Origin of the sequence: Anabaena sp. WFMT (genome assembly GCF_051781005.1) — a bacterium.
Classification (GTDB): domain Bacteria; phylum Cyanobacteriota; class Cyanobacteriia; order Cyanobacteriales; family Nostocaceae; genus Anabaena.
Genome location: NZ_JBPWOA010000033.1, coordinates 1 through 57,671 on the forward strand (window position 1 = coordinate 1; position 57,671 = coordinate 57,671).

The 57,671-nt window shown below is 37.8% G+C and carries 57 protein-coding genes and 1 pseudogene (1 of these 58 running past the window's edge); 23 read left to right on the top strand and 35 right to left on the bottom strand.

What is annotated here, in order from left to right; translation table 11 throughout:
• Window positions 1–215: 215 nt before the first annotated feature.
• The 4 genes from ACSQ6I_RS21605 to ACSQ6I_RS21620 form a co-directional block, all read right to left on the bottom strand.
• Window positions 216–1,793, bottom strand: a complete 1,578-nt coding sequence (locus tag ACSQ6I_RS21605) for a B12-binding domain-containing radical SAM protein (protein WP_438892337.1) — start codon at window positions 1,791–1,793, stop codon at window positions 216–218.
• A gap of 100 nt (window positions 1,794–1,893) precedes the next feature.
• Window positions 1,894–2,019 (bottom strand): hypothetical protein, encoded by a 126-nt coding sequence (locus ACSQ6I_RS21610; RefSeq protein WP_438892338.1) that lies wholly within the window; start codon window positions 2,017–2,019, stop codon window positions 1,894–1,896.
• A gap of 321 nt (window positions 2,020–2,340) precedes the next feature.
• A complete protein-coding gene (locus ACSQ6I_RS21615; protein WP_438892339.1) occupies window positions 2,341–3,267 on the bottom strand; it encodes an alpha/beta fold hydrolase in 927 nt (308 codons plus the stop codon).
• Window positions 3,268–3,334: 67 nt separating this feature from the next.
• Entirely contained in the window at window positions 3,335–3,769 is a 435-nt protein-coding gene (locus ACSQ6I_RS21620; RefSeq protein WP_438892340.1) for a SufE family protein, read from the bottom strand.
• A 461-nt stretch (window positions 3,770–4,230) separates the two neighbouring features.
• On the opposite strand from ACSQ6I_RS21620, the gene psaK reads away from it, so the two are divergent.
• The gene (psaK, locus tag ACSQ6I_RS21625; RefSeq protein ID WP_438892341.1) at window positions 4,231–4,491 is read left to right on the top strand and encodes a photosystem I reaction center subunit PsaK; all 261 of its coding nucleotides are present in this window, start codon (window positions 4,231–4,233) and stop codon (window positions 4,489–4,491) included.
• 229 nt (window positions 4,492–4,720) lie between these two features.
• On the opposite strand, the gene ACSQ6I_RS21630 is transcribed toward psaK, so the two are convergent.
• Complete coding sequence (locus tag ACSQ6I_RS21630) at window positions 4,721–5,077, bottom strand: hypothetical protein (protein ID WP_438892342.1); 357 nt, start codon at window positions 5,075–5,077, stop codon at window positions 4,721–4,723.
• 276 nt (window positions 5,078–5,353) lie between these two features.
• Between ACSQ6I_RS21630 and ACSQ6I_RS21635 the strand changes: the two are divergent.
• The 4 genes and pseudogenes from ACSQ6I_RS21635 to ACSQ6I_RS21650 form a co-directional block, all read left to right on the top strand.
• Window positions 5,354–5,802 (top strand): annotated as a pseudogene (locus tag ACSQ6I_RS21635) (Uma2 family endonuclease); the annotation flags it as partial.
• 335 nt (window positions 5,803–6,137) lie between these two features.
• Entirely contained in the window at window positions 6,138–6,764 is a 627-nt protein-coding gene (locus tag ACSQ6I_RS21640) for a Uma2 family endonuclease (RefSeq protein WP_438892343.1), read from the top strand.
• Window positions 6,765–7,425: 661 nt separating this feature from the next.
• A complete protein-coding gene (gene dapB / locus ACSQ6I_RS21645; protein ID WP_438892344.1) occupies window positions 7,426–8,262 on the top strand; it encodes a 4-hydroxy-tetrahydrodipicolinate reductase in 837 nt (278 codons plus the stop codon).
• Window positions 8,263–8,428: 166 nt separating this feature from the next.
• Window positions 8,429–9,109: a phosphate ABC transporter permease gene (locus ACSQ6I_RS21650; RefSeq protein ID WP_438892345.1), complete on the top strand. Its 681-nt coding sequence runs from the start codon at window positions 8,429–8,431 to the stop codon at window positions 9,107–9,109.
• Window positions 9,110–9,360: 251 nt separating this feature from the next.
• Here ACSQ6I_RS21650 and ACSQ6I_RS21655 read toward each other — a convergent pair whose 3' ends face one another.
• From ACSQ6I_RS21655 to ACSQ6I_RS21675, 5 genes are all read right to left on the bottom strand, one after another.
• Window positions 9,361–9,990 carry a precorrin-8X methylmutase gene (locus ACSQ6I_RS21655; RefSeq protein ID WP_438892480.1) on the bottom strand — a complete coding sequence of 210 codons (630 nt, stop codon included), beginning with the start codon at window positions 9,988–9,990 and terminating at the stop codon, window positions 9,361–9,363.
• Between the two features lie 142 nt (window positions 9,991–10,132).
• Window positions 10,133–10,942 carry a TPM domain-containing protein gene (locus ACSQ6I_RS21660; RefSeq protein WP_438892346.1) on the bottom strand — a complete coding sequence of 270 codons (810 nt, stop codon included), beginning with the start codon at window positions 10,940–10,942 and terminating at the stop codon, window positions 10,133–10,135.
• Window positions 10,943–11,153: 211 nt separating this feature from the next.
• Window positions 11,154–11,732 (bottom strand): DUF948 domain-containing protein, encoded by a 579-nt coding sequence (locus ACSQ6I_RS21665; protein ID WP_438892347.1) that lies wholly within the window; start codon window positions 11,730–11,732, stop codon window positions 11,154–11,156.
• 90 nt (window positions 11,733–11,822) lie between these two features.
• A complete protein-coding gene (locus ACSQ6I_RS21670; protein WP_438892348.1) occupies window positions 11,823–12,179 on the bottom strand; it encodes a YtxH domain-containing protein in 357 nt (118 codons plus the stop codon).
• 95 nt (window positions 12,180–12,274) lie between these two features.
• Window positions 12,275–12,643 carry a hypothetical protein gene (locus ACSQ6I_RS21675; RefSeq protein WP_438892349.1) on the bottom strand — a complete coding sequence of 123 codons (369 nt, stop codon included), beginning with the start codon at window positions 12,641–12,643 and terminating at the stop codon, window positions 12,275–12,277.
• Between the two features lie 276 nt (window positions 12,644–12,919).
• Here ACSQ6I_RS21675 and ACSQ6I_RS21680 point away from each other — a divergent pair, with 276 nt between their 5' ends.
• The 4 genes from ACSQ6I_RS21680 (at window position 12,920) to ACSQ6I_RS21695 (ending at window position 16,846) form a co-directional block, all read left to right on the top strand.
• Window positions 12,920–13,309, top strand: a complete 390-nt coding sequence (locus ACSQ6I_RS21680) for a hypothetical protein (RefSeq protein WP_438892350.1) — start codon at window positions 12,920–12,922, stop codon at window positions 13,307–13,309.
• A gap of 224 nt (window positions 13,310–13,533) precedes the next feature.
• Window positions 13,534–14,253, top strand: coding sequence for a hypothetical protein (locus tag ACSQ6I_RS21685; protein WP_438892481.1), 720 nt, complete (start codon window positions 13,534–13,536; stop codon window positions 14,251–14,253).
• A 334-nt stretch (window positions 14,254–14,587) separates the two neighbouring features.
• Complete coding sequence (locus ACSQ6I_RS21690) at window positions 14,588–15,355, top strand: DUF1350 family protein (protein ID WP_438892351.1); 768 nt, start codon at window positions 14,588–14,590, stop codon at window positions 15,353–15,355.
• Between the two features lie 354 nt (window positions 15,356–15,709).
• Window positions 15,710–16,846 carry a PP2C family protein-serine/threonine phosphatase gene (locus ACSQ6I_RS21695; RefSeq protein ID WP_438892352.1) on the top strand — a complete coding sequence of 379 codons (1,137 nt, stop codon included), beginning with the start codon at window positions 15,710–15,712 and terminating at the stop codon, window positions 16,844–16,846.
• Here the strand turns inward: ACSQ6I_RS21695 and ACSQ6I_RS21700 are convergent.
• The 4 genes from ACSQ6I_RS21700 to ACSQ6I_RS21715 form a co-directional block, all read right to left on the bottom strand.
• Complete coding sequence (locus tag ACSQ6I_RS21700) at window positions 16,843–17,169, bottom strand: STAS domain-containing protein (protein ID WP_438892353.1); 327 nt, start codon at window positions 17,167–17,169, stop codon at window positions 16,843–16,845. The two genes, ACSQ6I_RS21695 and ACSQ6I_RS21700, sit on opposite strands and share 4 nt — an antisense overlap.
• Before the next feature lie 318 nt (window positions 17,170–17,487).
• Complete coding sequence (locus ACSQ6I_RS21705) at window positions 17,488–18,147, bottom strand: nucleotide exchange factor GrpE (protein ID WP_438892354.1); 660 nt, start codon at window positions 18,145–18,147, stop codon at window positions 17,488–17,490.
• Window positions 18,148–18,197: 50 nt separating this feature from the next.
• Window positions 18,198–18,686 (bottom strand): Dps family protein, encoded by a 489-nt coding sequence (locus tag ACSQ6I_RS21710; protein ID WP_015212866.1) that lies wholly within the window; start codon window positions 18,684–18,686, stop codon window positions 18,198–18,200.
• 367 nt (window positions 18,687–19,053) lie between these two features.
• On the bottom strand, window positions 19,054–19,317 hold the full coding sequence (locus tag ACSQ6I_RS21715) for a ParB N-terminal domain-containing protein (RefSeq protein WP_438892355.1): 264 nt from the start codon (window positions 19,315–19,317) through the stop codon (window positions 19,054–19,056).
• A 186-nt stretch (window positions 19,318–19,503) separates the two neighbouring features.
• Between ACSQ6I_RS21715 and ACSQ6I_RS21720 the strand changes: the two genes are divergently transcribed.
• The gene (locus ACSQ6I_RS21720) at window positions 19,504–21,099 is read left to right on the top strand and encodes a SpoIID/LytB domain-containing protein (protein WP_438892356.1); all 1,596 of its coding nucleotides are present in this window, start codon (window positions 19,504–19,506) and stop codon (window positions 21,097–21,099) included.
• A 39-nt stretch (window positions 21,100–21,138) separates the two neighbouring features.
• On the opposite strand, the gene ACSQ6I_RS21725 is transcribed toward ACSQ6I_RS21720, so the two are convergent.
• Window positions 21,139–21,432 carry a ferredoxin gene (locus tag ACSQ6I_RS21725; protein WP_438892357.1) on the bottom strand — a complete coding sequence of 98 codons (294 nt, stop codon included), beginning with the start codon at window positions 21,430–21,432 and terminating at the stop codon, window positions 21,139–21,141.
• 484 nt (window positions 21,433–21,916) lie between these two features.
• Here ACSQ6I_RS21725 and ACSQ6I_RS21730 point away from each other — a divergent pair, with 484 nt between their 5' ends.
• Together ACSQ6I_RS21730 and map are read left to right on the top strand one after the other, a co-directional pair.
• The gene (locus tag ACSQ6I_RS21730; protein ID WP_438892482.1) at window positions 21,917–22,924 is read left to right on the top strand and encodes a Gfo/Idh/MocA family protein; all 1,008 of its coding nucleotides are present in this window, start codon (window positions 21,917–21,919) and stop codon (window positions 22,922–22,924) included.
• Window positions 22,921–23,700 carry a type I methionyl aminopeptidase gene (gene map / locus ACSQ6I_RS21735; protein WP_438892358.1) on the top strand — a complete coding sequence of 260 codons (780 nt, stop codon included), beginning with the start codon at window positions 22,921–22,923 and terminating at the stop codon, window positions 23,698–23,700. Before ACSQ6I_RS21730 ends, map begins: the two co-directional genes overlap by 4 nt.
• Here map and ACSQ6I_RS21740 read toward each other — a convergent pair.
• Complete coding sequence (locus ACSQ6I_RS21740; protein ID WP_438892359.1) at window positions 23,697–24,029, bottom strand: protease inhibitor I42 family protein; 333 nt, start codon at window positions 24,027–24,029, stop codon at window positions 23,697–23,699. The two genes, map and ACSQ6I_RS21740, sit on opposite strands and share 4 nt — an antisense overlap.
• Window positions 24,030–24,297: 268 nt before the next feature.
• Complete coding sequence (locus ACSQ6I_RS21745) at window positions 24,298–25,470, bottom strand: C1 family peptidase (RefSeq protein ID WP_438892360.1); 1,173 nt, start codon at window positions 25,468–25,470, stop codon at window positions 24,298–24,300.
• A gap of 555 nt (window positions 25,471–26,025) precedes the next feature.
• Here ACSQ6I_RS21745 and ACSQ6I_RS21750 point away from each other — a divergent pair.
• Window positions 26,026–26,688, top strand: coding sequence for a Coq4 family protein (locus ACSQ6I_RS21750; RefSeq protein WP_438892361.1), 663 nt, complete (start codon window positions 26,026–26,028; stop codon window positions 26,686–26,688).
• A gap of 18 nt (window positions 26,689–26,706) precedes the next feature.
• Here ACSQ6I_RS21750 and ACSQ6I_RS21755 read toward each other — a convergent pair whose 3' ends face one another.
• Together ACSQ6I_RS21755 and ACSQ6I_RS21760 are read right to left on the bottom strand one after the other, a co-directional pair.
• A complete protein-coding gene (locus ACSQ6I_RS21755; protein ID WP_438892362.1) occupies window positions 26,707–28,059 on the bottom strand; it encodes a pentapeptide repeat-containing protein in 1,353 nt (450 codons plus the stop codon).
• 239 nt (window positions 28,060–28,298) lie between these two features.
• A complete protein-coding gene (locus tag ACSQ6I_RS21760; RefSeq protein WP_015212876.1) occupies window positions 28,299–29,264 on the bottom strand; it encodes a protochlorophyllide reductase in 966 nt (321 codons plus the stop codon).
• Window positions 29,265–29,586: 322 nt separating this feature from the next.
• Between ACSQ6I_RS21760 and ACSQ6I_RS21765 the strand changes: the two genes are divergently transcribed.
• Window positions 29,587–30,330, top strand: a complete 744-nt coding sequence (locus tag ACSQ6I_RS21765) for a tetratricopeptide repeat protein (RefSeq protein ID WP_438892363.1) — start codon at window positions 29,587–29,589, stop codon at window positions 30,328–30,330.
• A 459-nt stretch (window positions 30,331–30,789) separates the two neighbouring features.
• Here ACSQ6I_RS21765 and ACSQ6I_RS21770 read toward each other — a convergent pair whose 3' ends face one another.
• The 4 genes from ACSQ6I_RS21770 to gcvP form a co-directional block, all read right to left on the bottom strand.
• Complete coding sequence (locus tag ACSQ6I_RS21770) at window positions 30,790–31,605, bottom strand: DUF4253 domain-containing protein (RefSeq protein WP_438892364.1); 816 nt, start codon at window positions 31,603–31,605, stop codon at window positions 30,790–30,792.
• A gap of 149 nt (window positions 31,606–31,754) precedes the next feature.
• Window positions 31,755–32,054 (bottom strand): hypothetical protein, encoded by a 300-nt coding sequence (locus ACSQ6I_RS21775; protein ID WP_438892365.1) that lies wholly within the window; start codon window positions 32,052–32,054, stop codon window positions 31,755–31,757.
• A gap of 164 nt (window positions 32,055–32,218) precedes the next feature.
• Window positions 32,219–33,736 (bottom strand): hypothetical protein, encoded by a 1,518-nt coding sequence (locus tag ACSQ6I_RS21780; protein WP_438892366.1) that lies wholly within the window; start codon window positions 33,734–33,736, stop codon window positions 32,219–32,221.
• 86 nt (window positions 33,737–33,822) lie between these two features.
• On the bottom strand, window positions 33,823–36,717 hold the full coding sequence (gene gcvP, locus ACSQ6I_RS21785; protein ID WP_438892367.1) for an aminomethyl-transferring glycine dehydrogenase: 2,895 nt from the start codon (window positions 36,715–36,717) through the stop codon (window positions 33,823–33,825).
• 319 nt (window positions 36,718–37,036) lie between these two features.
• Between gcvP and ACSQ6I_RS21790 the strand changes: the two genes are divergently transcribed.
• Entirely contained in the window at window positions 37,037–38,491 is a 1,455-nt protein-coding gene (locus ACSQ6I_RS21790; protein ID WP_438892368.1) for an aminotransferase class I/II-fold pyridoxal phosphate-dependent enzyme, read from the top strand.
• Window positions 38,492–38,675: 184 nt separating this feature from the next.
• Here the strand turns inward: ACSQ6I_RS21790 and trpC are convergent, their stop codons facing one another.
• On the bottom strand, window positions 38,676–39,554 hold the full coding sequence (trpC, locus tag ACSQ6I_RS21795; RefSeq protein ID WP_438892369.1) for an indole-3-glycerol phosphate synthase TrpC: 879 nt from the start codon (window positions 39,552–39,554) through the stop codon (window positions 38,676–38,678).
• Between the two features lie 266 nt (window positions 39,555–39,820).
• Window positions 39,821–40,099 (bottom strand): HetP family heterocyst commitment protein, encoded by a 279-nt coding sequence (locus ACSQ6I_RS21800; protein ID WP_438892370.1) that lies wholly within the window; start codon window positions 40,097–40,099, stop codon window positions 39,821–39,823.
• A gap of 1,624 nt (window positions 40,100–41,723) precedes the next feature.
• On the opposite strand from ACSQ6I_RS21800, the gene ACSQ6I_RS21805 reads away from it, so the two are divergent.
• The gene (locus tag ACSQ6I_RS21805) at window positions 41,724–43,295 is read left to right on the top strand and encodes a PAS domain-containing sensor histidine kinase (RefSeq protein ID WP_438892371.1); all 1,572 of its coding nucleotides are present in this window, start codon (window positions 41,724–41,726) and stop codon (window positions 43,293–43,295) included.
• 59 nt (window positions 43,296–43,354) lie between these two features.
• Window positions 43,355–44,218 carry a response regulator transcription factor gene (locus ACSQ6I_RS21810; protein ID WP_438892372.1) on the top strand — a complete coding sequence of 288 codons (864 nt, stop codon included), beginning with the start codon at window positions 43,355–43,357 and terminating at the stop codon, window positions 44,216–44,218.
• Window positions 44,219–44,308: 90 nt separating this feature from the next.
• Here ACSQ6I_RS21810 and ACSQ6I_RS21815 read toward each other — a convergent pair whose 3' ends face one another.
• From ACSQ6I_RS21815 to ACSQ6I_RS21830, 4 genes are all read right to left on the bottom strand, one after another.
• Complete coding sequence (locus ACSQ6I_RS21815) at window positions 44,309–44,638, bottom strand: DUF3082 domain-containing protein (protein WP_438892373.1); 330 nt, start codon at window positions 44,636–44,638, stop codon at window positions 44,309–44,311.
• A gap of 46 nt (window positions 44,639–44,684) precedes the next feature.
• A complete protein-coding gene (gene ispE / locus ACSQ6I_RS21820) occupies window positions 44,685–45,638 on the bottom strand; it encodes a 4-(cytidine 5'-diphospho)-2-C-methyl-D-erythritol kinase (RefSeq protein ID WP_438892483.1) in 954 nt (317 codons plus the stop codon).
• Window positions 45,639–45,663: 25 nt separating this feature from the next.
• Entirely contained in the window at window positions 45,664–46,479 is an 816-nt protein-coding gene (gene rsmA, locus ACSQ6I_RS21825; RefSeq protein WP_438892374.1) for a 16S rRNA (adenine(1518)-N(6)/adenine(1519)-N(6))-dimethyltransferase RsmA, read from the bottom strand.
• A 176-nt stretch (window positions 46,480–46,655) separates the two neighbouring features.
• Window positions 46,656–47,231: a Uma2 family endonuclease gene (locus ACSQ6I_RS21830; protein ID WP_438892375.1), complete on the bottom strand. Its 576-nt coding sequence runs from the start codon at window positions 47,229–47,231 to the stop codon at window positions 46,656–46,658.
• Window positions 47,232–47,464: 233 nt separating this feature from the next.
• Here ACSQ6I_RS21830 and ACSQ6I_RS21835 point away from each other — a divergent pair, with 233 nt between their 5' ends.
• Window positions 47,465–48,040 carry a sporulation/spore germination protein gene (locus tag ACSQ6I_RS21835; protein WP_438892376.1) on the top strand — a complete coding sequence of 192 codons (576 nt, stop codon included), beginning with the start codon at window positions 47,465–47,467 and terminating at the stop codon, window positions 48,038–48,040.
• Window positions 48,041–48,210: 170 nt separating this feature from the next.
• On the opposite strand, the gene ACSQ6I_RS21840 is transcribed toward ACSQ6I_RS21835, so the two are convergent.
• Together ACSQ6I_RS21840 and ACSQ6I_RS21845 are read right to left on the bottom strand one after the other, a co-directional pair.
• Window positions 48,211–48,651 (bottom strand): hypothetical protein, encoded by a 441-nt coding sequence (locus ACSQ6I_RS21840; protein ID WP_438892484.1) that lies wholly within the window; start codon window positions 48,649–48,651, stop codon window positions 48,211–48,213.
• 247 nt (window positions 48,652–48,898) lie between these two features.
• Window positions 48,899–49,753: a DUF72 domain-containing protein gene (locus ACSQ6I_RS21845; RefSeq protein WP_438892485.1), complete on the bottom strand. Its 855-nt coding sequence runs from the start codon at window positions 49,751–49,753 to the stop codon at window positions 48,899–48,901.
• 152 nt (window positions 49,754–49,905) lie between these two features.
• Here ACSQ6I_RS21845 and ACSQ6I_RS21850 point away from each other — a divergent pair, with 152 nt between their 5' ends.
• Window positions 49,906–50,340 (top strand): TOBE domain-containing protein, encoded by a 435-nt coding sequence (locus ACSQ6I_RS21850; RefSeq protein ID WP_015212896.1) that lies wholly within the window; start codon window positions 49,906–49,908, stop codon window positions 50,338–50,340.
• Between the two features lie 71 nt (window positions 50,341–50,411).
• Here the strand turns inward: ACSQ6I_RS21850 and ACSQ6I_RS21855 are convergent, their stop codons facing one another.
• On the bottom strand, window positions 50,412–50,534 hold the full coding sequence (locus tag ACSQ6I_RS21855; protein WP_438892377.1) for a hypothetical protein: 123 nt from the start codon (window positions 50,532–50,534) through the stop codon (window positions 50,412–50,414).
• 186 nt (window positions 50,535–50,720) lie between these two features.
• Here ACSQ6I_RS21855 and ACSQ6I_RS21860 point away from each other — a divergent pair, with 186 nt between their 5' ends.
• Entirely contained in the window at window positions 50,721–50,984 is a 264-nt protein-coding gene (locus tag ACSQ6I_RS21860; RefSeq protein WP_438892378.1) for a hypothetical protein, read from the top strand.
• A gap of 327 nt (window positions 50,985–51,311) precedes the next feature.
• On the opposite strand, the gene ACSQ6I_RS21865 is transcribed toward ACSQ6I_RS21860, so the two are convergent.
• Together ACSQ6I_RS21865 and ACSQ6I_RS21870 are read right to left on the bottom strand one after the other, a co-directional pair.
• On the bottom strand, window positions 51,312–51,596 hold the full coding sequence (locus tag ACSQ6I_RS21865; protein ID WP_438892379.1) for a hypothetical protein: 285 nt from the start codon (window positions 51,594–51,596) through the stop codon (window positions 51,312–51,314).
• 355 nt (window positions 51,597–51,951) lie between these two features.
• On the bottom strand, window positions 51,952–52,236 hold the full coding sequence (locus ACSQ6I_RS21870; protein WP_438892486.1) for a DUF427 domain-containing protein: 285 nt from the start codon (window positions 52,234–52,236) through the stop codon (window positions 51,952–51,954).
• A 197-nt stretch (window positions 52,237–52,433) separates the two neighbouring features.
• Here ACSQ6I_RS21870 and ACSQ6I_RS21875 point away from each other — a divergent pair, with 197 nt between their 5' ends.
• Together ACSQ6I_RS21875 and ACSQ6I_RS21880 are read left to right on the top strand one after the other, a co-directional pair.
• Complete coding sequence (locus tag ACSQ6I_RS21875; RefSeq protein ID WP_438892380.1) at window positions 52,434–52,895, top strand: hypothetical protein; 462 nt, start codon at window positions 52,434–52,436, stop codon at window positions 52,893–52,895.
• Between the two features lie 135 nt (window positions 52,896–53,030).
• Window positions 53,031–56,237: a HEAT repeat domain-containing protein gene (locus ACSQ6I_RS21880; RefSeq protein WP_438892487.1), complete on the top strand. Its 3,207-nt coding sequence runs from the start codon at window positions 53,031–53,033 to the stop codon at window positions 56,235–56,237.
• A 43-nt stretch (window positions 56,238–56,280) separates the two neighbouring features.
• Here ACSQ6I_RS21880 and ACSQ6I_RS21885 read toward each other — a convergent pair whose 3' ends face one another.
• Entirely contained in the window at window positions 56,281–56,790 is a 510-nt protein-coding gene (locus tag ACSQ6I_RS21885; protein ID WP_438892381.1) for a DUF29 family protein, read from the bottom strand.
• Between the two features lie 209 nt (window positions 56,791–56,999).
• On the opposite strand from ACSQ6I_RS21885, the gene recQ reads away from it, so the two are divergent.
• A protein-coding gene (recQ, locus tag ACSQ6I_RS21890; RefSeq protein WP_438892382.1) for a DNA helicase RecQ crosses the window boundary here: on the top strand, window positions 57,000–57,671 show its start. The gene runs 1,503 nt beyond the window's last position; only the first 672 of its 2,175 coding nucleotides appear in the window; the start codon lies at window positions 57,000–57,002; its stop codon lies off the right edge, out of view.

Consider the following 57,671-nt stretch of genomic DNA (forward strand, 5'->3'; position numbering starts at 1 on the left):
AAGTCGCGGCTATACAATCAAAGTCCGCACTATGGCTAACGCCACGCTACGCTATCGACAAGCTCAGTGACCACCTGCGCGGACTAATAAAAAATCAAGGGTTTGAAACCCACGCAGGTGGGTTTTATCTGTGTAGACGTGGTTTCTAAGCGCCGATTTAGCTACAGTACTCAGAATCATTTAGAACCTGAGAAAGTGTTTGAGTTTTCATGAAATTAACGCACAATTTCTAACTGTAGACTTGTTTTTTCTTTCTGGTTTTCTTGCTGTTGTAGCATTTCCAGTTGTTCTTCTAGTTGTGCTTTTACTTCATGACGAAAATTAAAAAAGTGTTCACCTACACCCAAAGCAATCAAATAGTCATACAATAAATTTGGTTTACGAAATGCGATCGCTATCAATTGCCACCAAAACAGAAACCGAGTAGAACGCAACATACCCTGTCTCCAGCAGATAGCCAGGAAAAAACGCAACTCTGCCACAGTGAAAATGCGGTTATTTTGGGGTCGCCAACCTTCCATGATGATAAAATGGCGAAAAGTACGTTTGAGATAAGGTAAGGGTTGATATATATTCCAGAAAGCTTCAATAAACTCGTTGACAACTTCGGACATGGGACGAGTGGGTGTAAAATTCATCAAAGACTTCTGAGAGGTAAAAAATTCACCTAACCCTTCCTGTAACCGTCCTTCTTGTTGCAGACGAGTCCACATTGTTGTATTGGGTAACGCTTGCAATAAACTGAGGTGAGCTTGGGGAATACCGGTTTCTTCAACAAACTGCTGAATGCGTTTACCAGCACCAACAAGTTCATTGTCAAAACCCAAGATAAACCCAGACATAATTTGCAATCCTGCACGGGTAATTTTGTCACATGATTCCTGCAAAGATTGACGTGTATTTTGTTCTTTATTAATCCCTACTAAGCTATTAACATCTGGGGTTTCAATTCCCATAAATACAGTTGTGAAACCTGCCTTCACCATCAAATCTATCAGTTCATCATCCTCTGCTAGATTGAGGGAAGCTTCTGTAATAAAAGTAAATGGATATTTGCGTTCTTCCATCCAAGGAATTAAAGCACGTAAAAATACCTTAGCATTACGTTTATTACCAATGAAATTATCATCTACCAATAATATATAACGATGCCAACCCATTTGATAGAGAACTTCTAGTTCAGCTAACATCTGTGCAGGGGTTTTGGTGCGTGGCTTGCGACCAAACAAGTTGATAATATCGCAAAATTCACACTGAAAAGGACAACCCCTAGAAAACTGCACCGTGATTGCATAATAGGCATTTAAGTCGAGCAAATCAAACCGAGGAATGGGAGTTTGGGTGACATCCGGTTTTTCTAAAGAACGGAAAGTACCTTGTTCTTCTCCCCTTTCCAAAGCCTCCAAGAACATGGGGATGGTACATTCCCCTTCATCTAAAATGAGGTAATTAGCTCCTGCGGCTAAAGCAAATTCTGGGACTGATGTAGGAAAAGGTCCACCCACTGCCACTTTTTTATCTAATGCAACACCTTTTTGAATTAATTCACCCAAATCTTGTTTTTGGATAATCATTGCAGAGATAATGACAATATCGCACCATTCCCAATCTGCATCAGTTTCGAGACGGACATTGCGATCGCTAAATCTAATCTCCCAGTCACTCGGTAACATCGCCGCAACCGTGATTAAACCCAATGGGGGACTTGTGGCACTTAAACCAGCCAAATCAAGAGCTTCCTGATAAGACCAGAAAGAATTAGGCATGATCGGCCAGAGTAGTAAAGCTTTCATCAACCATATCCCCCTGATTTGCTTTCTTGTCAAAACCCATTCAGTTTTGAATTGTAAAATCTGGGTAAGTTAGTTTTTATCCATCTGGAGATACAGTTTTTTAAGCTTCATTCTCAATAAAATAAATGGAGGAGATATGGATTGGCAAAACTTCAATAATACCTCGCCAAATTTCTTTACCCAAACCACGTAAGTCTAGAATGCTATGCTTTGACTTTGGTGTCATTGTTACTTGATAAATCCTCAACTAACTTTAATTGTTATTATGGGGTTAGGCTTTTAGCTTGCTCAAGTACATCTGGATAACGAAACATAAATTTGTTGCTGATGGTCAAAAGAAGCAGGGGAGCAGGGAGCGGGGCGCAGGGGGGGAGAGACTGGGACAAAGCTTGTACCCCGCACTGGAAGGGCGCTCGGCTGGGGCGGGGCTTCTTACCCATGCTCTGCTTCGCTCCGCGCAGAGAGGAAGGGCTTGCTCCCCCTGCTCCCTGCCCCCTTCCCCTTTGCCTCTTCGGTGATTATGACCATTAAAAGCCTTGCTATTTTCTTATTCAGGATCGCCTAGAAGTCTTGTAAGTAGGAATGGTAATATCGCTTCAAAAACCGCTGCTGGGTATTCTTCATGCAGTCCCAAAGAACCGGGAACAACAATGCTGCTAACTCCTGGTAAAGCCGCCAATGCGTCCATTTCTTGGCGTGACTTGGGGGGACTAGATTCCCCAATTACCACCATTAGTGGCGCAGATAAGGACTGTACTAGGGATAAAAACTCTGTTTGACTATGAATAGTATCTATATTGCCGGTGACAAAGGCCGCAGAAGCAAATCTGGCGTTTGGTTGTTGGGTACTTTGCCATTTTTCGGTGATGAAGTCGGATGTAAGTTTTGCTGTATTAGTGAAGACGTGACGGCTGTACATCCAACTTAAAAACGATGGAGTAGTATTGAGTTTATAGAGTGCTTGACCTAAAATAGGCGATCGCACTAACCCCCTTACCATAGCAGCTATATTTGCATTTGCTCCCATTGTTGGCAGAGGACCCCGCCAAGTTGGTGCTACCAACACAATCTGCAAAAAAGTATCTGGCTGTGTTACAGCTAGTTGCAGAACATAACCAGCCGCATGACCTGCTGCAACTACGCTAATTCCTTTATCGAAAACAGATTTAACGAAATTTGCCAAAAATTGCTGATATATTGACGGGTTGTAATCTAAATTCAGTCGGTCAGATTCTCCAAAACCTGGCCAGTCAAAAGCGGTAACTTGAAAATGGGAAGCAAGTAATTTAGCAAGTTCCCCCACTTCCCCCCGTGTGGAAACGCTACTAAAAGCAGGAAGCAATAAAAGCGGTGAACCTTGTCCTATCGTTTCATAAATTACCCGCAATTGCTGGTTTTCCCAATTCCAGAGGAATTCTTTAGCTTCACCACCAAATGCAGTAGCAGCAGGTTTTGTTAATAAATGGGTAGACATTGATTTAATTCGTAATTCGTAATTGATGTTACTCCCCCATCTCCCTATTTCCCCACCGCCCCAATCCCTATGTCTCTAACTTACATTCCAAAGCTTTTTTCTGCATGGTTTTGAAAATATTGTAAAAACCATTAGCGCGGGAGGGTGTCAGACTAACATTTAAACCTGTGGCTTGAATGAAATCAGGTGTTAATTGGACAATTTGTGTTGGTGCTAATCCGTTTAATCCTTCTATCAACAGCGCCACTAATCCCTTAGTTAGCTGGGAATCAGAATCGCCTTGGAATACAACTTTACCATCATCCAGTGATGCAGTTACGTATACCTGTGAGACACAACCAGGAACTTTATTTTCGGGTCTTTTATCAACTTCGGGAAATTCTGGCAGTTTCTGAGCATACCAGATTAATTGCTCATAACGCCGCTTTGGTTCAGCAGCGCGTTGGAACCGTTGAACAATTTTAGATAGTGCTGGTGGTAGAGAATCAAGACTTGAGGACATAGTAAATTCAATAAATTATTCAGTCTTACCTTGAGTATGAACTACCTACACTGACGTGATGGTAAAGTGTAGGCTTCCCAATTCAATGGTGATTGCCTCGATTTTCATAGCCATTGAAGTATGGTATCGACCTTACCGTATTTACAGATTCATAATAACATCATCATTCAACTCGTGTAACCAGAAAAAATATTTTGTACCCTACGGAAAGCAAGCTACGTCTCGTCGATGTAGTCTTCCTAGTCTTGATAGTATCTAAATTTCAGTTTGACGCAAAACCTAGGGCAAAAGCTGTGACTATTTTAGCAATTATCGCTTAAAATTTACTTCTCATAAGGTGATGCTTTATATGAAGTATTTAGACAAAATATTAAAAATTGCTGCAAATTTGAGATTTATATTCACTTTTATGAGGAAACTTTAAGAGCATATTGTCCAGCAAACTTTCAGGAGCAAACCCGGTGTTGACATCAACTTTACTCGCTGTTGTACCCGCACCCCTAGAATGGAGTCCTACTGTTGGTATCATCATGATTATTGCCAACATTATTGCGATCGCTTTCGGCAAATTTACAATCCAGTATCCTAGTGCAGAACCAGCAGCACCAGCCCCCAATTTCTTTGGCGGTTTTGGCTTACCTGCCATACTAGCAACTACTGCCTTTGGTCATATCTTAGGAGCAGGTATTATCTTAGGACTACACAACATTGGCCGCATCTAGGCTTTAGTTCCCAACTACCCTGCATTCAACGATTGATTGTTTAGAATTTTGCAGTTAAGAGCCAGAGAGCCAGTTCTCTGGCCTCTCCTGTTAGTACTAGATGCCAAAACCTGCTTTTAGTATTCGATGACAATCCAGAATAATTACTTAAGAAAAAGACTTTTGCGTAAATAAATATTACCTGTATTTATGGTAGAAGTTTAGGTATCTATAAATATGGTTTATCAAACTACACTGGCAAAGGTGGTAAACCATTTAACTGACGCACAGAACTAATGCAGGCTGGACAATCACAGCCAAACAACTTGATAGCCGCATCACTTTCTGCTTCCGTGAATTCTAATTCATCTGGCTGATTTTGTTGATTTTGCTGATTTTTATTAGTTTGATTTTCCTCCCCTTCAACTTGAGCTAGTTGCATGATTGGTTTAGCGGTCGATGCAGTAGCATTATTTACTTGTATACATACCTGACGCGGTGTTGCTGAATGATTAGAACGGACGCAAGATAGATGAGTACCAACAGGGGTAACTGTTTGACCAGCGTGAACAGGTCTAGCCATCATTACCGTAGATAGCATGGACATAAAAACAACGGGGCTAGAGAGCAAGGCCAAAACAAATTTTTTGTTCATTTACTTTAAAGACTTTGTAACAAGAGAAACAAACCAAATTACCTTTTCAGATCAATTGGTTTCTAATCAGTCCATCTTATACAAATTACCTGAAAATGTCTTATTCATTCAATAGAAACGATATAATTTTTCTATATTAGTGTTTTGATGGAAAACAAAAATAAAAATAATCTACGAGAAATTACCAGAAATGCCAAAATAGATTTAGATACTTGAGGAGCAAGCCTTATGTCTCTGACTGTCCAAGACCTAGAGAAAATGCAGGTAGCTTATCCTGACTATCGCATGGAATTAGTGGATGGGAGCATAGTTGTCATGAGTCCGTCAGGTTATGAGTCTGAAGAAGTAGGAACCGAGTTTGCGCGAATTTTGGGAACTGGGTAAGGCCACGTAAACTAGGGCGTGTAGTTGGTTCGAGTGCGGGTTTTAGATTACCGAACACAGATTTACGAGCGCCTGATGTTTCTTTTGTCTGGGCTGACCGGCTAAAACGCTCAACGGAAGACTATGCAGAATTAGTTCCTGATTTGGTGGTTGAAGTAAAGTCAAAAACTGATTCTGTAGAAAAACTCCGCGAAAAAATTCAAGAGTTTATCAGCCTTGGTTCTCAAGTTGGTATTTTAATTAATCCGAAAACTATAACTTTGGAAATTTACAGTTCTGGAGAAACATTAATATAGGACTTACTGAGTTTATTTTCTATGATTGCAATTCCCAATCATAACTGTTTCCCTACCTCATGTTGGTACACCTCATACCGAAAACATGGGTAAAAGTGCGGCGAGTTTTGGAGACTCACCCAGCTAACTATTTTAATCTGGATGAATATTTGCAAATTTGCCAAGAAAACGGCTTTACCTGCAAGCCAGATAAGTAGTTAAACAACTTACATCTAAAGATGAATAAATTTACTAACAGTAGAGTGTATCAGCGATAGAGTAATACACCCTACGAAATAAAATCATTTAGTAAAAATAGGATAAAATAATCATAACCATTCAAGAGGTGAATCATGGTTCAAACCTTAATTAAACCAGTAACCTTTGACGAATTTATCCAATGGTATCCAGAAACAGGATTACGCTATGAATTACACAACGGAGTAATTATTGAAATGAATCCACCAGTAGGAGATCATGAATTAGTTATTGGTTGGTTAGTCCGTAAATTATCAGCACAATTAGATAAACTTAACCTTCCCTACTTAATACCAAAAACCACATTTATCAAACCATCAAAATCCGAATCTGCTTATTCACCGGATATTTTATTACTAAATCCTGAAAACTTAGTTAATGAACCTTTGTGGAAAAAAGAATCAATCATTACTCAAGCGGCTTCAGTTCCTTTAGTCATAGAAATAGTTAGCAGTAATTGGAAAACCGATTATTCCACTAAAGCTGATGAATATGAATCAATGGGTATTCCTGAATATTGGATAGTTGATTATGCTGCTTTTGGTGGGAGAAGATTTATCGGTAATCCGAAACAACCCACTATCTCAGTTTATTCCTTAATTAATGAAGAATATGAAGTTAATCAATTTAGAGGTGATGATCTGATCATATCTCCACTATTTCCAGAATTAAATTTCACGGTTTCTCACGTTTTACAAACAATTACAGAACTTACACATTGATAATAAACAATAAATATGTGTTATAGAAAAGCCATATCTTTCGGAGGGATTTAGCACTGCTAAACCCCTACAATACGGGTCTATTTATTATCAACATAATCATGGGTTTCTAAAAAAATATTATTACATTTATTCATGCAAGATTACCTAATCTAATATGAGTGAGATTCCTAGGTCGCGCTTCTCTACGAGACGCTAGGGACTTCCAGGAAATAAATTATCCAATCTTGTGGGATGGGCTTACTATGGCTAACGCCACGCTACGCTATCGACATGGTTCGACTGCGCTCACCAGCCGCTCAGTACAAGTCTAGTCCGTCCAGGTTTAAGGGCAGGCAAGATGCCTACCCCACAAGAATTAATTGAATATTTTTTTATTTGGAAGTCCCCTACGCGAACGCTATCGCTTTTTCTACAAACATCTCTTTATCTATTATCTTTGCTACTGATGAGCAATTCTTGAAGTTCTAGTAATTCTTCCATAACTCATGCCTCCTGAGTTAAATCGCTGAAATTGATTATAAAATCAAAAAAATTGAAAATCACAGATTATCAAAGCCCTGGCGTATATTCGCTGAATACTTTGCCAATATCCTCTCACCCAGTTGTTGGGACTGGTGCAAGATGTAAGTAAAATGGCTAAAAACGCATTCATCGAAATATGACTAATCAATCTACTATCCCGGTTATTGTCAACGGTGCAGCTGGCAAAATGGGACGTGAGGTAATCAAAGCGATCGCTCAAGCACCAGATATGATTTTAATGGGCGCTCTCGATACCTCTCCGGAACATCAAGACAAAGATGCAGGAGAACTGGCAGGTTTAAGCGAACCGTTGGAAGTGCCAATTACCAATCAATTAGAACCGATGTTAGGCTATGTAGCGGGTGAAAGGCAGATGGCACCAGGGGTGATGGTAGATTTTACTCATCCTGATGCAGTTTATGATAATGTGCGAAGTGCGATCGCTTATGGTATTCGTCCAGTAGTCGGAACCACAGGTTTAAGTCCTGAACAAATTCAAAATTTGACAGATTTTGCCGAAAAAGCGAGTACAGGTTGCTTGTTGATTCCTAATTTCTCCATTGGTATGGTATTGCTACAACAAGCCGCAGTCACCGCTTCCCAGTATTTTGATCATGTAGAAATTATCGAACTGCATCACAACCAAAAAGCCGACGCACCAAGCGGTACAGCTATTCAAACAGCGCAATTATTAGCAGAATTAGGTAAAACCTTTAACCCGCCTCAAGTCGAAGAAACAGAAAAGATACCGGGTGCGAGAGGCTCTTTAGCCGACGAAGGGATTAGAATTCATAGTATCCGCTTGCCAGGACTAATTGCCCATCAGGAAGTGATATTTGGCGCAGCAGGGCAAATTTACACCTTACGTCATGATACAAGCGATCGCTCCTGCTATATGCCCGGAGTCCTACTAGCAATTCGCAAAGTAAACCAGTTAAAGTCATTAGTATATGGATTAGAAAAAATACTTTAAAGAAGGAGTTAGGAGTCAGAAGTCAGGAGTCAGGAGTCAGGAGGAATAAAGAACAAAGAAGTTAACTCATTACTCACAACTCAGCACTCAGTACTCGGTACTCATTACTCACAACTCATTACTCACAACTCAGCACTCATAACTCACAACTCAGCACTCATAACTCATGTTGGTTCCCCTAACTCGGCCAAAATTTGAACAAATTATGCCCCTCATTGCCACCGGGATGCAGTACAAGTACTATTGGGGCAAATCTGCCAGTTTTTTGCAGAGGCTGTTAATTTCTGTAGTGTCCGTAGTTGTGATTCTGCTAGTACAACTCCTGTTCAAGTTGGACTTTAGTGTAATATTTATCTTCGGGGTATTTAGCGCTTTTTTTTGGCTCTGGTATCCCGTATTTCAAGCTAGTACACGCAATGCAAAATGCCGTCGTTACAAATACAGCGGCTTTTTTCGTGGACGAGTTTTAGATTGGTGGATTACAGACAAATTGACTGGTAAACAAGAAACCGTCAATAACAAAGGCGATTTGGTAATTATCGAAAACCGCGAAAAACGAATTAACTTAGAAATAGGCGATGACACAGGATTTACTGTCGAGTTTGATGCCCCATTACGTCCTGCCCATAAAGCGATCGCACGTGGTCAAATAGCAGAAATGATTGTCATGTCAAATCGCCCAGATTTAAGCAGCATCGAAGAATTTAGCAACATCTACATTCCCAGTCGTAACCTATGGGTCAGTGACTATCCCTACGTGCGAGAAGATTTATTTAATGAAGTCAGTCTTCGCTTACGAGAAAACCAACAGGAAAAACCTCGTCGTCGCCGTCGTCCAGAAAGGTGACTGGAGAGGATAGGGGAGATGGGGGAGAATATTTATCGAAGGCAGGAGTTAGGGGGCAAGAGGCAGGAGGGAAACTGACCCCTAACGTAAGCTGCGAACCATTGCGGAGCAAGGGTTTAAGACACCCACTGAATTCTTTTTCAGTGGCTTCAAATCAGGAGGGGTCGAATCCCATGCATGATTTGCTCCTTCTGCCTTCTGCCTTCTGCCCCTTCAACTTTCTTCTGCCCCCTGCCCCCTGCCCCCTGCCTTTAATTCCCCCCATTTCTATCTTGTCCGTAGGCTTGCCAAGCTAAATCAACCAAACCATTGACAATTGCTGCTGCCACAACTGCATTACCCTTGCGACTGTCAATAGTAATATAAGGTACTAAAGATTCTTGCAAACGTTCTTTATCAGTATCCACATTGATAAATCCCGCTGGAGTGGCAATTATCAAAGCAGGTCGAATTTCTTCAGCTTCAATCAAATCTACCAATGCAGTCAGCGCAGTTTGAGCTTGACCAACCACAAAGATTCCCTCTGGATAACGCTTGGCAAGAGTTTCAATTCCCCAAGCGGAACGAGTTTTTTCTTTTTGTGGACGTGTCAGAGCTTCCATACTGCAATACACCGGGTTGGCAAAGGTGTTTTGAATTTCATAGGCAATGCCGACCTGTACCATAGGCGCATCTACCACAATTGTGGTACGTGCCGCTAATGCTGCTGCTCCTGCTTGTAAAGCGTGCTCTGAAAAACGAATCAAAGACTTGTACTCAAAATCAGACGTGGCGTATATTACTCGCCGGACTATCTCATACTCTGGTGGTGAAAAGACATGATCGCCAATTTCACTATCAATGATTGCCAAGCTTTGAGCATCAGTTACGTGCCATTCCATCGCTGTTAAGCTTCTCACATATCAGCTTTCAGCTTATCATCAGAAGGCAGGAATAAGGGGATTGGGAAATGGCGACTAGGCGCAGGGAGCAGGGTAAAATTAATCAACTCTCGCCTCTTGCCTTTTCCCACTGATAACTGACTCAAGATTCAGAGCTGGAAGAAGGACGACTGAAACCCGGAGATAGATAAGCAACCAAAACACCAATCAGAAAAGCGGAAATATTACGAACCAGAGGAACCCAATCACTTGTGCGGGTAACTACTGGGCCAATACCGAAGGCAATAAACAAAATTCCCCACAAAGGTGAGAAAATTAAAGCCCATTGCCAAGCAAACACTTGTTTATTATTACGGGGTTGAGCCGCAAAGCCACAAATCACCCCACCAATAGCTGAGGTAATCAGAGTGAGTATCCATTGTTCCCTTGGTAGACCGGGAACAACGTTGCAACCACCTTTGAGTAAACAGCCTTTTACTGAATCTAAGGCTTGCAGGATGGCTTGGTCTTCCCCTTGTTCCCGCACAAAGTATAAGTTGCCAAAACGGGTTTGTAGTTCAATCCAGAAAGTTCTAGGTAAAAATTCATAAACCGCATCACCAACACTAAAGCTGAGAATGTTGCCACCACGAGAATCAGCAACTAAAAGAATGCTTTTTTCATCCAAACCCCAATATTTGATGACTGCTCTACCTGGGGTGCGGTCATACTGGGTTAACACTCGTAATTTCCAGCCAGTATCTGTTTCAAATTGTTCTAATTCTTGGACTAGCTTTTTTTCTTGGGGGTCAGGAAGCGTTTTAGCTAAATCGACAACTGGGGTAAATATGTTGGGTAGTAAGTCAGGATTTTCATAAGCTAGGGCTGATGGAGATTGCAGCGCCCAAATTGACACAGCGAAGCAAAATACTGCAATTGATACTAAAAATCGTCGCCAAAAACAAAGCTGCATGGAATTTTTTATACGAATATTAACGGCAGAAGTGAAACAAGTTGTTTTAAAAGAGTACGGGAAAAATGATACTTCTTTACACTTCTTTACTTTACTCTAATCTAAGGTATCTACGCAAAGGGTAATTGGTAACAGATGACAGAGAAGAGGTAGAGATCAGAAGGCAGGGGGCAGATCAATAATATCCTCTCCTACCAATACCCAATCCCTGTCAATCAGTCCAATCTTCTGAAGGTGTAGATTTTGAAATTAAATCTTCATCATTAAAATCACTTTCCCAATTAATAGCTTCACTATAACTATGATTGGGGCGGTATAATTCTGTTTGTGTGCGCCTATTTTCTTGCCTCAACGCTTCTCGCTCTCGCAGGGTTAGCTCTGATTTGTCATTCATGGGTAAGCGTTCTGGGCTGCGTCTAGCAGGTTTTTGGCGCGTGAAGGTTTTCCACGCAGCTTTAACACCTACTACGAGACTGCGTGTGCTGATTTGAATATTCTGAGCTTGTTTTTTGGCACTATCTAGGCTTTGATCTACTTGTTTAACGACTTGACTAGCGCTTTTGACACCTTCACTAACATCATCAGTTAAGTCTGTCAGTTCTAAACTAGTGTTGCGGATGGCGTTGAGAGTGGGTGGTAACTCCCGTGAGAGAGTATCAAAGAACTTTTCGGCACTGCGAGCAGCGCGTGCTAACTCTTGCAAGGCGGGTATGAAAGCCACCAGGACAGCAGTTAGACTAGCAGCGACTAGGAGGGTGGACATTCCCAGCCAAAACAGAGGGTCAATCACGGTTATGCTGTTTATCTTAAAGTAAGCTGAAAACCCTTGAGGTTATGGTTGGCTTAGAAAGCCACAGCCATCCTTTTGGTAGGGGGAGTGTCAAGAGTGTTCTAGATGCTGAGTTAGAGAATCCGTGTTTTCAGGATCAGCAGGATTTTGCCGTTGTAGGGCTTCGCTTTCGCGTTGTGTAGCATCTACACCAGCAGCGATCGCTATCCGCAATCTCTCTAAAGTGTCATCCCAGTTTCGCAGTGCGCTGGCAGAAAGGCGATCTGCCTGAATTTGCACGCTGGTTGATAGATCCTCTGCTAATTCTGGTAAAGCATCGGCAGATTTTTTTAAAAGTTTACGTGTTTCGCGCCCTGTGCGTGGAGCAGCAAGCAAACCGGTTAAAGCACCGATAGTAGCTCCCAGCATCAAACCGCCAATAAATAATCCAGAACGGTTATTAGACATCTTTATTGTTTCTCTCCTTACACCCATTTTAGGTGGGTTTTATCCTCTGGCAATAGTGAGGGGATTTGATCTAGTTAATCTCTGCTGACAATATATCAGTCTGTGAAGTTGCTTTGATTGATTAGCTGATGAGTGGGGCTATTTTTATTTCTGGAGGTAGAATCTGGTTGCCAAAAAGAGCGCTGCCACATTTTTCTGCCTAGTACGACGAGGCTGAGAATCTGCTGGACTTGTTGAATTTGCAGTTTGAGCTTGAGGTGTTTTTGACGTAAGTTATAAATTTCCTGCTGGCCTGTATAAATATTTTCTGGTGCTGTATACAGGACTGCATGGCTAACACGTTCATAGCTGTTTAACCTATCTGCAATAATTCCCAGCTTTTGCTTGATTCGCCACACTTGCCGAGCTACATAGAGGAGTATTAGGGAGATGAGGATGTTAATCAGAACAACTACAGTTACCATTTTTACCTTTACTCTAATGAGCGTGACTTGGCACTGATTTAATCATACTGGCATATTTTTATGGTAAAAAGAAATACAAGAGTCATAATTTCTAATTTCTTGAGAACTAGTTTAATTTTTATATTCCCAGTACAAATTCTGCTAATTATGAGAGTTTATTTTTTCACTCTTGACATGATTTTTTTTGTTGCTGTAGCTTCAACTTCAGTTGTTTGATATTCAGTTAAACTACACTTAAAAAGTAATTCTACTAGAAAACATTCAATTTCCACACATATGACAGAAAAAAGATTAGAATCGTTAATCGTGAAAATTGTGAAAAAGGTGATCAAAAAAGAAATTAAAAACCTAACTCAGGACAATTTACCAATTATTTCTAGCCAGGAAAATCAACAAATAGAAGGCTTTATAGAAACTTTTGATAGAGAAGAAGACATCCGTAACTCAGCAGAAGTGATTGATGATATATATACCAATGGAATTGTCAATTTATCTACAAAAGAAGATGTGGAACTGGAGCGCAAGTTACGAGAACTAAAATTTAAACAGGAACTTAGAAAGGATTGGATATTATTTATAGTGAGGGACGTAATAGTATATTCTACTACTATTTTATTTATGTTTACTATTGCTGGATTCTATTTATTTACTCTTATTCAAAGGTAAATTAAATTACAAGCAGCAATGTTTGTTGTCATCTATCTAAGGTATTAAACTAATCTCAATCATTTTTGCTTGGCAGACAATCGACAAATTGGATAAATATCAATTTTTTAGCTAATTTTAGCGAAATTAGATGAAGTTTTGGCAAAATGCCATTCCAATTACCATTCCCGAAATTTGATTGCTATATTAGATTAAATTACTATGATAGGAAGGATTGGCAAGCTGTGCGGGATGATTTAGAGGGATTGGAAATTACTAATCATGAATTGCAAAAATTGACTAATTTGCCTGTTAATAATGAATTGATCATTATTACGAATAATATCCAAAAGTTAGGGAAATACTTAATGGATAAAATTAAAGGTTCTGAGGGTGCTACCGTAATTTTTATTAGCTGTTCCATTTTTGCATTTACATATCTTTTATTTGATATTTTTATGAAATTATTTGCCACTTGGATTACAATACCATCTTGGCTATTATTATTTTGGTTTGGTATTTGGATTGGAGGTATCATCCAAACTATATTATATTTACTTTGGATAAATAAACGTGAATTTGTGAAAACTAATATGACGAATTCTCTACGAATTTTACTCAATGATGTGGACAGATATAATGATGTTATTAAAGCTATAAATATTAATGATCAAATAGAAGCAGCAGGTAATCCAGAAGTAGCTATAAAGCAAAGAGAGAAAGTTATTGAAGCGCTGAAACTTACTAAATCAGATTTAATTCGGGCATTGAAAACAGAAAAAGTTTTACGAGAAAATAAAAACTTTATTCTCAATAATTCAGATTTATTTGCCAATAATTTAGCAACTTTAACATCCATGCAGGTTACTGAACAAGCTAGTGAGCATGGTAGATTATTAAATGAAGCATTACAAATTGCTTTAGATGTGCAGTATGAAATGAGAAGGTTGCATAGTCATGGTTAAAACTGAATATACATAGACAATTTTTATAGATCCGGAAATTCTTCAAGCCAATTTCCCATATCTCTAATCCATTGCTGACTAAGTTACTTTTTTCCTTTATCCCTTTATATAGGGATATAAGCACCAACCGTATTTGTAGAACAAATTATTTTGCTGTTTTTAGTGAAAATTTTGCCGGTTTTGTTTGTCTAGTATGCGCCGGCACAGTTGTTTGGTGAAGCTAACCATATATTTATATTTTTAGAAAAATACACCCTCTCCATCATGATTAGGTAATCTTCTGTCAGGAACAGAGTAACATTAAAGAACATCAAGTAAGCATTCGCACATTGGCATGGACTGGAAAGAAATCAGAGGTAACTGGGTAATTATTCCCCGCAATCCCATCGGTATTATCCATTTCTTGGGGGGTGCATTTGTCGCTACTGCACCCCACCTCACTTACCGCTGGCTATTAGAAGAGTTTGCTATTAAAGGGTATGTTGTTATAGCTACGCCTTTTGTCAATACCTTAGATCATAGAGCGATCGCTCAATCTGTACTACTTGAATTTGAACGTACCCTAGAACGCTTGCAAGATTCTGGTGAAATACGCAAGCTATATCTGCCTACCTATGGGATCGGACACAGTATGGGTTGCAAACTCCATTTGCTAATTGGTAGCCTTTTTAGAGTAGAACGTGCAGGTAATGTTCTCATTTCCTTTAACAACTATACCGCCAAGGAAGCAATTCCTCTAGTAGAACAATTAAATTCTACCTTGACAATTGAGTTTACCCCCACGCCTTTAGAAACTAACCAGCTCGTACAGGAACTTTATCATGTCCGGCGTAATTTAATTATAAAATTTAGCAATGATAATCTTGATCAATCAGTAACTTTAACAAAAATATTAAAAAATCGTTTTCCAGAAATGGTAACTGTACAAACTTTATCTGGAAATCACACCACACCATTAGGTCAAGAAATTAAATGGCAAACAGGAACTTCTTTTACTCCTTTTGATGCTTTAGGGCAATGGTTTAAACAAGAAGTATATCGAGATTTAAATCATCTGAAAAAAGCCATATTTTTCTGGCTAAATCCTCTAGCACCTTCATGATTTTAATTAGATTCAAAACTGGAGCTAATTACAGCATATTACAGGTACATGAGGCTTCTGTAAACGTCAGCGGCTCAACTAAGCTATCCCTGCGGTAAGCTTCCCCGGAGAAGTACACTGAACTTCCGAACTGTGATAACTTGCGTGGCGTAGCCATACGGTACAAAATTTTATCCTAAAGCTATGCTCAAAAAAGCCTTTACTCCTGACTTCTAAATTCTGCTGTAATAGCTAATTGAAAATGAGGAATTTAGCAACCAGTTTAGTAGTCCCAATCATAAAATACTACTAACAAATTACTCATCACTGTATTTTTATTTTTGTATAAAATATTGATTGTATACGCCATTTATTATGTTTCAAATTCTAGTAATTGATGATGACTACTCAATACAGATATTCCTGAAAAGAATGTTGGAAAAACAGGGTTATCAAGTAATCACGGCTAGTAATGGACAAGAAGGAATCTTGCAAGCGCTCTCTTGCCCTCCAGCCCTAATTATTTGTGATTGGATGATGCCAGGTTTAAATGGACTAGAAGTCTGCAATCGCATTAAGAAAGATCCTAATTTATCTACCACATTCTTTATTTTATTAACATCCTTAGATTCAGTCGCAGATCGGGTTAAGGGACTAGATGCTGGTGCTGATGATTTTATCTCTAAACCAATTGAGCAAAATGAACTCCAAGCTAGGGTGAGAGCAGGATTACGCTTACATCAATTGAACCGAGATATACAAACCCAAAAGTTATTGTTAGAAACAGAACTGGCAGAAGCGGCAGAATATGTAACTTCCCTTTTGCCTTTGCCTATATCTACACCTGTGGCTATTAATTATCGTTTTATTCCCTCACGACAATTAGGGGGTGATTGCTTTGATTATTACTGGCTTGATTCTGATTCTTTGGCAATCTATCTATTAGATACTGCGGGTCATGGACTCAGAGCGACTCTTCCCTCTATTTCTGTACTGAATCTACTTCGCTCTCGTGCGCTCAAAGGTCTGGATTATTATCAACCTAGTCATGTGTTAACAGCTTTAAATGATACTTTCCAGATAAATTATCAAAATGATAAATATTTTACTATTTGGTATGGTGTTTATAACCGAATTAGTCGTCAGTTAGTTTATGCAAGTGCTGGACATCCACCAGCAATATTAGTATCTGGAAAGTCTCCCAGCACCACGGAAATAAAAACCTTGAAAACACCAGGTATGCCAGTGGGGATGTTTCCTGAAGCAAAATATGTTGATGGAATTTGCAATGTTGATGAGTTGAGTAGTCTTTATATTTTTAGCGATGGTGTATACGAGATTACTAAATTAGATGGCACTCTTTGGAGTTTAGATGGATTGATTCAGTTACTAGTGAGTTTACAGCATTCAGTTGATTGCCAACTTGATCATGTACTGAGTTATCTAATCAATTTAAACTCCAAAGAAGCCTTTGATGACGATTTATCTATTTTACAAATTAAGTTCGATTAATTTTTGGTGAGTAGAATTTGATTAAAGGCATCTTGGCTGGGAAAGATTTCAAATATCTCGTTCATACTAGTTAATTCAAATATCATCCTCACTTGTTCATTAATTGAACAGAGAACCATTTTAGTGCCAGCATCTCGTAGCGTTTTAAAGGCCAAGACTAGAGAGCCTAGTCCAGAACTATCTAGAAATGTGATATTTTGACAATCAACTAATACAGTTTTTACGCCACTTTCTAGAATTTGGGCAATATCTTGCTGAAATTCTGATGAAGTTTCAGCATTTAAATTTTTTTTGAGTGTAAGAACTTTCACCTGCTGACTCATAATTAGGTTACTCTGATTGATGTCAATGATGTTCTGTTGTAGCTAGTATATACCAAAATAGGAAATTAAAAAAATACTCTTTATCTAAACTGCATAAAGTTTTCGTGATGAAAATAATAGTTTACTAATTATAAATTTGCAAATAAATAAGTTATATCTTTTGGTTAAAAATTTATACAAAATTGTTAAATATAAACTTATAAATACCCAGTTTCTGATATTAATTGATTGAGCATAAATTAGTAGTTAATATTTAATTGTTATCTAAATCAAGTTGACTAGTTATTTCATGAATATCGACATCAGAGAATCACTAAACTATAGACGGATTACCTTAGCTCGATTAAGCAGCTTGCCAGCATGACGGTATCCAATATAACACACTTTCACTATTTCGCCAGGTTCTGCTGTTCCCTCCAATAATTGATGTAGTTGGGGATTATAGGGTATTTCTGCGCCTACAGTAGCGATCGCTTCCACTCCCCAAGTTTGCAATAATCGATCAAGAGGCTTCTGCACCAAAGGTATCATTTTGATAGCTTCTAGCTGGGGGTTATCCTTTGCTTTTTGTGCTGCCGCAGGCCAGAACAATAATAAAGACTCCAATATTTGTAAACTTGATTCCTGAAACTCTTGCTGTAACAACTCGCGCTGTTGTTCCATTTTCAGTAAAATTCGTTGATACTCACCTTTCAAATCAGCAATTTCTCGTAATATTTTTGTATCAGTATCTGCGTACTGATTGTTAACTGTGGAACTCACATCAGAAAAAGTTGCTGCTAATTCACTTAATGATATCTGTAAGATTTTTGATAGCTTTAGCAGTACTCCAACTCGCATCTGCTCTAGCTTTCCCCGTCGCAAATGCAAAATCTGCCGCTCGGAAACACCAGCAGCAAGACTGAGAGATTTAAAACTAGAAATACCTACCCGTTGCATTAAACTTTGCAACTTTTGGGTAAAGTCATGATTTGGCATAAGGCATGGGGCATAAATCATTGTTATCTATTATACCCCATTATTGTATTTTATTCTTCGAGCAAACTTCTCAACATCCAAGCTGTTTTTTCATGTACCTGCATTCTTTGAGTTAACAAATCTGCACTAGGTTCGTCATTTACGTCATCTACCAATGGGAGGATAGATCGTGCAGTTCTGACTATAGCTTCTTGTCCTTCTACTAATAGGTGAATCATTTCCTGAGCTTTAGGAACTCCTGGAGTTTCGGGAATAGAACTCAGTTTGGCATATTCGCTATAAGTTCCTGGTGCGGGATAGCCTAATGCTCGAATTCTTTCGGCAATTAAATCAACGGCTAAAGCTAGTTCTGTATACTGTGTCTCAAACATGAGATGCAAGGTTTGAAACATCGGACCTGTGACGTTCCAATGAAAATTATGAGTTTTCAGGTACAGTGAATATGTGTCAGCCAATAAGCGAGATAAACCTTCGGCAATTTTGGCTCTACTAACGTCATCAATACCGATATTGATATTTTTTGTTGCTGAAGATGACATAATTTTTTGCTCCAAATAATTAATCAAATCAAACTATGTACCGATGTATTGCAATATCTACTTTTCTGACTCAACACGTTTAATTATGAGATACAGCAGATTGCAGATCAATGAGGCTTCGCCGTGAGTTTCGACTTGTCTTCGACACACTACGTGAACGCTCAACTACCGCGTCAGCGGCTCGAGTGAGCCTACGCCGAACTCCGATAGCTTGCGTGGCGTAGCCATACAGTACAGCATCAAAATTGAAATCTATACACAAAGCCAGTTTCACTCCTGACTCCTTGCCCTTAGCGAAGTCGATAGCGTAGCGTGGCATTAGCCATAGGGCTGACTCCTGAATTTTGCTGTATATGTTGGCAACTTTTTAAGCTAAGTGCATTTTGAGAACACTGGGGGTGGCTTTTCTGACTCTGGCTAAAATGGTTTCTTTACCTAGACTTTGGCAAGCTTCATAACGATGGCAACCAGAAAAGCCATAATAACGTCCATCTACTTCTAGGACATCTATTGGTTCTTGTTGCCCAATTTCAGCAATTGAGGCCATTAAAGATTTTACCTTCTGGGGATCGTTATGACGTGGTAATGGCCGTTGAATTTGATTTAAGGGAATTTCTTGAATTCTCACCATAAGCAATTTCGCTGTTTTGTTTTATGTCTGTGAATAAATCATAGTCGTTATGACTTTAACTTGCAAGTGTTTGACGTAAAACAGGTAAATGATATTATGGTATTGAGTGTGCAATACGATAAAAGCGTTATAAAGCAAATTCCAACCTGCCCCGAAGCTTCACTATGGGAGCAAAATAGAGTTTTCATGAAAATCTTTTTTTGGCGTTCTTCCTACAAGATACTGACAACCTTTTGTTTATTGGGACTGACTGCTGCATCAAGTCCTGTGAACAATAATCAAGATATGGAGCTAAAAATTGGGATTGTCCAACGATTTGGAGCGACACCCACGGCTAAACTAGAGTTGACACCGACTAAAGGCGATCGCATCAAGCTCAAATGGAAAGAGGGTAATCAGCAACAAACACTAGTCACTGCTAACCCTGTCCAACTAGAAACAATCATAGAAACCTTACCTCAACCAAAAATTGACGAAGTAGTTGTTTTAGGTAATTTCCGTACCTTTGAAACGGCAGAAGACAATGCTAATAATTGGCGTTCTCAAGGAATAGAAGTAGAAATAGCTCAACCAGAGCGCTGGCAAGTATGGGCTAAACGAGATGTTTACAGCACCCCTTTAGTAAGACGTTTGCTATTGCAAAGTATACAAACTTCAGGACAAAAACTGCCCTACCTAGATACCCAAATTCGCAAACAAGTACCGCGAGTAAGTTGGGTAGTAAATGACAAACGATATAGCCAAAATGATCTGGAAATTAGCACAGACAAAAACCTGATTCGGGTCAAGAAAGATCAAAAAAGCGGGAATACTCGTCTTTATGCTGGACGGATGAAATTACAACCCAATGCCTATGGTACTTACTCATTAGTAAATAAAGTGCCACTAGAAACTTATTTGCGTGGGGTTTTGCCTTATGAAATTGGCACAAGTGCGCCCAAAACATCTTTAGAATCACAGGCAATTATTGCTCGTACCTATGCTCTGAGAAATTTACGCAGGTTTGCTATTGATGATTACCAATTGTGTGCTGATACTCACTGCCAGGTTTATGATGGGCTGAATGGAGTGGCTAAGACAACCGATCAAGCGATCGCATCGACCAGGGGAATGGTACTAACTTATAATAACGAGTTAGTAGACGCGCTCTATTCTTCTACCACAGGTGGAGTGACTGCTTCATTTAGCGATGTCTGGAATGGAGAAGATCGTCCTTACCTGCGGCCTGTAGTAGATGCAGCTACAAATATTTGGCCTTTGACTGAGAAGAGTTTAGCCGACGAAAAGAATTTCCGGCAGTTTATTAACCTGGAACAAGGATTTAATGAAAGTACCTGGGATGTGTTCCGCTGGAACAAGCAAACCAGCCTAGAAGATATTACTAAGGATTTACAGAAATTTTTGCTGGTGAAGAAGAGTCCCTATGCCAAATTTAAAACTATTGAGGCCATAGCAATAACCAAGCGGAGCGAAAGCGGACGGATTCTGGATCTGGCTATAAAAACAGATATCGGCGTTTTTACACTGCACAAAGATGAAGTTCGCAGTGCCTTTGCTGCACCCCGCAGTACACTTTTTTATCTGCAACCCCTAAATAAAGGTAAACCAGATGTGTGGGGATATGCCTTTATTGGTGGTGGACTAGGACATGGTGTTGGCTTGAGTCAAACAGGCGCTCAGAATTTAGCCAAACTAGGTTGGTCAAGTACCAAAATTCTCCAGTTCTATTATCCTGGCACACAACTAAAAATGCTCGGCAACGAAATTAAACCCCCACTATAATCGCGCAAGCATAATAGCGGGGGGAGGATGTCAATACTTTTAGTAAAGGTCTTCTTCTTTGTGAGTTTCGATGGTTACGTTAGAGGTTGGGTAAGCAACACAGGTCAATACATATTGAGCTTCAATCTGATCATCATCTAAAAATGATTGGTCAGATTGGTCAACTGTACCAGAAACTATTTTACCTGCACAGGTGGAGCAAGCACCAGCACGACAGGAGTAAGGCAAGTCAAGACCTGCTTCTTCAGCAGCGTCTAAAATATAGGTATCATCAGCACATTCAATCGTATGTTCACCTTCGGGAGTTTTCAGTATTACGGTGTAAGTAGCCATTGAGTAATCCTCTCTTGTAAAAACGGCAGTATAAGTTATCTTAAAGCAAAGCCTACAGCTAGTCTTATAGGATTAGCTGCTGATTTCTATTTGCTTTAATTCTGATACTACGGGAAAAATTAAACGTTGTAACCGAAAATTGACCACGATTAGTAATGAAATTTAGTTACTTGTTACTAATAAGTTTTATTTATGTAAAATCCTCGACTAGATAGATGGCAAAAAAACTTTTGTAGGCATCAAAACAGTAACGAGTACCGAGTTATGAGTAAAAAAGTAAAATTGTCAGCTAAGTGCAGGACTGGCAGAGAAGTCACTGAGTTCATAACTCAGCACTCAGCACTTCTGAAAAATGCTTTAGACTTGCTTTTTGATAGAATACCTATGGCATTGATGGCACTGTAATTAGTAAGTGAAAGTGCTGTACAGTGACCAAATTAACTTTGTCCGGCCAAAAACCCAACAAATAGAACTACGGAACATCATGTATAACTCCGATGCACATTTGACCAATAGAACTATGCGGGTGGGTTTAGTGGGTACTGGGTATGCAGCAAAACTCAGGGCTACAGCATTACAGGAAGATCCGCGATCGCATTTAGTCGCAATTTCTGGACATACTACCGGAAAGACAGCAGCTTTTGCTCAAGAATATCAAGCCCTGGTGATCAATTCTTGGCAACAGCTAGTAGAACGGGAAGATTTAGATTTAGTTGTCATCTCCACGATTAATCGCGATCATGGTAAAATCGTCCGTGCAGCCCTTTCTAGCGGCAAACACGTAATTGTCGAGTATCCCCTGTCTGTAGATGTCAAGGAAGCAGAAGAACTGATTGCTTTAGCCAAAGCAAAAAATAAACTGCTGCACGTCGAACATATTGAACTTTTGGGCGGCTGGCATCAAGCTTTAAAACAACATTTAGCCGAACTTGGCGATTTGTTTTATATCCGCTACAGCACGGTCAACCCCCAACATCCAGCACCGCGTAAGTGGACATATAACCATGAGCTTTTCGGCTTTCCTTTAATTGGCGCTCTTTCTCGCTTACATCGGCTGACTGATTTGTTTGGTGAAGTCTTGAGCGTGAATTGTCACCAGCGATATTGGGAGACGGAGACAGATTATTATCAAACCTGCTTATGCGTGGGTCAGTTGTGCTTTTCCAGTGGGTTGTTAGCTCAAGTGATTTATGGTAAAGGTGAAACTTTGTGGCAGTCAGAACGCAAATTTGAAATTAACGGCGAAAAAGGGGGGTTAATTCTAGATGGTGACACAGGAACTTTAGTACAGGCAGAGGGAACAACATTGATTGATCTGGGTACTCGTCGGGGATTGTTTGCTAAAGATACGAATATGGTATTAGATCATATTTTTCATGGAACTGCTTTGTATGTCACCCCAGAGCAAAGTTTATATACGCTAAAAGTGGCAGATGCTGCACGCAGAGCCGCAGAAACAGGTTTAACTATATTTTTAACAAAAGAGTCATGAAAACTGCACCAATAGTTATTTTATCCCAGCGAGAAATAGAAAAAATGCGGCGGGCTGGACATTTAGCCGCGCAACTTTTACAACATTTAGAACCTTTGGTAAAACCGGGTGTGACTACTCTCCAACTCAATGATGAAGCTGAACGGTGGACACAAGCGCACGGTGCGAAAAGCGCCCCTCTGAACTACAAAGGTTTTCCCAAGTCAATTTGTACCAGTGTGAATGAGGTGATCTGTCACGGTATTCCTAATGCTAAACAAATTTTGAGGGAAGGTGACATTATTAATATTGATGTCACACCGATTGTCGATGGTTATCACGGTGATACTTCCAAGACATTTATTGTTGGTGCATCTGCTCCCAAGGTGCAAAAATTGGTAGAAGTAACAGAAGAGTGTCTGCGCTTAGGTATTGCGGAAGTGAATCCAGATGCGAAGATTGGAGATATTGGTGCAGCTATTCAAGAGTATGCTGAAGCGCATGGCTTTTCTGTGGTGCGGGATTTTGTGGGACATGGTATTAGTAATATTTTCCACACATCCCCAGATATTCCCCATTATGGCATTAGGGGTAGGGGTAAGCGTTTGAGGCCGGGGATGGTGTTTACCATTGAGCCGATGATTAATGAAGGAACCTATGAAGTAGAGATGTTGAATGATGGTTGGACTGCGGTAACGCGCGATCGCAAACTATCGGCTCAATTTGAGCATACTATAGCAGTCACAGAAGATGGTGTGGAAATCCTAACTTTACCCGAAGGCTCAACGTATCTTTAACGAATCTGGACATTAATTTGATAAGTTTTTAAAGGAGGAATATTCTTTTCCCAGGGACGCAAATAGTGCAGTTCTAACACAGTTGAACCCGAACTTTGGGCTAAAAACCGGAAAACTTGATTTTCTGATGCTCCTGGGGCTTGATCTGCTAATGGTTCTAATACTGAATCTCCCAAAGGTTTGAGCTTATGAGGATCATTTTTAATCATCTGCCAACTGTAACCTGTTCCTGGGGTTGCTAATAATTTGACAATTAAAACACTATCTTTTTCAAGAATGATTTGACCATTATTGTTAGTATCATTAACAGTTACTTCAGAATTTGTCATAGAAATATTAGAGTTCGCACTTACTTGTAAGACTATATTCAAGGTAGCAAGCAGACAAAAACCTATGAAAAATATGGGTAAAATTCGTTTGGGTAAAAACATAAAAAATTCAAAGTTTAATCTGGGTAATTAATTGCCAAGTCTGTAGTTTCTACACCTAGAGGCTTGGCAATTTAAAACTGTACTTCACGGTACTCAAAACCGCTATATGTAAACAGGATTAATCTTCAAATCAATCCTGTTAATCTTTAAATCTTGATCTCACCAATTACCTAATGCGGATATTTGGGTTTACCTTCAAGGGAGTGATTTTTTCTAACAATTGAGGAGAAATTTTGTAAAAGTTACTTCTTGCTTGAGTCCAGGCGGCTCCATAACCAACACTGTTACTGTTATAAGCAATCCACATATACCCATTATCACCCCAACCTGTACCCCAAGAATTTTTGATTAACCAAGCTTGTTTTTGATCATCCCAACCGATGAGGGTAACACCATGATTAATTGCTCCACTGGCTTGCTCATTGAATACACCACCTGTGTAAGCTTGAAAAGCGGGTGTAACTCGGACAGCGATCGCTAATGGGCCATACTTACACATCGCCTGTTTCATTTCTTCCACCGTCGGAATTCCTCCGTTAGGCTTGACATATCCCCAAGCTATAGAACGGTAGGGTGTAGATACACTGGCGTTATAAGTATTATTAGTTGCGGTATAAGGTACAGTGCTTTCTGTGGCAGTACCGTTGTTAATTAAGAAATTGAAGGCATTTGACCACCAACCACCACCGCAGCTACCTGCTCCACCCCAATTAACAATGTGCTGTTCTGAAGTATCAGATGCAGTATTGTTGCGAATTAAGTTATTACCTTCATAGGCTCCTAGAGTAGCAAAAGCCCAACAACTGCCACAACCACCTTGATTCCGCACAGGTGTGACTTTATTTAAATTCCGCCAGTCAAAGGACTTAGCTGAGGCAAAACAGCCACGACGCTTGATTAATTGTAACTCAGGGATGATACCTGGGTTGAGTCGTTCAAATTTGTCACGTTCAGCTAAATCTACTCTGAGAATGTCTGCTGCCAGTGCATTTTGTGTACTAGCTTGTGCTGGTAAATCATCTGGTGCTTTAGTAGCGGCTAGTTGTTCTAATTTATAATCTAAAGCACTTGTGTAGCCTACTTGGAAAGTCAGATTTTTTACCTGGATATCACGGCGGAGATCGACAAGTTGATTTTTAATTGTGACAGGGGCTTTTTGTTCGCGCTCTAGATAGAAGGGATTAAGTTTGATTTGAGTCGAATTAAGCTCTATAGATGGAGATGAAGGAATTTTCAATTGGGAATTTGGTCTTGTCCTTTGAGCAAAAGATACGTTTTGCAACATTCCCAAACTCAATAATGCAATGGTCGATATCTGCAATAATTTTAGGTGTTTCATAAGAATTGCTCAGAAATATTGAGTTAATTAAGTTCAATCTTTAGCGAGGTTTCTTGCTTGCTAATACCACATCTAAACCGCGTCTACTTTAAAAGCTATAGTTTTTGGGAATCAGGTTAAAGCTCAAAACTTAACCCACAACTGAATAATATACTTTCCTGAAAAACTCCAGATTTCAACATGGAATGGGTTTAGTGATTATGTAGACTGGAATTTTTAGATATAGTTCCAGAAATTTACGCAAAAGGTAACTATTAATTATCTCCCTAATTTATTAGGAATTCCTTCACAACCACCAGGAATAGTCTCTCTAGATTTTTCTCCACCCTAAGCGTAGCAACTGCTAAGTACGCAGACAGCATTAATTACACAGATTGTTTTCCTGTTCCCTGTTAAGAGTTCCCTCCCTCCACCAATGAATTTAATTTTGTCCGACTACTTAACATTACATTACGCCTAAATCTATTAATGACGCGCACGTCTTATAAATAGTCTTCTGGGTTAGAATTTATTGAGGTCAAACTAAAAACATAAACTTTAACACGGGCTTTTAATATGCAGTTTGTAGAGTCATCAGAGCAAATATGGCAGGATAGCGTAATTGAGACTATTGTCAATTTTACAAAAGCGGCTGATGGGGATTTTGAACATATTGCCAAACTTGCAAATGTTCTAAGTGATTCCTATAGCTTGGACAAGATAATTGATTTTCTCTCTAGCACTCCCCAAGGAAAACAAGCTTTTGAAAAGCGTCCACGGGTGGGTGATATTGATCTACAAAGGCTGTATAGCCTACCAGCTAATACCTTTGGATATGCCTATGCTCAACATATGCTCAAAAACAATTTACAGCCTTTACAACCAGGGTTAGTAGAAAATGATTACCAATTTTTCTCAGCGCATATCACCGAAACCCATGACATTTGGCATATTGTCACTGGTTGCAATACAAACGTCCTGGGTGAAATTCAATTAGAAGCTTTCTATGTTTCTCAGTTATACGTGACACGCTTCTGGTTGGCATTGTTAACGAAAAATTTGCTCAAAGCAGTTGTTTATGATATTGAGCTTTCGACAAAATACATGGATGCGATAGCTCAAGGATGGATAATGGCAAAACAGGCCAAGCCTCTGTTTGGCATTGAATGGAATCTTTTGTGGGAAAGTCCATTGGATGATGTGCGTACTTCTTTGAATATCATCCTCCCAACCAGCTAAAAGCTTAGTTTGACCAGTTTATCTCCCTAATTTATTAGGAATTCCTTCACAACCACCGGGAATAGTCTCTCTAGATTTTTCACCACACCAAGCGCAGCAGTAGTAACGGGTTGATTCAGACATTCTTTGTGCGTCGGTGAAATCGGCATTTTCCACGACTGCACCGGTGTGTTCTCCAGTTTCGTACTCAGGTGGGTGGGTGCGACTGCGGGGTGAGGCTTTTTCTAATGAACCGTAAAATAAACGCACACCGTTTAAATCAGCATTGCTGAGATTGGCATCATATAAAATAGTGCGGGATAGGTTGGCTTTTACTAAGTCGCAACCGCTGAGATTAGCACGAACTAAATTAGCTTCACTCAAATCAGTCCAGCGTAAGTCATTATCAGCAAGGTCTGCACCTGCTAACATTACTCCTAAGTCGATGACGCGGACACCTTCTAATCGGTCTTCGGCGTAGCCACCGATACCGTCGAGAATGGCTCTACCTAAACGGCGATCGCGTTTTAATGGTGTGAGCAATTTTGAACGGGAGAGAAACCGGAGAATTTTGGCTTTACCACTACCATCTACACTACTAAAAATAGCGGCAGTGCGTCCTTCTGCGATCGCTCTTTCTTGCGGCCAATCTTCTAATAATCCTTCTTCGTCTAGCACCAAGTCGGAAACACCTTGGAAGTAAGAATCTATGGTTTGCTGTTGGGTGATGATATTTTGCTGTGCGGTTAGCAAGTTTTGTTGAATTGTTAGGTCTTTAGAAATTACATATTGTCGCCAAGCTACATAAACGGCGATAATAGCTATCAAAATTTGCCCTAAAGCGCCAAACCAGTCAGCTAGAGTGCCGGCAATATCCCAGTTAATCTTGCTTCCTAACATTAGCAAGCGATCGCCCACACCGGTAAATCGTAACAAGCCAAAAATGCCCGCTAACAAGCCTATCAAGGCTATAAAAATCGTTTTTTCTTGGGGAGAAAACCATTCCTTGATGACATCTTGCAGCCAAGGTAAAAGCATGGCTAACGATAACACTAAAGTTGCGGTGGTTCCCAATATGCCCAGGAACGAGTTATTAATGGCAATACCAATAAAAGTGAGAGCGATCGCTAATAAAGTAAAAATTAATGCTCTTGGTTTAACTATAATGTTATGAATAGAACTTTCTTTAAAACCTGATGTAGCACGTTTAAGGGCATTTGTATTTTGGGAAGATTGTAAAGACGAAATTGCGGACAAAACTTGTTTTGCAGCCAACCCTTCTGCTGTTAGTCCATTTTCACCTGCACCACCGTCAAAGTCATCTGGTTGCAAGTCGTTGTCCGATTTGGGTTCTGGTTGAGGTGGATGAGAGGAGTTAGATTCAATCGTCATACATTCTATTTTCCCATAGTTTTTTCTAACCAAGATTAACAAATGCACTTTGAGGAGTTCAGGATTCAGGAGTTAGGAAAATACTGAAATGAACCGCGAAGACGCGAAGGACGCGAAGAAAAGAAAGAGAATAAAGAAGATAAATCTTACACTGATAAGAGGGTAGCACCCTGAAATTATCTTAAATCTCAGAGTGCTAGGGGTGTAAGTTTATTTTGAGAACACAAAAAAAGAATTTTTTAAGCTAGTCCAACCAATTTTTCGCTTAGTTCCCAGAGACGCTTGGCTTTATCATCATCGCTGGCTTCGTTGGAAACTTCTTGTACAAAAGATTTGCGATCTTTTTTCTGTCTATTTCCCCAACTCCAATACATACCAGATTCATTGTATGCAGGATCAGCAACTACTTCTGCAACTCGTTTACCAGCATCTTCTTCTGACACATACCCTCCAGTGATGTACTTCTGAAATAGAGGGAAGAGTTTCTGGAATAATGGATAGTGGTCACGGAATAGGGCTGTTGTGGCTACACATCCAGGATAAAGAGAACTGAAGGTAATACCCGTGGATTCATGATAGCGTCGGTGCAGTTCCTTCATAGTCAGGACATTGCAAACTTTGCTATCTTTGTAAGCCTTGACGGGTTCAAATTTCTTACCATCAATCATGGTGTGAGGTGCTTTAAATCCTGCTTCAAAGCCTTGTAAGTTGCCCAAATCTGGACGGGGGGGAATTTTTCCACCTAATTCTTTGGGATTGTGTGTTACAGTTCCCAAAATAACCAGTCTAGGATCTGAAGCTGATGATTTCTTCAAATCCTCTAACATCAAGTTACACAAAAGGAAATGGCCGAGGTGATTTGTAGCCACACTTAACTCGTATCCGTCTGGACTCCATAACGGCTCTTTAATCAAAGGCATATATATTGCCGCATTGCAGACCAAAGCATCTAATGGCTTACCAGTGGCGCGGAAATCTTGTACAAACTTCCGAACACTGTCTAAAGAGGCTAAGTCAAGATGAATTATTGTATAGCTGTCTTTTGGTATTCCCACCGTCTGGGCTGCTTGTTCTGTTTTTGAGAGATCCCGACAAGCCATTACTACGTGCCATTTACCAGTTTGAGCTAGAGCTTTTGCGGCTTGCAAACCGACACCTGAGGATGCGCCCGTAATTACAACGGTTGACTTCTGATGTTGTTCCATTCTGTTCAGACTGCGTTGACTGTAGTTGAGTTTTTATTTTTATATGTTCTCACAACATGATCACTAGCAGACATAGGAGATATTATGACCCATGACCTGGTGTTGGTAATAGGTAACGGTGATTGAACAGGCATCTAAGTAAATTAATTGATTAATTCTACCTAAACATGATATGATACATAGGCTTTAAACAAAACTTATCCAAATCTTCATTTTTTCCTCAATAAAACAAAAGATAATTAATAATACTTTGGTTGATTTCGATACGATTATTAAATATCAAAAAGTCTTAACATCATCTCATGAGTTGTGTAGGTGCAGCATGGTTGTTTGGCGATGCTTTATTGCCTGTGGGTTTATGAGTTTTTTGACAATTGGCTGTGGTGATTTGGCGATCTCATCAGCAGAAAATACCAAGCAAGTTGTACAAGAAAGTAATGTTACTCAATTATTAACAGAAGTTAAGGATAGCCAAAAAGCTGATAAATTGTTACATCAAGGCAATAGTTTTTTAGATAGCAATCGTTACAAAGAGGCGCTATCATTCTATGATCAAGCGATCGCTATTAAAACCGACAGTCCAGAAACCTGGGTTAACCGTGGTAATGCGTTGATAGCGTTGCATCGTTTTGAAGAAGCTTTGGCATCTTACGAAAAAGCGATCGCTATCCGACCAAATAAAAACGAAGCTTGGTATAATCGGGGAAACGCTCTAACTGCCCTAAACCGTTACCAGGAAGCAGTTAAAGCCTACGACGAAGCGATCGCAATTCATGCAGACAAATACGAAGCTTGGATAAACCGAGGAATTGCGCTGACAAAATTACGCCGCTACAAAGAAGCTTTAGCATCTTACAATCAAGCAATCAGCATCAAATCCAATTTACATCAAGCATATTACAACAAAGCCTGTAATTATGCCTTACAAGACAACATTGAATTAACAATTGAGAACCTAGAAAAAGCTATTCAACTGGTTCCTGATAAGTACAAGAAACTAGCCAAAACCGACTCAGATTTTGATAAAGTCAGAGATGAGAAACGCTTTCAGGTATTATTACAATAGATATAGTTGATTATCCCTTGCATCTACATAAACAAAATCTGTATTTTTAGGTTGAAAAAACTTAGTTGAAGTCTTACAAATTCCTAGTGATAAATTGAAATCATTTTTGCAAACTGATGTAAAAATAACTGCACCCAGACCAAAAGATTTTTCCTTAGATAGTTCCAAGGTTTTTGCTTTAGGTTATAGCGTTTCCTCATCACATGAGATACATTATAGCCCCCTCATCGCTTGCGGGGAGGGGGTTGAGGGTGGGGTTTTTGTACCTTAGAGTATTCCAACTAAAAAAATGCCCAAATGTCATTGCGTAGACGTAGCCTTCCCGTAGGGTAATTACAAGTTATGGATCATTTATTGTTTGGAACACTCTTACTCAACCGATAACCGCTATATCAACCATTATCAGTGAGAGAAGAATTAGAAATATATTTTAGAGATGTAGTTGAGACTTGATGAAATTTAAGGACGTTCATGCAGAAACCAATGATCAGTTTTTAATAAAGCGCAGGCATGGTCTTGAAGAGAAATCCCAGGTAAAATAGTCGTACAAGGTGCTATGGCTTCTTGTTCAATTGCTAACTGTAAAGCTTCTTTAAAAGTTTTGGGTTTATTTTTTACCGTTATTTGTAACATAGTTCCATAATGACAGACTAACTCTATTGCATATTGTTCATGCCAATATTTTAACATAGCCATTACCTTATCACTTCCTATATAACTAGCACCATACCAATGCAGATAAGCCAGAGTTTCCCAACAATTTTGAATAGGTAATAATAGTAATACTAAGGGTTGATTAATTGGTTCATACCATTGCAAATAGCTCAAATCTACAAATGAATCTTCTGGATTTTGTTGTTCTAAAGCTGCTAAATTTTGGTTGAATTCTTCTAATAATATTTCTATTTTTTCATTTAAAAATTCCTGAATATTAATTTCATCAACTTGTGCAATTAATCCTTTAAAAACAGAATTTTGATATTGATTGTAAGAAGGTTCTTGTTGATATTCAAAGCGGCAGAATAAATCATTATTAATGACATTATCTGCCCAATTTTCTCCTGGATTAAACCAACAAGCAACTATTACAGGATAACGTTGAGTTTGAGAAAGAAGCTTTCTCATGATTTTCCATGCTTCAATCTTGTTCTCAATATCAACCTGCATTGCTAAGGCTATTTCATTAGTTTCAGGTATTTTTACTTCAATGATTTGTGTTTCTTCGAGAATAGTATTTTTGATGAGTTTTTTGATGTTGCTAATTTCAGAAATCATAATCAAAATAGTGGATTTCACTAAGTATCAAAAAAATCTATAAAATCTGATATCCAGTTGTGATTCTTCTCAAAGAATCTTTAAAATTACTACTTCTGGACAAAGTGCGATCACAGATTTTATCCATGCCAAATAGTCATCGGCATTTTTCATAAAGCTTGTTCTAATTTATTGATTTTTTGTAAAATATCTTTGCGTAGTTCACACAAGCCAAACCACTCAAAAAAATCCATTTCATCTCCTAAATTTCCTGAATTAAATTGTTGCTTAAATTGTTCAGAAGTAAGATTATATTTTTTCTCAAATTCATCTATATCTAAATTATAGATAGCTAATTTTTGATGATGACGAGTTAAAATCACATTTAGAAGTTGCCCAAGAATTCGCTCTAATTCTGTGTTATCACTACAGTTTTCACTCAGCAATTCTAACTTTTCTAATGTATTCATAATTATATACACCTTTGGTGATGTTTATCTTTATTGTAATTTATTCAAGGCGACAAATACCCCAATTGAGAAAGTGTAACTACGTATCTTTATTGTCTGAATTCAGATATTTTAATTATGTTGGGTTGCATTCCTTAAGATAATCTACAAGATGAGCGTTTACTCTATTCTACAGATTCAATGAGAATTACTTTATCTATAGGAATAGATTTATAATAGTCAAGAAGCACTTTTCCATCTTTAATATCCTTTATTCTCTCTCCATGAGGATTAAACCAATTAGGCGCATTAATACAAGTGCATCTGTCACCAACTTTAAGCCTCTGTATTCTACTTGCAATTTCCTGATTAAAATCTTTGATTGCATTGAGTCTATCAATAGTAATAATTTCTCTGTTAATAATTTCTAAATATGAAGAATTTTCTTGTTGTTCTTCTAAGTTAGTTTTTTGGTATGAGTTTGTGGTTGACGTAAAATCTGCTTTCGAGATATACAAATCTTCAAAATCTATCCATTTATAAGAATCTACTCTTTCTCCTAACAAGACAGTTTTTGCTTTTTGGATGTGAATATTAAACTCTATTACCGCACCTATATGCCCTTGATTTGTTTGACAAATTAACTTGAGATTATTAAGTAATTTGGAATTTAATTCTGATACAGGTGTTTCATATTTATCTGTATCGTCGTCATCATTATTAAATTCATCAAATATATCATCTATAGACAAAACAGAAGAGTTACTTGTTGAACCCATATCAATTATTACAGGATTTTTCATAAGTTTTTCATGTTCTAGAATTGCTTCGTGTATAACTTCGGCTGTTGTATCTGTAGTGACATTACTAATTTTCTTTTGTCCATTTTTTTCGTTGTATTGATTAAATTGAATGTATTGTTCTAAATTTTTGTCGTCTGTATAAGTAAATCCAGTCCTCTTGTCTAGAAAAGTTATGCGTTCAATCTGAGTAACAACTGTTTGAATATCTTGGGCTATTCCATATTGACGTATACATGAATCTAAAAGTGTACCTTGAGTAGCACTTAAACCACCAACACCTTTACCCCAATCTCCTTTTTTGCTTATTTCTCCAATTGCATAAATTGTTTGCCCTACATGGTTAATTCTATCCTTATCTACTCTTTTTATAATAGAGTCAAACCCTGTTGGTGAAGTCTGTATTTCATAATTGAGAAAACCTGTACCATTTTTATTAACTACCGCAATATCTGCCCTTCTCCCTGGGTATTGGTATTCTTGTATAGGTTGAAATTTATCTTGTTTAAAGTATATTTGAGTAGTTGCTTTAATTACATCTGTCGCTTCATTTTTAGCTTCTCTGTGAGTTGAACTTTCACCTTTACTGCTAACAAATTTATTGCTAATACAATCTATTTCTGTTTCCTTATTTTCTTCTATATTAGCATTATGAGAAAAATGTGCAGAAACCCAAAATGGTGTTTCTTTACGCGTTTTATGGTGTGGTTTTTTATAGAAAAGTGGGCAATTACAGAATATACATTTAAAAATCTCATTTTTGTCATATAAATTAAATTGAGCATCAATAAGAATATTATCTTTATTTAAGGCGTATCTAACCATATAGAATCCTTTGTTAATCAAATGTATTAAATAATATACCCCATATTCTACAGTAGGTAAATTTTTGATATTTGTCAAATTATGACCAGGAAATTCTTTTTTGACAAAGACACAAAAACGCAATAAAAAACCCTTTGCGTCTTTGCGCCTTTGCGTGAGATTAATTAACTATAAGCTTCCATAGGTAAACAAGAACAAACAAAATTCCTGTCACCAAAAGCCGCGTCTATTCTACCAACACTTGGCCAGAATTTATATTCCTTATTCCAAGGTGCAGGATAAGCAGCTTGTTCACGAGAATAGGGATGATTCCATTCACCAATAATCAAACTTTCCGCAGTATGAGGTGCATTTTTCAAGACATTATCTTGAATGTCCATTTTACCAGATTCAATTGCAGCAACTTCTTCACGAATCGCAATCAAAGCATTGCAGAATCTATCTAATTCTTGTTTAGATTCACTTTCCGTTGGTTCCACCATAATTGTACCAGCCACAGGCCAAGAAACAGTCGGTGCATGGAAACCATAATCCATTAAACGTTTCGCAATATCATCAATTTCGATATGCGCTGATTTCTTCAAACTTCGCAAATCTAAAATACATTCATGTGCTACTAAACCATTTTTTCCTTGATACAAAACGGGATAATATGATTCAAGTCTTTTAGCGATGTAATTAGCATTAAGAATTGCGACTTTGGTTGCTTGTGTTAAACCATCTGCACCCATCATGGCAATATACATCCAAGAAATTACTAAGATACTTGCACTACCCCAAGGTGCAGCAGAAACAGCACCCAATTCACCACCCATTTTTACTACAGAATGTCCAGGTAAAAAGGGTACAAGATGAGAAGCGACACCAATGGGACCCATACCGGGACCACCACCACCGTGAGGAATACAGAAGGTTTTGTGCAAGTTCAAATGACAGACATCTGCACCAATATCACCAGGACGACAAATACCCACTTGGGCATTCATATTAGCCCCATCCATGTAAACTTGTCCACCGTGATTATGAACAATAGCGCAGATATCCTGAATTGCTTCTTCAAACACACCGTGAGTTGAAGGATATGTCACCATTAAAGCCGCAAGTTCATGACTATGTTTTTCGGCTTTGGTTTTTAAATCCTCAATATCAATATTACCTTGATCATCACAAGCAACTCCTACTACTTTCATCCCACACATTACTGCACTTGCGGGGTTTGTTCCATGTGCAGATTGAGGAATTAAACAAATATTACGGTGTCCTTCTCCACGATTTTGGTGATATTCATGAATTACCAAAAGTCCGGTATATTCACCTTGAGAACCTGCATTTGGTTGGAGAGAAATTCCTGCAAAACCTGTTATTTCTGCTAACCATGCTTCTAATTGCTGGAAGAGAATTTGATAACCTCTTGTTTGGGAAATTGGTGCAAAAGGATGAATTTTACCAAATTCTGCCCAAGTTACAGGAATCATTTCTGAAGTGGCATTTAACTTCATTGTGCAAGAACCCAAGGGAATCATTGATGTTGTTAATGATAAATCCTTAGTTTCTAACTGATGTAGATAACGTAATAACTCGGTTTCTGAATGATAACGGTTGAAGACTGGATGCGTGAGATATTTACTTTGACGTGATAATTGATAATTGGGAAAAGAAGTTAATTCTTCTCCAGTGAAAGGTAGATTATCTTTCAATGCGAAAATTTGCCAAAGGTCGATTAAATCCTCTGGTGTGGTAGTTTCATCTAAAGAAATACCAATAGTTGAATTATCAAAGATGCGTAAATTAATATTTCTCTCGTTTGCAGCGTCGAGAATTGCATCTAATCTGGTATTTCCTAATTCTACCCGTAAGGTATCAAAGAAGTTTTCCGAAGTGATTTTATAACCGAGTTTTTTCAATCCTGCGGCTAAAGTTGCGGTTAATTGGTGGATATTTTCGGCAATTCTCCTCAGTCCATCTGGCCCATGATAAACTGCGTACATACTCGCCATCACTGCCAATAATACCTGGGCTGTACAAATATTGCTGGTGGCTTTATCTCTGCGAATATGCTGTTCACGGGTTTGCAAAGCTAGACGTAATGCAGGTTTACCATTAACATCTTTTGATACACCAACAATTCTCCCTGGAACTAGCCTTTTATACTCTTCTTTCGTGGCAAAATAAGCTGCGTGTGGTCCCCCAAAGCCTAAAGGAATACCGAACCGTTGGGTGCTGCCTACGGCAATATCAGCCCCTAATTCACCGGGGGGTGTAAGTAAAGTTAAGCTGAGAGGATCTGCTGCTACAGTCACCAATGCACCCTGAGCATGGGACTGTGTGATAACATTGCGGTAGTCGTAAATTGTGCCATCACTGGCAGGATATTGGAGAATTGCACCAAAAATTGATTCGGTAAAATCAAATGTTTGATGATCACCGATAATGATATTTATCCCCAGAGGTTTAGCTCTAGTTTGCAATACATCAATGGTTTGGGGATGACATTCACGAGAGACAAAAAAGCTGTTGGCTTTATTTTTGCAGACACCATAACTCATACTCATGGCTTCTGCTGCTGCTGTCGCTTCATCTAGCAAAGATGCGTTAGCAATTTCTAAACCTGTCAAATCAATGATCATCGTTTGGAAATTTAGCAATGCTTCCAAACGTCCTTGAGCAATTTCTGGTTGATAAGGGGTGTAAGCTGTGTACCAACCAGGATTTTCAAGAATATTACGTTGAATGACGGCAGGAGTAATACAATCGTAATAGCCCATGCCAATAAATGAGCGATAAACTTGATTTTTATCGGCTATTTGTTTTAATTTCGCTAGTGCTGCATATTCGCTTTGTGCTGCTGGTAACTTTAGCTCTTGGTTAAAGCGAATTGTCTGTGGTACTGTTTGATCAATTAAGGCATCTAAGCTAGAAAACCCTAAGATATCAAGCATTTGTTGAATATCATCAGGGTTGATTCCAATATGTCTTTGGGCAAAGTTGCTGAGTTTTTGACTGCTTTTAGCCAAAATCTTGTTATCACTAGGTTGAGTACGAGGGGGATTAGCTACCACAAATAGTTCTCCAGAGGCTTCTGTATTAATGTATTGTAATAATTATTTTTATATATTAGTTTTTTTTTGAGACCCATATATTTTAGGGACTTGCAAATAAAAAAACACTCAACCACCTAACGTAAAAAATCTCTCAAACCCTTATTCCTCTGTGTCCTCTGCGCCTCTGCGGTATGCGCTACGCGCACGCTACGCGAACGTTAATCTGAATAATTTATTTCTTGGAAGTCCCTAATGGTGGGTTAGCAACCACTTTACGCAGACTCAGGCTCATATATTCAAACCTCCAAGCAGAAGGCAATTTGTTTTCTCCCACAAAATGCTCAATCAAAATCAAACACCTCTTATTGATGCCTTAAAAACCTCCATCTCTCGTCCCCATGCACCGTTTTACACTCCAGGACATAAACGCGGTGCTGGAATTTCCTCAGTTTTAACCGATTTACTTGGTAAAGAGGTTTTTCGCGCTGATTTAACAGAACTAGCAGAACTAGATAATTTATTTACTCCTGAAAATGCAATTCTCGCAGCACAAGAACTGGCAGCGGAGGCATTTGGGGCTGAGAAAACATGGTTTTTAGTTAATGGTTCTACCTGTGGAATTGAAGCGGCTATTCTCGCTACTTGTGGTATTGGGGATAAAATTATTCTGCCGCGAAATGTGCATTCTTCGGTGATTTCTGGGTTAATTCTTTCTGGTGCAATTCCTATTTTTATTCAGCCTGAATATGATGAGGATTTAGATATTGCTCACAGTATTACACCGGAAGCGGTAAAAACTGCATTGGAAATACATCCTGACTCAAAAGCGGTGCTGACAGTTTACCCTACATATTACGGTGTTTGTGGAGATTTGAGTGCGATCGCACTTCTTACCCATCAATATAATATTCCCTTGCTCGTAGATGAAGCACATGGCGCACATTTTGCTTTTCACCCTCAATTACCCACACCAGCTTTAGCCGCAGGTGCAGATTTAACTGTGCAGTCTATCCACAAAACCCTCGGTGCGATGACACAGGCATCAATGTTACACATCCAAGGTAACAGAATCGACATTGACAAAGTGAGTAAAGCTTTGCAGCTAGTACAATCTACCAGTCCCAGCTTTGTACTTTTAGCTTCCCTCGATGCCGCACGTCAACAAATGGCAATGAATGGGGAAAAGTTGATGTCTCAGACTTTGCAATTAGCAGCGTTAGCAAAAAATCAAATCAGCCAAATTCCCGGTTTATCGACTCTTCTCTATGCCAGCAGTCCAGGTTTTGTGGATTTAGATCAAACACGCTTAACTGTAAACGTTTCTAAATTAGGTTTAACAGGTTTTGCAGCTGAAGAAATTCTCAATGAAATGGGTGTAACTCCAGAATTTTCATCCTTACAAAATCTTACTTTTATTATTAGTTTGGGTAACACACAACTGGATATCAATGCATTAGTGCAGGAATTGAAAAATTTGACTCGGATACCACAATTGACAAGTCAGTACAAAATATGTAAATATAGAAACGATGCTAAAGTTAGCCATTCTATGTGCATTTCTCCCCGTGAGGCTTTTTTTGCTAATAGTGAAACATTACCTTTGGAGAAAACACCAGCACGAATTTGTGCGGAAATAGTTTGTCCATATCCCCCAGGAATACCCGTTTTAATGCCGGGAGAAATTATTACAAAATCAGCCTTAGAATATCTGCAACAAATTCAAGCTTTAGGCGGATTTATTAGCGGTTGTGCAGATACTAGTTTGAGAACTTTAAAAGTAGTGAAAGCTTAAAAAAGGTAATTGGTCAGGACTTACGCAACTGGCTTGCTTTGTAGGGTGCGTCAGACCTATAAATTGGTTATTATCGACAGATTGACGATATCTGACGCACCTGCAAAAGATATTAAATGTGACGCATAAGTCCTATTAGTAATTGGTAAGAGTAATTATCAAATAGGCTAAGTACAGTGCGTTATCAATAAGCTCCCTTTTTCACAAGGTCTTTATAAACTGGAACTTTTGCCTTGATTAGACTACGCACACTTTCCTCTAAATCCTCTTGTTGCAGTAAAGAATCTCCCATTAACACTGCATTAGCACCAGCCTCAGCGATTAAAGTTACATCTGCTGATGTTTCAATTCCTGACTCGCTAACGACAAGAATACTCAAATTTTGTAATTGCGATCGCCTAGCAGCCATTAATTGCTGGGTAGTGCTAAGATTAACGCTAAAATCTTCTAAACTGCGGTTATTAATGGAGATTATGCGTACATCATCTAACTTGAGTACCCGATCTAATTCTGTCAAGTTATGAACTTCAATGACAGCATTCATTCCCAAATAGTGAATTACCCGCAAAAAGTTATGTATCTCCTGGTCAGTAAGAATAGCAGCAATCAATAATACCGCATCAGCACCAGCAGATCTGGCTAAATAAATTTGGCAAGGATCAAGAATAAAATCTTTACACAACAGAGGTAATGCTATCCGATATCGGATAGTACGCAAATGCTCAAAACCTCCCTGGAAGAACTTTTGGTCAGTGACGACAGACAGACAAGTAGCACCACCACGCTCATAGGATTTTGCGATCGCTAAAGGATCAAAATCCCTAACAATAGTATCTTGATTAGGTAATACTTTTTTTACCTCTGCAATCAAACTAGGTTTATAAAGACTCTGCTGCAAAGCAGTAAAAAAATCTCGTACAGTCGGAGCAGCAGTTAATTGGCGTTGTAAGGAAGCCAAAGACATTTCTTGCTGCATTTGTGCTACTTCTAGCTTCTTCTGCCATACAATCTCTCTGAGTATGGGTTGCAAGCGGCTATTAGATAGAGTAAGTGGGTAAATCATGATGAAAATGAATTAAGAATTAAGAATTAAGCAATTTCATCCTTCATTTTTTCTCATAGGGAGTTATGAGAAATTTATCTGCGGATAATACCAAGTTGGGATTTTGGATTTACTGTAAAGGAAGGTTGTCAAACCATCCACAGATGGTTCCAACATTTGCAACAACACTAACTATTACAGAACAACAAAAATAGTTTAAAAAGCTCACTTTTTCTTTTGCCTCTTTGCACTAACCCAAATTGGCATATCCTCAATTTTTTGCATTCTCAGAAATGAATCCAACTTGACTTGAGGTCAAACATTTCCACCTCCTTTTTAGAAGTTTTATTTTGCTGAGAACCACCAAGTAGGCAATTATTTTTGAGCAATCTGATATAAGTACGGTAGGGTATATAATCTATAGGGTTGTGTCCAGAAAAACGCAAAAGTAATACACAAGCCCAAGAATACTTTCCAGATATAATTGCTTTGACTATTTGTTCTATTTGTTCAGTATTAATTTTCTTATTGACTGGTCTATTATAATCGGCAACATTCTGGTTCATAGTATGCACTCCTATGTGTGAACAAAAAACTAGTCAATGGCCTATAAGGTTTTTAATCAGATTGCCAAATTCTCACCACAAATTCAGGGAAAGTTAAACAAGATGTACTTCTTATGCACAGACATCCATCAGTTTTTAAGGGTCAGACAATTTTAGATTTAGATTTTGGATTGAACCCACGGATAAATTCGGGGGCTTATACCATAAGGAATCATTGGTCAGAAGGGGCATTCAATACGCCTATACAACAGCTAAATCCTCTGATGACATGAGTTTTTCAGGCTTATTTTGTATCTTCTTTTCCTCCAATATACTGAGTCTAAAAATTATCCATTCATAGATGTTGATTGTTATGAAAAGCAGGGGCAGATTTAATCAGGTTATACAGTATTTTGTTGCCTAATATATATCTAGCTTAACCTGCCTATCAGGTTAACCATATTGCAAAAACAGCTTCTTTGTTTAAGCCTACTCAAAGTTCAACACTGGATACATGAACTATTTTTTGATCGACTTGTCTATTTTTTCGCTCTTAAATTTTTTTTGATTATTCTTCACTCTGAAAAGCTCCATTTCTGGAGCATCTTCATCCTAGACGGAGTTTATATAATCGCAATTCTATATGAATGAGGAAGATTGTTATATAAACTTACAGAAGCTTCCTGGAGGGCATAAGACCTCAAGAATAATTCATTATTTCGCACTCAATGGCTTTGTAGACTGTGTCAGACCTATAAATTGGTTAGCATCAAATTTCGACATCTGACGCAACCTATAATCCTGATTACTACAGAAATATATCTTAATATAGCTGTTGTCTGCCCCTTTATAGTAATATTTTTAAGGCCAAAGATGATGTATTCAATACTTTGTATACTTCAATACATTAGTTCTTAATATTTTATATATCTTTTGTCAGATGTTAAGTCATTAGGAGGATCTTTTTGAAAAAAACTACCTCTTAAGAAGGATGTTCAGGCATATTTTTATATAGTTAAATCCTTTCAATAGTAAATTCAAAAAAATCAACCTAAAACAGCTAATTTCTCTATTAATGTCATAGCTTTGAGGGAAAATCCAAATATTTTAAACTTGACAAGATAGATTTTCTGTTGTCGAAAATATATTCTCCATACGGTGTCGATTTTACAGTACTAAATCCCTATTAGTAGATGATTGTTTCAAGCTTATTTTGTACCTCATTTACCTGTAAGACGATGTTTTATAAATAAGGTCAGATTGTTATAGTCTAGAACTTAACTTGCAAATAAATCTACTGAGAATATCCCTGTACAACAAAGGTATTAAACCTAAGAAAATTAGAGTCTGAGATTATTACCCACATTCATCTTCACTTAATATAGCCAAGCTTACTCTCTTTGATCTGATTATAAATACCAGTCAGCCAATGCTTGTATTTTCTGATCACCAAAAAAATACTTAATCAAAAGAACAATTTCTTTTTGATATGCAACCAAATGAAACTTATAGTTTTTTTATTGTTAAAATCAAACTTATTCAATTTAAGTTGTGAATTAATAGCACAATCAAAATTTTGTAAATTTGTGATCATCAACTCAATACCGCTGACATTACTATCTGATGGCAAGGAGTGAGTAGAGAGATGAATTATAGCGATTCCACGTTAGAAATATCCAATTCTCAATTGAGTTTACAGCCAGAGATGAAGTTGGAATTTGCTGATTTTCTCATCAATCAAGTTGTAGATGCTGCTTTTTGTCTAGGAAAAAACGCGCAATTTCTTTATGTTAACAATGCCACCTGCTACCTGACAGGGTACTCCCGTGAGGAATTACTTTCCATGCATCTAGGTGATCTAGATATAGATTTTTCATTACAGAATTGGTCAGAGCAATGGCAATATCTAAACAATCTCAATCATCTCACGTTTAAATCTCGATACTGTACCAAGGGAGGAAGAATATTTTTAGGAGAAATAAATCTTACCTATATAAAATACCAAGACAGAGAGTTTAGTTGTGCTGTTTTTAAAGAAATCAGTGATGAATTAGTAGAATTGAGTGTGCATAACTGGATGTCTCCAGAATATAAGCAATCTCAAGAGAATTTACAACAAGATGTTGATAATTTACTGTGGCTGAGAGAGTTTAGATTCCTTACTTTCGTAGAAGCTATTAATGCTAGTATTTTTCTGATTCAAGGTACAAAGATTTATTATGCGAATGCTGCTGCGGAGTTACTGACTGGCTATACAAAAAGGGAACTTTTAGCAGGTTTTGATTTTAACCAACTTATCAAAAGTAGAAAATCACAACAAAGTGTAGCAACTAATTCTGACTATCAGGAGATAAAGATACTCACTAAAGATGGTACAGAGCGATGGTTAGTTGCTACTGTATCTCAATCTGATGAAGTGCTGGATTTTGATGGTAAAAAAGTTGAAGTCCTTACGGCTATTGATATTACAGACTACAAATATGCAGAATTAGAATTACAACAAGCTTTAGAACAAGCAAAAAAACTTAGCGAACTCAGAGCGCATCTTGTGGCTGTAGTTTCCCACCAATTCCGCACACCACTAAATATTATTTCCTTTGCCAATAGCTTACTCAAGCGACATATTAATAAATGGAAAGAAGAAAAAATTTACTTATTTATTGAACAAATTCAAACATCGGTTGAAGAAATAAACCAGGTCTTAGATGAAATTTTATTTTTGTTTAAGGCAGATTTAGAAAAAATTAATATTGAACTTGAACAGATTGATTTAGTTGAATTTAGCCATAATTTAATCGAAAAATTTCTGTTCATTGATGGTAATCACTATATTAAGTTTAATTACCAAGGTAACTGTTTAAAAGCCTGGATTGATAAGAAACTGCTGAGGCCAATTTTGAATAATTTGCTCGAAAATGCAATTAAATATTCTCCTAACGGCAGTGTGGTAGATTTTACAGTTTATTGTGAACAGGAGAAGGTGAGGTTTCAGATTAAAGATCAGGGAATTGGTATTCCTGAACTAGATCAACAAAGATTATTTGAACCATTTTATCGAGGTAGTAATGTTAATAAAATTCCTGGTATAGGACTGGGTTTATCAATTGTCAAAACTCTTGTTGATTTACATGGAGGTCAAATTATGGTAGTAAGTGAAGTTGATGTAGGTAGTACATTTACTGTGGTATTACCAAATGTTCAATATTCGGATGCTTGAATGGCTTAATATTCAGAATTGGTTAATCATTCTCTGTTAACACTTTTATTGGTTACAAAATGATACGCGAATCGTCGAAAAAAATTCTTGTAATTGAAGATGATGCTACTACCCGCAATCTCTTCTTAGACGGTCTTGAGGATGAAGGTTTTGTTACGATAGGAGCAGAAAATGGTCTGGTTGGTATCCAGCAGGCAGAAAAGCATTTACCTGATTTGGTAATTTGTGATTTGATGATGCCGGATATAGATGGTTATGGTGTTTTAACTAAGTTACGTCAAAATCATTTCACAGCAATTATTCCTTTTATTTTTCTCACTGCTAGTAATTCTAAGGTATCTATGAGAAAAGCGATGGAGTTGGGAGCAGATGATTATTTGAGTAAACCTTCTACTGTGGATGAGTTACTAAAAGCCATTTCTATCCGATTAGAAAAACAAGCTCTTTTTCAGAACTGGTATGCTAATAAATTTCCACAAATTTCAGCGGTTCCAGAGATATTAGTCAATTCAGAATCAATTTTTCCGACTGTTCCCCATCTCAAAAAAGTTTTCGACTATATTGAACTTCATTATCATCAAGGGATTACTCTATCTGATGTTGCAGAAGCTGTGGGTTATTCTCCTGCTTACTTGACTACACAAGTTGGTAAAGAGACAGGAGAAAGTGTGAACACTTGGATTGTTAAACGTCGTATGGCGGCTGCTCGTCCTTTACTGAAAAATACTAATCAGACAATTGAAGAAATTGCAACAAAATTAGGCTATCAAAATAGTTGTCATTTTTCCCGTCAGTTTCGTCAACATCACGGTTTATCACCAACAATTTGGCGAAAACAACATCAATTAGTTCATGTGTCTGCAAATGCAAAGCTGCAATTTATTAAATCTCGCTCTGATTTAACAAACCGTATTCCTTGTTAATTTAAGGAGTCAGCCCTTCGACTTCGCTCAGGGCAAGGAGTCAGGAGTTAGGAGAAGGAGTCGTTAGAATTACGAATTACGAATTACGAATTACGAATTAGTCTCTTTGGGTTTTGTTAGCTGCTGAAATACTAATTGTATGGCTAAGGCTAACAGACCAATACCTACTATGCCAAATATCCCCGCTCCCAAAGCTACGATACCCACAACCAGGGTACGAACAGCTGCGCTAATCTTGATGGCGATTAAGTTATCAGAATGGATAGGTTTGGCAGCAAATGTAGTTGCGATCGCTATCATGAGAGAATACATCGCAAATCCGAATCCTCCTGACATGATAGCCCCAGTTATACAGCGTAATGGAGTTGGTGGTACTTGTCCGCTAGTATCTGCTGATGGTGTGATATTTGGTTCGTTCATAAAAGGTTGTGGGGTATAAGGTGTAGCTTGCTTCCGCGTAGCGGAATTACGAATTACGAATTATTTGAATTCCAGTTGTAATTGTCCCAGTCACAAACAATTCTAAATCTTCGTCAGGAATTGCTGTGCGTATCTGCTGCTTGACTAGTTCTGCCTGTGCTGGAGATTCCACAATTGCGAATACAGAAGGGCCAGAACCAGACATCATGGTTCCTAAAACTCCTTCTTGACTAGCAAATAATTCTCGCAGTTGCAGAACTTGGGGATAAGCTGGCAATACGACCTTTTCTAAATCATTGTGCAGTTTTTGGGAAATTTCTGCTGCATCTTTAGCCAAGATAGCTTTCACCATTTCTCCCGAATGAACTGCATTGGCACGGGCAACTAAATCTTTGGTATCTTTAATATAAGTACTGCCAAATACTTGCCGATAGGTTTGATATGCCCAAGGAGTAGAAACTTCTAAACTGCGATATTTTGCTAATACTATATTTATGTGATTTAAATTTGGTAAAGGGGAAAGTTGCTCACCTCTACCTGTAGCAATTACTGTTCCCCCAGAAATACAAAATGGCACATCTGAACCCAGGGTAGCTCCCAATTCTTCTAATTCTAATTTAGTTAGTCCCAGGTTCCAGAGTAAGTCTATTCCTACCAAAACTGCTGCTGCATTTGTCGAACCTCCAGCTAAACCCGCAGCGACAGGAATCCGTTTTTTGATAGTAATATCAATACCGCCAAAGTTACTGAAAGCGTCAGGAAACTGCCTGGCCATCAGTTCAGCAGCCCGGTATGCTAGATTGGTTTTATCTGTGGGTACTTGTGGGTGATCGCAGTAAACGCGAATTGTTTGAGTGCTGGCAGCATGGACATCAATTTGGTCTGCAAGGTCAATACTTTGCAGTATCATTGCTAACTCATGATATCCATCAGGACGATTACCAATGATTTCCAAATATAAGTTAATTTTGGCAGGTGCAATTAAGCTATAAGAATGCATTTTTAGTGCTTCGGCTTTAGTGGATTTACTCAAAAGTCAGACAGTTACTTAAGTTTACCCATTGTGCAACGCTGAGGTCTTCGGCGCGTACTTGGGGATTTATTCCTAATTGTTCCAGTAATTGGGTCAAGCGATCGCGATCAATGACCGATTGTAAGTTATTTCTTAACATTTTTCGCTTTGCCCCAAACCCCAATTTAACCAGATTTTCTAACTTTTTGGGGCTATCTGCCGGAATTTCTATCTGTCGAGGGAGCAACCGCACCACAGCCGAATCTACTTTTGGAGGTGGGTGAAATGCACTAGCGGGGACTGTGCAAATTAGCTCACAATCAGCTAAATACTGCACCCGTACCGACAACGCCCCAAAAGTTCTTGAACCTGGTTTAGCATATAATCGTTCTGCTACTTCTTTTTGTACCAGCAGCACAATAGAATCATAGGGTTCTGGGTTGGGTTGAGTGATAGTACCGAGTAACTTTTCAATAATTGGCCCAGTAATGTTGTAGGGAATATTCGCAACTACTTTATTTTGCTTTTGGAAATTGTTAAATGCTAACAATTGAGATGGTACATCTAATGTCAGAAAATCCCCTTGCAGCAGTAAAAAATTTTCTTTTTGACCTAGTTGTTTGACCAATAATTTACACAAATCTCGGTCAATTTCTACAGCAACTAGAGATTGAGCTAAAGGTAATAAACGCCGAGTTAAAATACCTGTACCAGGGCCAATTTCCAAAATCCTATCACCCTCTTGACACTGTGCTGCTTTGACAATTGCATCTAGTGCCTTTTCACTTTTTAACCAATGTTGAGCAAATTGTTTGCGCGGTTGCACCATCTATATTTGTTTCTCCATATTTTGTTTGCAATCTGTAAGTTGTCAGGATATATAATTCAGTATAAATTAGGGTTTTAAAGTCGTTATTGATAATTTATAGAAAAACTTGCTCCTCTAGATTACTGCTGTAAGCAAATCTTATGACTCCTGACTCCTGACTTCTGAATTCTTACCTTTCACCAAACTGTCTGTAAATTTAAAATAAATCCTGGTAAAATATCTTCTCCAAATAATTCAATAGGAGATTCTAATATTTCCACTGGTTGATGAAGACGATATATTTCCACCTGACGTATTTGAGAATTAATTAACCAACCCAATTTTACACCATTATTTATATATTCCTGCATTTTCTTTTGGACTTCTTGCAAACTATCACTTGGTGACATTAACTCTAATACCAAATCAGGTGCAATAGGTGGAAACTTGGCTTGTTCTTCTTGTGTAAGTGCATCCCATCTATCTTTTTTTATCCAAGCTACATCAGGAGAACGATTTGCACCATTAGGGAGTTTAAAGCAGGTTGAAGAATCGAAACAAACTCCTAGTTTAGTTTTGCGGTTCCATATTACAAAATCAGCGTTAATTTCTGAATTACATTTTCCAGTTTCTCCACCTGTGGGTGACATAATTAATAACTCTCCTTCTGCATTACGTTCAAATTTAACATCAGGATTTTCCCGACAAAGTTGATAAAATTGATTGTCTGTGAGTGTGATGATAGGATTTAAGTTAACGGTGATAGCTGTCATATAATTGATATTTAGTTGGATATTTTTGGGGATAGTATCTACTGAATAGCAATATTTTAACCGATAGTTTGGGTTAGGCGCACAAAGTCATCGTTCAACACTGGACTAAAAGTTTTAAGCTCTCAGACACCCCTATACTTCTTGTCAAGTGTCTACATATAAATTCATCTTTGATTTAGCAACGCTGATTATTTATAATAAACCTGGATATTCCGGTAGATTTATTCCCAGCTATGAACACCAAAAAAAGATATCTTTTCCCCCTAATTTTAGTAGCGGTTTGTGCCAGTATTAGCAGTTGTACACCTGATAGCGGTGACAGCTTAACTTCAACACCAACAATACCAAAAAACACAACTTCCCCAAGTCCTTCTAATTCTCAAGTCGAAACTCAACCGTTTTCAACTCAACCAACCCCCACTGAACAGCCACCGACTTCAACTTCTAAAACTATCTCTGGTAAAACTACCAAAGTCACCCTATACACAAGTGATGCTCAATGTCAAGATTACGTTGCTAAAACAGCTTCAGTCTCAGCAGATGAACCCATGAATGAAACAGTGGGTAAAGTCTTAGAACAAGGAGATACAGCCGATTTTAGCTTGTCTGGGTATCGTGTCAACGTCAATAATGGTGTGGCTACAATTGATTTGCGAATCTCTCCTGAATCAAAACGGCAAATAGCGTCTCTTTCTAGTTGTGAGCAGTTTGCACTGTTTGGTAGTCTCCGCAAAACCTTAACTAGTAATGCTGAATGGAAAATCAAAGAGGTACGCTTCACTGAAAAAGGTGAGGAAATTGTCCTTTAAACGAAATAACGGGAACGAGATAAGTAGGTTGGCGTTAAAAATTGTCGTTGGGATAAGGCAGGGGTAAGGGGGCAGGGAGCAGGGGGAAAAAGGGTTTTAGCCTTGTTTACTTTTTTTACACAGTTTGGTTTTATTCTGCCTACCTACTTATTAATTACCAATTGTCAAAATTATTGCGCTTTCTCTTTAATATCTCGTCCTTCAAGTCCTTGCTGAACCCATTGCAAACATTCATATTCTGATAGAAATAATTTTGGTGCTGCAATATTATTTAAAGAATTTGCCGGATAGTGGTCATAAAAAAATTTATTGTTTTCCTTAAAAACAATTATTAAATTGTGGCGGTAAACATAACGCGATTTAAATCCATCTTCATAATTGATAAATTCTGCATTTATGTCAATATGTTCTTTGGCAATATCAACTATATTGCTGATGCTTTTATCGTATATTTTTGCAGGATTTTCTAATTTATGAAATTTACTTTTACGTCCAATTTCTGACAATAATTTGTATGAAAAAATTTCATAATTATCTATTTTACCAAAAACAAATGGAATGATGAGATATCCTTGATATGAAACAGAGCTTTCATAAAGAAGACGGCTCATCTCAATCTCCTTTGACGTAAATTCTTCCATATATTTACTCAATTAACAGACACCTAGTGAATACATTTTCGATATTTAGAAAAAATTGTGCGATCGCATTAGACATCTCTAGAAACCTTCATAGGCAGGGATTTTGGCTCTAATTTTTCCCGCCTATGTCTAATTATCGCTCTTTTTGAGCATTTATTAAATCCTAAAAATTCTTCCTGCAATTTACGTATATTAAAAAATCTAGTATCAATTGTAATCACCACAAACTAAGTTGATTCGGCGGCTGATTCAGATTGTTCCAAGGTAGAGGGGGAACTGCTACACCACTTTGTTCTAATAACTGTTGAAAATACTGGGCATTCCCAGGAGATATATCTTCATTAGGACAATGGACAAAGAAATAAATCCGTACTCCTGATCTAAGCCAGGTTTGAATCTGCGTTACCCATTCTGCCATAAACGGCTGATTAACTAACAACTGTGGATGAGAAATAAAGCGCACCAAAGTAAAAGGCGCAGTCACACTAAAATGCACTGGAAGCTGAGGTTTACGCCGTTCTGATGTTAATTGTGGGTCATCATCTCCAGTATAAATTGGTCGTGTATCTAACAACACTCTTCCTACCCCTAACTGTTCTAACAGCGCATTCAAATTACTAGCATGGGGTTCTTGAAACCAATCACGATGTCTAACTTCCAATGCTAAAGGGATATCTGTGCGTGGCCAAGCTGCCAAAAAAGCCGTTAAATCATCCAATAACGCAGGTGAGTAGCTTGGAGGTAATTGGGCAAATATTGGCCCCAAGTGCTTACCTAGAGGGCGCATCTGTTCTAAAAATGTTAAAGCTTCAGGGATATGCGATCGCAATAATCCTTGATGGGTAATTTCTCGCGGTAACTTCAAGCAAAATTCAAAGCCTGGAGGTGTTTCTGTAGCCCAACGAGTGACGGTTTCAGCGTTAGGAACAGCGTAAAAAGTGGTATTACCTTCTACCGTGGTAAAGCGACGACTGTAGAGATGCAGAAACTCAGTGGTGCGAGTTCCTGGGGGATAAAGTTCGCCCACCCAACCTTTATATGCCCAAACTGCACAACCGAGAAAAAAGTTCACAAAAATAAAATGTTGAAGGATTTCTTCTGCAATTTTACCTCGAACAGCAGAAAGCTCTTTCCAGGTGGTAACGAACACGAGTAGATTTAAAAAGGATTGATGATTGCTAGGATTAGATCAAGATTATATATACCAAATAAATTGGTAAATTTATGCCGAGAAAAGAACAAGGTTGGGTGACATTTCAAACATCAGAAGAAGAACGCAAGATTTTAGAAGAGTTCTGTCAACACTCTCAGCGAACTAAAACTGAGATTTTGCGGGAATTAGTACGTGGTCTGAATAAATACTCCTCACCACCAGTACCTCTACCAACTCAACCGGAGAAAGTGGAAACTCATACTCCTGAGATGGAAATTATTAATCCAAAAAAATCATTAAAAGTTAGTTCACGCAATGTTCTCAAGGGAGTTGTGAAAAGAGTCACTACAGGAAGTGTAAATACGGAAGTGACCTTGGAAATTGTGCATAAAGTTGAGTTAACTTCAATGATTACTAGAGTTTCGGCTGAGGATTTGGAATTGGTTGAGGGAGTTGAAGCTTATGCTGTGATTAAATCTAATGACATTGTGATTGCAAAGGAATAGGGTTAATTAACAGTGCCACTGTCAGAGTAAGGTGACTAAGACTTGCGCTCCTGAAGCTTCTCAAGGATATCCTAGAGCGATCGCTCAAAAACATTTAATTCTTCTTCAGGAACTCTAAGCAAGCGATAAAACAACACGTTACTCAGAGCAAAGGCTTCATTATTCTCAAATAAATCACAATCATAGATTTTCATTTTCAGATTATCTAACAAATCCTTTTGTTTTTTTTAAATCTAAATTCCACTATTTTAAGCTTTAGCATATCCCCCAATATTTTTCAATAAATCATTCTTAAGAAATAAATAAAATAATCCACATTTAGTAACTTAAAAATTGAGGCTAAATCAAACAAACAACATTAGCCAATAGGAGTATTTACAATGGATTGGTTTAATAGCTTTGAACAATTTTTTAGACAATTAAGCGAATTCCAAAGTATGGTTTTTCATAACTGGACTTCAACCCTATCAAGTATGCAGAATCTAAACTTATCAGATCCACCAGAGAATTTAGAACAAAGTGTAAAACTACAAGAAGACCTAGTGAAAAACTCCTTAGATTTCCAAGAACAGGTAAATCGTTTTTCAATAGACACACAAAGAAAATTGTGGGATAGTTACTTTAAAATGATGCGTAAATCATAAACCACCCTATCTTAATATAGATTGGTTTTATCTCGTTCCCAGTCTCTGGCTGGGAATGCAACTTAGTAGGCTCTGCCTACCTTTCATAAGATCAGTCTTAAGATTGTTTCTAGATATAAATCATAAACCAATCAATATTAGAGGATGTTTGATTAGTATCAGAATTGATTGAGATTCCCTCTTTCCAAGGAGGATTTTGGGTAATCTACAAGTGCTAGATACCACACGAAAAAGTTTATGGCTACGCCACGCAAGCTATCAAACATCCTCTGAGATTTGTTGTTGTGGCTTACAAATACAAGTGTTAACATTTGCAAGCCAAAGCAGCTATGATGGTTGTTCTTCTCTCGAACTTTGACTAATAACTTCGACTAACTCCGGCATACTTTCAAACCTATCTTGACCTGTTTGATCAAGTAATGATTTTAAATCTATGGTTTTGTCTTTTGTCCAGTGAATTTCTTCGTGACCTTTTGCTTGTTGGAGTATTTCTTTTTTACTTGCAGGAAAATCAATACCTGCAAGTGCTTGAGTTACTGCTGCTACTCCATAAGCTTCACCTTTATCAGGTCCGCGTTGATGTTCACGTCCTTCTTGTGATTTAGTAGACATAAAATTCTCCTTACAGAATCGTAAGTGACTTATCTACTTTCTAAGCTAGAACTGTTATTTATAACAGCCTTCTATCTTGAGAATTAATTTTGATTTAAATTTTAGAAGTTGAAGTAGCATCTATGACAAAATTGATGCACTTGACAGACTTTACCTACTTAGTGTTAATTTCAAAATTGCTAGATAATCTAAAATCTTAGATATTCATCAATCTTCCTTAAAAAGGATGACTTTGAGAAAGTTATTTCTTTTTAAAGAGGAGCATGGATACAAGCGTAGACTTTTCCAACATCTTCAACTTGTTAAATATGGTGGTTGATACGACTCAACCACCAAAATATTCCCAGAAACTTTCTTAAGCTTCGACTTTTACACCTTTCCAGAAAGCAATATAACCTTCTATATTTTTAGCTTTCTCTTTCGTTGTGGGATAATACCAAGCAGCATCTTTGTTAACTTGTCCATTTACGTCAATACTGTAGTAACTAGCAACACCTTTCCAAGGACAAGTGCTGTGGGTGTTGCTTTCTGTAAAATATTCCTTGTTAATGGCATCAGCAGGGAAGTAATGATTTCCTTCCACAACTACGGTATTATCGCTTTCGGCTAAAACTGTGCCGTTCCAAATTGCTTTCATAATGTGAGTTTGCAAAGAAAGTTAACAATTTATATTGTTACATTTTAATGTTGAATACTGGGTGGTAATTATAAAATTTATGGAAACAGTTAAAGTTACCATTTATTTGCGTGATATACTGAGTTTTATGAAAATTTTTGCGAAACAGCGCTCGCATCTGTTGAAATAATCTTTACACCAACATAATTTATAGCAAATTTATGGAACCTTTAACACTACTCATGGCTGTCATAAATACTATTGCTGCGATATCAAGTAACCCTCTAGTAAGTAAACCTCTAGAAAAAATTGGTGAAAATTTTGGTGATTTAATCTGGACGCAAGTAGGGAAATTAATCACTAAGCTACGTGAAAAGAAGCTAGTACCGCGATTAATTGAGGCTGTTGACGCAACTGAAACCCAGCCATTAGATTATGGTCAAGCGGTGTTAGAACTCACCGCAGCAGCCGAGAAAGACCCAGAAATTGCTCAAGCGGTTCTAGATGTGGAAGCAGCAGTTAATAATGATCAGTCGGAAACTGCTAATAAAATTAAAGCGAAAGCAGAAGAAATTAAATCTCATTCTTCAGTTGTTAGTAATAGCAAATTAGCAGATTTCTTTATTCAAGAGAAGGGTGGGACGGTTGCTAATTATGTTGGTAAAATAGAGCATCATTACTGAAATCACTCGCCCGATGGGGAGAGTCGGGCAAAGTTAACTCCCATTAATTGGCCAGAAATCTGCCGGGAAATATTGGCAGAAAGGCAAAAATTAACTACAAATTCCCTCACTTATTCTGAGGGAGTTAATTTGAAAGTGCCAGATGTTTATGTGCCACTAGGTTTAGTGGAACGGAAAAAAATATCTAAGAATCAATATGATGTTACGCCAGATAAGGGATCAAAACTTTATGAAGAAATGGAAATTACTCAAAAGTTTGATAATAAAGAATTTTTAGAACAAGTTTTAAAACAGAAAAACACACCCAAAAGTAAAGGTAAACGCATTGCAATTATTGGTGAACCTGGGGCTGGTAAAACTACTTTATTACAAAAAATTGTTGATTATTTATCTAAAGAAATTAATCAATCAATTATTATTTGGATATCTTTAGCCGATTTACAAGGTGAAAAATTAGAAAAATATTTATTTGATACTTGGCTAACTGCTGCTAGTCAAAGAATAGGACAAGCAGAAGCTACAGACCACATGAAAAATGATTTTGTCACCCAATTTAACAAAAGTCGAGTATGGCTATTATTAGATGGGTTAGATGAAATGTCTAGTAATTCTGGTCATGTTTTAGCTGATATTCATAGACAAATTCGGCAAAGTGGATGTATTAATCAAGCACGAATAGTTTTAACTTGTCGGTTAAATTTATGGGATGGAGGCAGCAATGCGCTTAATGATTTTGATACCTATAGAACTTTAGATTTTTCTTATCCTGAACAGGTAGAAAAGTTTGTTGATAATTGGTTTACCGCAATTTCTGAACCAGATAGAGAACGAGGTAAACGGTTATGTAATACTTTAAAAGAATCTGGTAAAGAGCGTATTCGAGATTTAGTTAAAAATCCTCTGCGGTTAACCCTACTTTGTTTAAATTGGCAAGCGAGAGAGGGAAAATTACCAGATACACAAGCGGGATTTTATCAGCAATTGGTTGATGATTTTTATAAATGGAAACAAGATGAATTCGTCACAAAAGCAGCACAACGTCAACAACTGAATATTAAATTAGGTGAATTAGCGAGGGAAGCGATAGATAAAGAAGCAACTCGTTTTCGCTTGCGAGGTGAGTTTATTAATCAGTTTTTGGGTGATGTTGATGATGAAAATTCACTACTAAGTTTAGCCCTGAAATTAGGTTGGCTTAATAAGGTGGGAGAAGATACAGATAAAAAATCTGTTTATGCTTTTTTTTATGCCTCATTTCAAGAATACTTTGCAGCGACAGCGATTGATGAATGGGATTTTTTCTTACCTAGAAACCATAAAAATAAACCCGTAAAAAATCAACAATATCGTATTTTTGAACCACAGTGGAAACAGGCAATATTACTGTGGTTAGGTCGTCACAATATAGATAAAGACAAGAAAGAAGAATTTATTAATGCTTTGGTGAAATTTCAAGATGGTTGTGGAAAATGGAGAAGTAAAGATGTAGATAAAGGCTTTTATGAATATCAAACTTATTTTTTAGCTGCTGCTGGTGTTGCTGAGTTTAGAGATTATTCAAAGACAGAAGAAATAGTAAACCAAATAGTTAAATGGGAATTTAGTGATTATATTAACAAACAACAGCAATTTGTACAATTTCTTAATCCAATAGTACACGAAGCCAATAAAGTAGTGCAACAAACAGATCGAAAAAGAGCAATTGCCGCTTTAGTCAATCTTTCACAACAAGAAAATTTAGCTGATAAAAACTTTAGATTAATAGCTTATAATTTAGGTCAAATTGGCAGTGATAATGAGTTGGCTATTCAAACTTTAGTTGGGTTACTAAAATTTATAAATATAGATGGTTATATTTTTAAAGAAGTAATTGAGAGTTTAGGCAAAATTGCAAGTGGTAATGAACAAGCTATCAAAGCAATGGAAAATATTCTGTCTTCAAAAAATAAAAATAATCAATCTAGTGTTCTAGTAGCTTACATTTTAGGTAAGATTAACACCCATAATGAGCAAGCAATTTCCACTTTACTGGATTTATTAATTTCACAACATAGTAGTAATTTCATTCGTTGCTATGCGGCAGAAATTATAAGTGAAATTAGTATTGGTAATGAACAAATAAAAAGTGTTTTATTGACTTTATTAGATTTGCCAAATTTGGATGTAGAAGCCTATAGACTTATAGCTCAGAATTTAGGAGAAATTGATCCAGATAATGAACAAGCAATCACTAAATTAGTAAATATTTTAGCGTCAAAAAATCTGGATAAATCTATTCGTTTATCTGCTGCTGGCAGCTTACAAAAAATTGGTGTTGGCAATCAAAAAGTGATTTCAGCATTATTAGTGCTGCTTGAATCAAATAACGTGGATGAATACACTCTTGCGTTAGCGGCTAAAAGCTTAGGAATAATTGCCTATGGCAATCAAAAAGTGATTTCAGGATTAGTCGCACTGCTAGAATTAGATAATGATGAATATACTATCCTACAAATAGCCGAAAGCTTAGGGTTAATTGGCTATAGCGACCAAACAGCAATTGCAGCCTTAGTAAAACTGTTAACATTCACTAGTATAGGCAAATCTATTTGTGCAAAAGCAATAAAAAGTTTAGGGATAATTGGTTATGGTAATCAAGTAGCAATTACTGCTTTGGAGACACTTATTGAATCAAAAGATGTAAATCAATACATCCTTTGGCAAGCATCTGAGAGCTTAGGAAAAATTCACCCAGGCAATAACCAAGCAATATTAGTATTAGAGAAATTACTACTATCAAATTCACTTGATGAATACTGGTGTTTACGAGTAGCTGAGAGTTTAGAGGAAATTAATCCAGGTAATGAAAAAGCTATTATGCAAGTGAGATCAATAGTATTAAACACAGTAAATACAGGTATTATACAAAGAGGAGTTGAAAGCTTAAAGAAAATTGGTAATGGTAAAGAGACAGCAATCAATGCTTTAGTAAATCTATTGGATTCACAACAGGCAGAAAGAATTATCTGTTGCTCCGTAATTGAGTGTTTGTCCAAAATTGGAAATGGAAATGAAAAAACCATCACTGTCTTGATGAATCTAGTGAATTCAGAAGAATTAGATAATCTCTGCCGTAAGTTGGTGGTTTATAGTTTAAAGGAAGTTTTGCAAAATAATCAGTTAACAAAAGTTGTTACAGACTTAAAAGATTACTTAAATAGTTCTCACCGATTTGAATATAACTACTCTGTTATCTGGCATTGCGCCCAAAATATGCCTTACCCGGATTTTTATCAAGCTTGGCATCAGCCTTTCTTCGCTACTCGTCTAGTACAAAGTATAAAAAGTATATTTAAATTTTAAATGAATATACAAATTAGAATTTCAATCATTTATCCTTTCAAAATTATTCAAACCAATCTTCACCACCTGGTAATTGTGCCAAATACTTATCAATCATACTTGCTAAATCTTTAGGCTGATACTGATAAGTTAACAACAAAAGATTTTTCGTGAAATCAATCAATGCTTCTCGATTCAATCTTTGAGAAATCTGACTCGCTTTTAAAGTCCCTCCAAAAATCTCTGCACTAGCTGGACGAATTGCCATTTCTACAGCTTCTGCTAAATATTCTCCCCATTCATCAGATTTAATATAATAGGATTTTTGGTTATCTTTAACATTTAATTTAGCAATTTGAATCACAGAATCAGAAATAGAAGCAATCCAAGAATTAGTTAAACGTTGTTCAATTTGATTTTTAATGAGATGAATAACCAACCTAACTAAAAAAGATTCTATTTTTCGCAAAGTTCCCTGTTTACTCATCTCCTCCAAATCATCAATAATTTCCAAAGCATCATCATAGCGACCTTCTAATATACTTTGTCTTAAATCTATTAATTCTTGTGTCATAGTTATTTACTATAATTGGTAATTTGGTGATCAAGTCCTCATCTTCATCCTGTTCATCCTTAAATCCTGGAAATTATGATTCAGACAATTCCTTATCATCTTTTTTTATAATCATAGCTACTATTCCCCCTCCCTATTCGTCAACGTGAGTTAAAATCCTAATATCTTTATCACAACCCACGCAGACAACAGAGAAACAGCCATCTACCATGCTTCAGTATCCTGAACTCGAAAAAAAGCTTAAATATCACTTTGGTTATGATCAATTCCGTCCTGGGCAAAGGCAAATTATTGAAGATGCGTTGCAAAATCGTGATTTGATGGTGGTGATGCCGACTGGTGGGGGTAAGTCGTTGTGCTTTCAATTACCTGCACTGTTGAAACCAGGTTTAACGGTGGTGGTGTCGCCGTTGATAGCATTGATGCAAGACCAAGTGGAAGCATTGCGAAATAATAACATTTCTGCCACATTTCTCAATAGTAGCCTCAACGCCTATAAAGTGCGATCGCGTGAAGAGGCAATCATGAATGGTAAAGTTAGATTACTCTATGTCGCCCCAGAACGGCTGGTTAGTGATAGATTTCTGCCGCTTTTGGATGTAGTTAAAGAGAAAATTGGCATTTCTACCTTTGCTATTGATGAAGCGCACTGTGTTTCTGAATGGGGACATGATTTTCGTCCAGAATATCGTCAGTTAAAGTTACTGCGGAAACGCTATCCTGATGTTCCTACTATCGCCCTCACTGCTACCGCTACAGATCGCGTCCGGGCTGATATTATTGAACAATTAGGGTTAAAGCAACCAAGTATTCATATTGCTAGTTTTAACCGCCAAAATCTTTATTATGAAGTCAGGGCTAAAAGTAAACGCGCTTACGCT

Coding starts and splice junctions, on each gene's coding strand:
- ACSQ6I_RS21770 (WP_438892364.1), bottom strand. CDS start 31,605: ATGATTTCTGAAATTAGCAACATCAAAAAACTCATCAAAAATACTATT.
- dapB (WP_438892344.1), top strand. CDS start 7,426: ATGACTAATCAATCTACTATCCCGGTTATTGTCAACGGTGCAGCTGGC.
- rsmA (WP_438892374.1), bottom strand. CDS start 46,479: ATGGTGCAACCGCGCAAACAATTTGCTCAACATTGGTTAAAAAGTGAA.
- ACSQ6I_RS21765 (WP_438892363.1), top strand. CDS start 29,587: ATGGTTGTTTGGCGATGCTTTATTGCCTGTGGGTTTATGAGTTTTTTG.
- ACSQ6I_RS21680 (WP_438892350.1), top strand. CDS start 12,920: ATGACAGAAAAAAGATTAGAATCGTTAATCGTGAAAATTGTGAAAAAG.
- ACSQ6I_RS21875 (WP_438892380.1), top strand. CDS start 52,434: ATGGAACCTTTAACACTACTCATGGCTGTCATAAATACTATTGCTGCG.
- ACSQ6I_RS21670 (WP_438892348.1), bottom strand. CDS start 12,179: ATGTCTAATAACCGTTCTGGATTATTTATTGGCGGTTTGATGCTGGGA.
- ACSQ6I_RS21745 (WP_438892360.1), bottom strand. CDS start 25,470: ATGAAACACCTAAAATTATTGCAGATATCGACCATTGCATTATTGAGT.
- ACSQ6I_RS21650 (WP_438892345.1), top strand. CDS start 8,429: ATGTTGGTTCCCCTAACTCGGCCAAAATTTGAACAAATTATGCCCCTC.
- ACSQ6I_RS21865 (WP_438892379.1), bottom strand. CDS start 51,596: ATGTCTACTAAATCACAAGAAGGACGTGAACATCAACGCGGACCTGAT.
- ACSQ6I_RS21660 (WP_438892346.1), bottom strand. CDS start 10,942: ATGCAGCTTTGTTTTTGGCGACGATTTTTAGTATCAATTGCAGTATTT.
- ACSQ6I_RS21800 (WP_438892370.1), bottom strand. CDS start 40,099: ATGAACCAGAATGTTGCCGATTATAATAGACCAGTCAATAAGAAAATT.
- ACSQ6I_RS21710 (WP_015212866.1), bottom strand. CDS start 18,686: ATGTCATCTTCAGCAACAAAAAATATCAATATCGGTATTGATGACGTT.
- ACSQ6I_RS21835 (WP_438892376.1), top strand. CDS start 47,465: ATGAACACCAAAAAAAGATATCTTTTCCCCCTAATTTTAGTAGCGGTT.
- ACSQ6I_RS21630 (WP_438892342.1), bottom strand. CDS start 5,077: ATGTCCATGCTATCTACGGTAATGATGGCTAGACCTGTTCACGCTGGT.
- ACSQ6I_RS21850 (WP_015212896.1), top strand. CDS start 49,906: ATGCCGAGAAAAGAACAAGGTTGGGTGACATTTCAAACATCAGAAGAA.
- ACSQ6I_RS21815 (WP_438892373.1), bottom strand. CDS start 44,638: ATGAACGAACCAAATATCACACCATCAGCAGATACTAGCGGACAAGTA.
- ACSQ6I_RS21730 (WP_438892482.1), top strand. CDS start 21,917: ATGTATAACTCCGATGCACATTTGACCAATAGAACTATGCGGGTGGGT.
- ACSQ6I_RS21720 (WP_438892356.1), top strand. CDS start 19,504: ATGAAAATCTTTTTTTGGCGTTCTTCCTACAAGATACTGACAACCTTT.
- map (WP_438892358.1), top strand. CDS start 22,921: ATGAAAACTGCACCAATAGTTATTTTATCCCAGCGAGAAATAGAAAAA.
- ACSQ6I_RS21640 (WP_438892343.1), top strand. CDS start 6,138: ATGGTTCAAACCTTAATTAAACCAGTAACCTTTGACGAATTTATCCAA.
- ACSQ6I_RS21690 (WP_438892351.1), top strand. CDS start 14,588: ATGGACTGGAAAGAAATCAGAGGTAACTGGGTAATTATTCCCCGCAAT.
- ACSQ6I_RS21755 (WP_438892362.1), bottom strand. CDS start 28,059: ATGACGATTGAATCTAACTCCTCTCATCCACCTCAACCAGAACCCAAA.
- ispE (WP_438892483.1), bottom strand. CDS start 45,638: ATGCATTCTTATAGCTTAATTGCACCTGCCAAAATTAACTTATATTTG.
- ACSQ6I_RS21885 (WP_438892381.1), bottom strand. CDS start 56,790: ATGACACAAGAATTAATAGATTTAAGACAAAGTATATTAGAAGGTCGC.
- ACSQ6I_RS21840 (WP_438892484.1), bottom strand. CDS start 48,651: ATGAGCCGTCTTCTTTATGAAAGCTCTGTTTCATATCAAGGATATCTC.
- ACSQ6I_RS21750 (WP_438892361.1), top strand. CDS start 26,026: ATGCAGTTTGTAGAGTCATCAGAGCAAATATGGCAGGATAGCGTAATT.
- ACSQ6I_RS21830 (WP_438892375.1), bottom strand. CDS start 47,231: ATGACAGCTATCACCGTTAACTTAAATCCTATCATCACACTCACAGAC.
- ACSQ6I_RS21740 (WP_438892359.1), bottom strand. CDS start 24,029: ATGACAAATTCTGAAGTAACTGTTAATGATACTAACAATAATGGTCAA.
- ACSQ6I_RS21790 (WP_438892368.1), top strand. CDS start 37,037: ATGCTCAATCAAAATCAAACACCTCTTATTGATGCCTTAAAAACCTCC.
- ACSQ6I_RS21655 (WP_438892480.1), bottom strand. CDS start 9,990: ATGGAATGGCACGTAACTGATGCTCAAAGCTTGGCAATCATTGATAGT.
- ACSQ6I_RS21675 (WP_438892349.1), bottom strand. CDS start 12,643: ATGGTAACTGTAGTTGTTCTGATTAACATCCTCATCTCCCTAATACTC.
- ACSQ6I_RS21760 (WP_015212876.1), bottom strand. CDS start 29,264: ATGGAACAACATCAGAAGTCAACCGTTGTAATTACGGGCGCATCCTCA.
- ACSQ6I_RS21620 (WP_438892340.1), bottom strand. CDS start 3,769: ATGTCCTCAAGTCTTGATTCTCTACCACCAGCACTATCTAAAATTGTT.
- ACSQ6I_RS21700 (WP_438892353.1), bottom strand. CDS start 17,169: ATGAGTCAGCAGGTGAAAGTTCTTACACTCAAAAAAAATTTAAATGCT.
- ACSQ6I_RS21775 (WP_438892365.1), bottom strand. CDS start 32,054: ATGAATACATTAGAAAAGTTAGAATTGCTGAGTGAAAACTGTAGTGAT.
- ACSQ6I_RS21605 (WP_438892337.1), bottom strand. CDS start 1,793: ATGAAAGCTTTACTACTCTGGCCGATCATGCCTAATTCTTTCTGGTCT.
- ACSQ6I_RS21725 (WP_438892357.1), bottom strand. CDS start 21,432: ATGGCTACTTACACCGTAATACTGAAAACTCCCGAAGGTGAACATACG.
- ACSQ6I_RS21695 (WP_438892352.1), top strand. CDS start 15,710: ATGTTTCAAATTCTAGTAATTGATGATGACTACTCAATACAGATATTC.
- ACSQ6I_RS21705 (WP_438892354.1), bottom strand. CDS start 18,147: ATGCCAAATCATGACTTTACCCAAAAGTTGCAAAGTTTAATGCAACGG.
- ACSQ6I_RS21855 (WP_438892377.1), bottom strand. CDS start 50,534: ATGAAAATCTATGATTGTGATTTATTTGAGAATAATGAAGCCTTTGCT.
- ACSQ6I_RS21860 (WP_438892378.1), top strand. CDS start 50,721: ATGGATTGGTTTAATAGCTTTGAACAATTTTTTAGACAATTAAGCGAA.
- ACSQ6I_RS21810 (WP_438892372.1), top strand. CDS start 43,355: ATGATACGCGAATCGTCGAAAAAAATTCTTGTAATTGAAGATGATGCT.
- ACSQ6I_RS21715 (WP_438892355.1), bottom strand. CDS start 19,317: ATGGTGAGAATTCAAGAAATTCCCTTAAATCAAATTCAACGGCCATTA.
- ACSQ6I_RS21805 (WP_438892371.1), top strand. CDS start 41,724: ATGAATTATAGCGATTCCACGTTAGAAATATCCAATTCTCAATTGAGT.
- ACSQ6I_RS21615 (WP_438892339.1), bottom strand. CDS start 3,267: ATGTCTACCCATTTATTAACAAAACCTGCTGCTACTGCATTTGGTGGT.
- trpC (WP_438892369.1), bottom strand. CDS start 39,554: ATGATTTACCCACTTACTCTATCTAATAGCCGCTTGCAACCCATACTC.
- ACSQ6I_RS21610 (WP_438892338.1), bottom strand. CDS start 2,019: ATGACACCAAAGTCAAAGCATAGCATTCTAGACTTACGTGGTTTGGGT.